This window comes from Plebeiibacterium marinum (assembly GCF_026013615.1).
In the GTDB taxonomy this organism is placed as follows: Bacteria; Bacteroidota; Bacteroidia; order Bacteroidales; family Marinilabiliaceae; genus Saccharicrinis; species Saccharicrinis marinus_A.
In genome coordinates, this window is the sequence record NZ_JAPDPI010000028.1 from 1 (window position 1) to 57,671 (window position 57,671).

48 protein-coding genes, 1 tRNA gene and 1 pseudogene (1 of these 50 running past the window's edge) are annotated in these 57,671 nt (G+C 35.7%); 19 read left to right on the forward strand and 31 right to left on the reverse strand.

Going from position 1 to position 57,671, the window contains the following annotated elements; all coding sequences use genetic code 11:
• Positions 1-138: 138 nt before the first annotated feature.
• From OM074_RS13545 to OM074_RS13585, 9 genes are all read left to right on the forward strand, one after another.
• Positions 139-693, forward strand: coding sequence for an RNA polymerase sigma-70 factor (locus tag OM074_RS13545; protein WP_301200291.1), 555 nt, complete (start codon positions 139-141; stop codon positions 691-693).
• Positions 694-835: 142 nt separating this feature from the next.
• Positions 836-1,834 (forward strand): FecR family protein, encoded by a 999-nt coding sequence (locus tag OM074_RS13550; protein ID WP_301200293.1) that lies wholly within the window; start codon positions 836-838, stop codon positions 1,832-1,834.
• 236 nt (positions 1,835-2,070) lie between these two features.
• Complete coding sequence (locus tag OM074_RS13555; protein WP_301200295.1) at positions 2,071-5,283, forward strand: SusC/RagA family TonB-linked outer membrane protein; 3,213 nt, start codon at positions 2,071-2,073, stop codon at positions 5,281-5,283.
• Between the two features lie 19 nt (positions 5,284-5,302).
• A complete protein-coding gene (locus OM074_RS13560; RefSeq protein WP_301200297.1) occupies positions 5,303-6,937 on the forward strand; it encodes a RagB/SusD family nutrient uptake outer membrane protein in 1,635 nt (544 codons plus the stop codon).
• A gap of 85 nt (positions 6,938-7,022) precedes the next feature.
• Positions 7,023-8,996 (forward strand): glycoside hydrolase family 127 protein, encoded by a 1,974-nt coding sequence (locus OM074_RS13565; protein WP_301200299.1) that lies wholly within the window; start codon positions 7,023-7,025, stop codon positions 8,994-8,996.
• 256 nt (positions 8,997-9,252) lie between these two features.
• Complete coding sequence (locus OM074_RS13570) at positions 9,253-9,960, forward strand: NUDIX hydrolase (RefSeq protein WP_301200301.1); 708 nt, start codon at positions 9,253-9,255, stop codon at positions 9,958-9,960.
• 53 nt (positions 9,961-10,013) lie between these two features.
• Complete coding sequence (gene gluP, locus OM074_RS13575; protein ID WP_301200303.1) at positions 10,014-11,225, forward strand: glucose/galactose MFS transporter; 1,212 nt, start codon at positions 10,014-10,016, stop codon at positions 11,223-11,225.
• Between the two features lie 149 nt (positions 11,226-11,374).
• A complete protein-coding gene (locus tag OM074_RS13580) occupies positions 11,375-12,400 on the forward strand; it encodes an agmatine deiminase family protein (RefSeq protein WP_301200305.1) in 1,026 nt (341 codons plus the stop codon).
• Between the two features lie 120 nt (positions 12,401-12,520).
• Positions 12,521-13,405, forward strand: coding sequence for a carbon-nitrogen hydrolase (locus OM074_RS13585; protein ID WP_301200306.1), 885 nt, complete (start codon positions 12,521-12,523; stop codon positions 13,403-13,405).
• Positions 13,406-13,439: 34 nt separating this feature from the next.
• Here OM074_RS13585 and OM074_RS13590 read toward each other — a convergent pair whose 3' ends face one another.
• From OM074_RS13590 to mnmC2, 6 genes are all read right to left on the reverse strand, one after another.
• Positions 13,440-15,287, reverse strand: coding sequence for an amino acid permease (locus OM074_RS13590; protein ID WP_301200308.1), 1,848 nt, complete (start codon positions 15,285-15,287; stop codon positions 13,440-13,442).
• 118 nt (positions 15,288-15,405) lie between these two features.
• Positions 15,406-15,780 carry a DUF3127 domain-containing protein gene (locus OM074_RS13595; RefSeq protein WP_301200310.1) on the reverse strand — a complete coding sequence of 125 codons (375 nt, stop codon included), beginning with the start codon at positions 15,778-15,780 and terminating at the stop codon, positions 15,406-15,408.
• A 19-nt stretch (positions 15,781-15,799) separates the two neighbouring features.
• A complete protein-coding gene (locus OM074_RS13600) occupies positions 15,800-16,258 on the reverse strand; it encodes a peptidylprolyl isomerase (RefSeq protein WP_301200311.1) in 459 nt (152 codons plus the stop codon).
• A 176-nt stretch (positions 16,259-16,434) separates the two neighbouring features.
• A complete protein-coding gene (bamJ, locus tag OM074_RS13605) occupies positions 16,435-17,253 on the reverse strand; it encodes a BamJ family beta-barrel-assembly machinery protein (protein ID WP_301200313.1) in 819 nt (272 codons plus the stop codon).
• A gap of 21 nt (positions 17,254-17,274) precedes the next feature.
• Positions 17,275-17,859 (reverse strand): BamJ family beta-barrel-assembly machinery protein, encoded by a 585-nt coding sequence (gene bamJ / locus OM074_RS13610; RefSeq protein ID WP_301200315.1) that lies wholly within the window; start codon positions 17,857-17,859, stop codon positions 17,275-17,277.
• 181 nt (positions 17,860-18,040) lie between these two features.
• Positions 18,041-18,700, reverse strand: coding sequence for a tRNA (5-methylaminomethyl-2-thiouridine)(34)-methyltransferase MnmC2 (gene mnmC2, locus OM074_RS13615; protein WP_301200317.1), 660 nt, complete (start codon positions 18,698-18,700; stop codon positions 18,041-18,043).
• Positions 18,701-18,928: 228 nt separating this feature from the next.
• Here mnmC2 and OM074_RS13620 point away from each other — a divergent pair, with 228 nt between their 5' ends.
• From OM074_RS13620 to OM074_RS13640, 5 genes are all read left to right on the forward strand, one after another.
• Positions 18,929-22,930, forward strand: coding sequence for a T9SS type A sorting domain-containing protein (locus tag OM074_RS13620; protein ID WP_301200319.1), 4,002 nt, complete (start codon positions 18,929-18,931; stop codon positions 22,928-22,930).
• A 282-nt stretch (positions 22,931-23,212) separates the two neighbouring features.
• On the forward strand, positions 23,213-23,710 hold the full coding sequence (locus tag OM074_RS13625) for a sigma-70 family RNA polymerase sigma factor (RefSeq protein WP_301200321.1): 498 nt from the start codon (positions 23,213-23,215) through the stop codon (positions 23,708-23,710).
• A 90-nt stretch (positions 23,711-23,800) separates the two neighbouring features.
• The gene (locus OM074_RS13630) at positions 23,801-24,256 is read left to right on the forward strand and encodes a GAF domain-containing protein (RefSeq protein WP_301200323.1); all 456 of its coding nucleotides are present in this window, start codon (positions 23,801-23,803) and stop codon (positions 24,254-24,256) included.
• A gap of 97 nt (positions 24,257-24,353) precedes the next feature.
• Positions 24,354-26,441 (forward strand): tetratricopeptide repeat protein, encoded by a 2,088-nt coding sequence (locus tag OM074_RS13635; RefSeq protein WP_301200324.1) that lies wholly within the window; start codon positions 24,354-24,356, stop codon positions 26,439-26,441.
• Positions 26,442-26,458: 17 nt separating this feature from the next.
• Positions 26,459-27,838: a sigma-54-dependent transcriptional regulator gene (locus tag OM074_RS13640; protein ID WP_301200326.1), complete on the forward strand. Its 1,380-nt coding sequence runs from the start codon at positions 26,459-26,461 to the stop codon at positions 27,836-27,838.
• 23 nt (positions 27,839-27,861) lie between these two features.
• Here OM074_RS13640 and ung read toward each other — a convergent pair whose 3' ends face one another.
• Entirely contained in the window at positions 27,862-28,524 is a 663-nt protein-coding gene (gene ung / locus OM074_RS13645; protein ID WP_301200328.1) for a uracil-DNA glycosylase, read from the reverse strand.
• Positions 28,525-28,668: 144 nt separating this feature from the next.
• Here ung and susR point away from each other — a divergent pair, with 144 nt between their 5' ends.
• Positions 28,669-30,279 carry a SusR family glycan utilization regulator gene (gene susR, locus OM074_RS13650; RefSeq protein WP_301200330.1) on the forward strand — a complete coding sequence of 537 codons (1,611 nt, stop codon included), beginning with the start codon at positions 28,669-28,671 and terminating at the stop codon, positions 30,277-30,279.
• Positions 30,280-30,618: 339 nt separating this feature from the next.
• Here susR and OM074_RS13655 read toward each other — a convergent pair whose 3' ends face one another.
• Positions 30,619-33,597 (reverse strand): insulinase family protein, encoded by a 2,979-nt coding sequence (locus tag OM074_RS13655; protein ID WP_301200332.1) that lies wholly within the window; start codon positions 33,595-33,597, stop codon positions 30,619-30,621.
• 371 nt (positions 33,598-33,968) lie between these two features.
• Here OM074_RS13655 and OM074_RS13660 point away from each other — a divergent pair, with 371 nt between their 5' ends.
• The 4 genes from OM074_RS13660 to OM074_RS13675 all read left to right on the forward strand — a co-directional run bounded on the left by OM074_RS13660 (position 33,969) and on the right by OM074_RS13675 (position 38,442).
• Entirely contained in the window at positions 33,969-35,906 is a 1,938-nt protein-coding gene (locus tag OM074_RS13660) for a family 43 glycosylhydrolase (RefSeq protein ID WP_301200334.1), read from the forward strand.
• Positions 35,907-35,961: 55 nt separating this feature from the next.
• Complete coding sequence (locus OM074_RS13665) at positions 35,962-37,035, forward strand: glycoside hydrolase family 43 protein (protein ID WP_301200336.1); 1,074 nt, start codon at positions 35,962-35,964, stop codon at positions 37,033-37,035.
• A gap of 161 nt (positions 37,036-37,196) precedes the next feature.
• Positions 37,197-38,261, forward strand: coding sequence for a magnesium/cobalt transporter CorA (gene corA, locus OM074_RS13670; protein ID WP_301200338.1), 1,065 nt, complete (start codon positions 37,197-37,199; stop codon positions 38,259-38,261).
• Between the two features lie 104 nt (positions 38,262-38,365).
• Positions 38,366-38,442 (forward strand) — tRNA-Arg (locus OM074_RS13675).
• Between the two features lie 730 nt (positions 38,443-39,172).
• On the opposite strand, the pseudogene OM074_RS21490 reads toward OM074_RS13675, so the two are convergent.
• The 23 genes and pseudogenes from OM074_RS21490 to modD all read right to left on the reverse strand — a co-directional run.
• A pseudogene (locus OM074_RS21490) lies at positions 39,173-40,006 on the reverse strand (recombinase family protein); the annotation flags it as partial.
• Positions 40,007-40,066: 60 nt separating this feature from the next.
• The gene (locus OM074_RS13680) at positions 40,067-40,270 is read right to left on the reverse strand and encodes a hypothetical protein (protein WP_301200340.1); all 204 of its coding nucleotides are present in this window, start codon (positions 40,268-40,270) and stop codon (positions 40,067-40,069) included.
• 301 nt (positions 40,271-40,571) lie between these two features.
• Entirely contained in the window at positions 40,572-40,949 is a 378-nt protein-coding gene (locus OM074_RS13685; RefSeq protein WP_301200342.1) for a hypothetical protein, read from the reverse strand.
• Positions 40,946-41,179, reverse strand: coding sequence for a DUF4248 domain-containing protein (locus tag OM074_RS13690; protein WP_301200344.1), 234 nt, complete (start codon positions 41,177-41,179; stop codon positions 40,946-40,948). The genes OM074_RS13685 and OM074_RS13690 overlap by 4 nt, the downstream gene beginning before the upstream one ends.
• Positions 41,180-41,677: 498 nt before the next feature.
• Positions 41,678-42,391: a peroxiredoxin gene (locus tag OM074_RS13695; protein WP_301200346.1), complete on the reverse strand. Its 714-nt coding sequence runs from the start codon at positions 42,389-42,391 to the stop codon at positions 41,678-41,680.
• A 16-nt stretch (positions 42,392-42,407) separates the two neighbouring features.
• A complete protein-coding gene (locus tag OM074_RS13700) occupies positions 42,408-42,833 on the reverse strand; it encodes a Fur family transcriptional regulator (RefSeq protein WP_301200348.1) in 426 nt (141 codons plus the stop codon).
• Positions 42,834-42,957: 124 nt separating this feature from the next.
• The gene (locus OM074_RS13705) at positions 42,958-44,301 is read right to left on the reverse strand and encodes a bile acid:sodium symporter (protein WP_301200350.1); all 1,344 of its coding nucleotides are present in this window, start codon (positions 44,299-44,301) and stop codon (positions 42,958-42,960) included.
• Positions 44,302-44,365: 64 nt separating this feature from the next.
• Entirely contained in the window at positions 44,366-46,057 is a 1,692-nt protein-coding gene (locus OM074_RS13710) for an FAD-dependent oxidoreductase (RefSeq protein ID WP_301200352.1), read from the reverse strand.
• 131 nt (positions 46,058-46,188) lie between these two features.
• A complete protein-coding gene (modA, locus tag OM074_RS13715) occupies positions 46,189-46,944 on the reverse strand; it encodes a molybdate ABC transporter substrate-binding protein (protein ID WP_301200354.1) in 756 nt (251 codons plus the stop codon).
• Between the two features lie 7 nt (positions 46,945-46,951).
• Positions 46,952-47,734 carry an MBL fold metallo-hydrolase gene (locus OM074_RS13720; RefSeq protein WP_301200356.1) on the reverse strand — a complete coding sequence of 261 codons (783 nt, stop codon included), beginning with the start codon at positions 47,732-47,734 and terminating at the stop codon, positions 46,952-46,954.
• Positions 47,725-47,961: an acyl-CoA thioesterase gene (locus OM074_RS13725; RefSeq protein ID WP_301200358.1), complete on the reverse strand. Its 237-nt coding sequence runs from the start codon at positions 47,959-47,961 to the stop codon at positions 47,725-47,727. Before OM074_RS13725 ends, OM074_RS13720 begins: the two co-directional genes overlap by 10 nt.
• 7 nt (positions 47,962-47,968) lie before the next feature.
• Positions 47,969-48,484 (reverse strand): cob(I)yrinic acid a,c-diamide adenosyltransferase, encoded by a 516-nt coding sequence (gene cobO / locus OM074_RS13730; RefSeq protein WP_301200360.1) that lies wholly within the window; start codon positions 48,482-48,484, stop codon positions 47,969-47,971.
• 3 nt (positions 48,485-48,487) lie between these two features.
• Positions 48,488-49,426: a radical SAM protein gene (locus tag OM074_RS13735; protein WP_301200362.1), complete on the reverse strand. Its 939-nt coding sequence runs from the start codon at positions 49,424-49,426 to the stop codon at positions 48,488-48,490.
• Between the two features lie 6 nt (positions 49,427-49,432).
• Positions 49,433-50,677, reverse strand: a complete 1,245-nt coding sequence (gene fabF / locus OM074_RS13740; protein ID WP_301200364.1) for a beta-ketoacyl-ACP synthase II — start codon at positions 50,675-50,677, stop codon at positions 49,433-49,435.
• A 114-nt stretch (positions 50,678-50,791) separates the two neighbouring features.
• Positions 50,792-51,169 (reverse strand): pyridoxamine 5'-phosphate oxidase family protein, encoded by a 378-nt coding sequence (locus OM074_RS13745; RefSeq protein ID WP_301200366.1) that lies wholly within the window; start codon positions 51,167-51,169, stop codon positions 50,792-50,794.
• Positions 51,170-51,183: 14 nt separating this feature from the next.
• A complete protein-coding gene (locus OM074_RS13750; protein WP_301200368.1) occupies positions 51,184-51,651 on the reverse strand; it encodes a DUF1847 domain-containing protein in 468 nt (155 codons plus the stop codon).
• A gap of 13 nt (positions 51,652-51,664) precedes the next feature.
• Positions 51,665-52,504: a 5-dehydro-4-deoxy-D-glucuronate isomerase gene (gene kduI / locus OM074_RS13755; RefSeq protein ID WP_301200370.1), complete on the reverse strand. Its 840-nt coding sequence runs from the start codon at positions 52,502-52,504 to the stop codon at positions 51,665-51,667.
• A 20-nt stretch (positions 52,505-52,524) separates the two neighbouring features.
• A complete protein-coding gene (locus tag OM074_RS13760; RefSeq protein WP_301200372.1) occupies positions 52,525-53,514 on the reverse strand; it encodes a beta-ketoacyl-ACP synthase III in 990 nt (329 codons plus the stop codon).
• Positions 53,515-53,538: 24 nt separating this feature from the next.
• Entirely contained in the window at positions 53,539-55,248 is a 1,710-nt protein-coding gene (locus OM074_RS13765) for a ferrous iron transporter B (protein ID WP_301200374.1), read from the reverse strand.
• A 93-nt stretch (positions 55,249-55,341) separates the two neighbouring features.
• Positions 55,342-55,572 carry a FeoA family protein gene (locus tag OM074_RS13770; RefSeq protein WP_301200376.1) on the reverse strand — a complete coding sequence of 77 codons (231 nt, stop codon included), beginning with the start codon at positions 55,570-55,572 and terminating at the stop codon, positions 55,342-55,344.
• A 170-nt stretch (positions 55,573-55,742) separates the two neighbouring features.
• Positions 55,743-56,714, reverse strand: coding sequence for a BT_3928 family protein (locus tag OM074_RS13775; protein ID WP_301200378.1), 972 nt, complete (start codon positions 56,712-56,714; stop codon positions 55,743-55,745).
• 9 nt (positions 56,715-56,723) lie between these two features.
• Complete coding sequence (gene ribA / locus OM074_RS13780; protein WP_301200380.1) at positions 56,724-57,329, reverse strand: GTP cyclohydrolase II; 606 nt, start codon at positions 57,327-57,329, stop codon at positions 56,724-56,726.
• Between the two features lie 39 nt (positions 57,330-57,368).
• A protein-coding gene (gene modD / locus OM074_RS13785; RefSeq protein ID WP_301200382.1) for a ModD protein crosses the window boundary here: on the reverse strand, positions 57,369-57,671 show its 3' end. Its footprint extends 543 nt past the window's final position; the window shows 303 of its 846 coding nt (coding positions 544-846); the start codon falls outside the window, past its right edge; the stop codon is at positions 57,369-57,371.

Below are 57,671 nucleotides of genomic sequence, written 5' to 3' on the forward strand. Positions count from 1 at the left end.
AAAACGTATTCAACCAGGTAACAGAATTGTTGAAGTAACAAATCGAAAGATTTTATATATTGTAAAGCAATCCCGTATGGGGTTGCTTTTTTTATTTTTTATATTTGTAAAACTGTTAACAAAGAAACATACTCCTGGATGGACCACCTTGATATTTCTTATTTTGAGGATTTATATAAAAAGTATTATGCCGATTTATGTACTTATGCATTGAAATATGTTAAAAGTAATAATTTAGCAGAGGATATTGTGTCGGAGACTTTTTTTAAAATTTGGGAGTCTAAAGAAAAAGTAAAAAGTATTTCAAACATTAAAGGATATCTTTTTAAATCGGTATACAATAATTGTTTGTATTTTTTGAGAACCAAGGAGAGTCACCCAACTATTGGCGATTATGATTTTTCATTGTTGGATACTGCAGCTATTCCATATAAGGATGCATTGGATACAATGATGCTCAACGAACTTGCCGAATATTTAGAAAAAGCGATATCAAAATTGCCTTCCCAGCAACAAAAGGTCTTTAGGATGAAACGCTTTGAAAATAAAAAGAACTCTGAAATAGCTGAAGAGCTAAATCTCTCTGTAAAAACAGTAGAGATGCATATGACCAATGCCTCAAAACACCTTAAAGAAGACCTTAAATTTATTTTGCCTTCATTTATTATTACTTTTCTTTTATCGGGAATGTAAAAAAAAACACAATATAACCTATTGTAGTATAGGTGTTTATGTGTTTGTGTGCAATTCTGTGTGAAAAAATGTAAAAAAAATACAAAAAGAGTACAGGGTTTTTCGAAGTAGATGCATCTTATATATATAAACACCAGCTATAATGTATAAGATACCATCGTATATTGATAATTTGCTTTTTGATTATTTAAGCGGAGAATTAAGTAAGGAGAATGAACGTAAGCTTCAGTCTCTTCTTGATAATTCGGGTGAGCTAAGGGAATATAAAGATAAGTTAGAGCAAATATGGAACGGGGAAAAAAGAAGTGAGAATGATTTTGGTTCTGCACAAGCTTTTCTTTTATTTAAGAAGAGGGTATATGCGAAGAAGCACTCTACGCATAAAATAGGAAAAACTTTTGTGTTGAAAAGTATTTTACGTGTTGCCGCAGCAATTATTGTAGTTCTTTCTATTGGTTATACCGCTTATCAACATGGTCTTAATACAAGTAATCAAACAAGTCCGGTAGTTGTAACTTGTTCTCCCGGAGAAAATGCTCAGGTAACACTGCCGGATGGATCCAAAGTGTGGATTAATTCAGAATCTACATTAACCTATTATAAGGATTTTAATAAAAACTCAAGGCATATTTACCTGTCAGGAGAAGCTTTCTTCGAGGTTGAATCCGATAAAAAGCGTCCATTTTTTGTAAATGCCGGAGATATAACAGTAAAAGCTACCGGTACCAAGTTTAATGTTAAAGCATATAGTGATGAGCCTTTTGTTGAAACATGTTTGGTGGAGGGTGTTGTTGGTATGAATTATCACAATGAGGAGTATAAGTTACTCTCGGGTGATGTTGTTTCTGTAAACAGGCATACTAATTTGTGGAGTAGGGATAAAATGTTGAACAACGACCTTTTTATTGGCTGGAAGGAGGGTAAGCTTATTTTTAAGAATGAAAAATTATCCTCATTGACAAGGAAATTTGAACGTTTTTACGATGTTACCATTGAAACAGAACCTGCTGTAGATTCCATCCGGTTTTCAGGGGTGCTGCAATATGAATCTATAGATGAATTGCTTAATATTTTGAATGAAACCCAAGGTATTGTTGCTAAAAAGAGAGGAAAAAAAATATATCTGTCGTTAACGAAATAAAATTATCTACAAATCATAAAATCAATGAAATATGAATAAAAAAACAAACAGGAATACGAGTTGAAAAAAGTTTTAAATAAAGTATAGGTTAAAAAAAAACGGAAGATGCTGCAACATCTTCCGAAACAAAAATTAAAAATCAGGAATTCTTAACTTTTTAACATTTCAAATCTATGAAATATAAGGGAAAATATTGTTCCTATTGGAATAATAATTTTAAAAATCAATGGCTAAAGATGAAGATTAGTACTTTGTTATTATTTATTGTATTGCTTCCGTTATCTGCCAATACACTGTCGCAGACCATCAATTTTGATAAGGAATTTAAAGGAAGTACATTTTCTGAATTCATGGAATTTGTAGAACAGAAAACTGACTACAAATTTTTCCTGAGCAATTCAGAAGTTGATGTTGATAAACAGGTGGTAGAAAGTATTGGGGAGATTACCGTTGAGAAAGCTATAGGTGTAGTGCTGACTGAATTACAATTGGATTATAAGATAACTGACGAAAATTTAATTCTAATTGTTGGTAATACAAATTCAGAAGGTGTTCAGCAGCAGGATCAAAAAATTACAGGAATAGTATCAGAAGAGTCGGGTGCACCAATCCCTGGTGTTTCCGTAGTTGTTAAAGGTACTACAAACGGAACTATAACAGATCTGGATGGAAAATATTATTTAGACGCTCCTAAAGGGACAACTCTTGTTTTTACTTTTATAGGGATGGTGTCGCAGGAGGTTGTTGTTGATAATGATGTTGTAAATGTAACTTTGCAGTCGGATGTAATAGGCTTGGAAGAGGTGATTGCTATCGGTTATGGAACAATTAAAACTGCTGACGTAACCAGTTCTGTTTCTACAGTAAAGTCAGAAGAGTTTACAGCAGGGAGTGTTCAGGATGCAGGGCAGCTGATACAAGGAAAGGTAGCTGGACTAACGTTAAACACTACCAGTGGGGATCCAACAGCTTCTACTTCTATTTCGCTTAGGGGTAATACAACGTTGTTTGGAACAAGTACTTCTCCGCTTGTGTTGGTTGATGGAATACCTAGTGATATGGGTACTGTGGCTCCTGAAGATATTGAGTCAATCGATATTTTAAAGGATGGTTCTGCAGCAGCCATTTACGGAACAAGGGGAACCAATGGGGTTATTATTATTACCACCAAAAGAGCAAGTGGTGATTATAGTAGTCATGTTGAGTATTCCGGATATGTTACCACGCAAGCTATTTCAAATAGTTTGGATATGCTTTCTGCAGCAGACTACCGTCAGCAAATTGCAGATGGAATCCGTGCCCAAAGTGACGATCTGGGAGCAAACACTGATTGGCAGGATGAGATCACTCAAGCTCCTGTTAACCATGTACATAATTTAACTTTTAGAGGTGGCAATTCTACAACCAATTATTTGGCAACAATAAACTACAGGGATATTGATGGTATCTTCCTGGATTCTTATTCTGAAAAGCTAACTGCCAGGGCTGATATAAACCATAGTATGTTTGATGGTTTGCTATCAGTAAACCTGGGCATGTTAACCAAAACGGTTAAGGAATTTGGTTTTAATGGGTATACATACAGGCAAGCTATTATTTATAATCCTACGTCACCAATAAAGGATGAAAATGGTGTATGGGTTGAACAGCCAGGGGCTTTTAATTATGACAACCCGGTTGCTCGTATTGAAGAATCGGATGGAGAAACCAGTACGAATTTGAGCCGTTTTAACGGGAGTTTAAATTTAAAACCTGTTTCCGGATTAAATATTAAAGGGGTGTTTTCATTTTCAAAATGGAATAGTACATATGGTTATTATGAAACATCAAAACATATATCCACGGTAAGAGGTAGTTTAAATGGTTATGCCACTAACAATGCGGTAGAAAACGTTGAAAAATTACTGGATATTACTGCAGAGTATAAAACAAATATTGGAGAACATAACTTTACGGTGTTGGGTGGATATAGTTATCAGGACTTCGTAGGAAGAAGCTTTTATGTAAATAATAATGATTTTCCTACTGATATGTTTGGTTACAATAATATAGGTATCGGAACAGGAATCAAAGAAGGTAGCACCTCGTGGGGTATCGGAAGTGGTAAAACAAAAACTAACCTGATAGGTTTCTTTGGCCGTTTAAATTATAATTATAAAAACAGATACCTGCTTATGGCCAGTGTTAGGCATGAGGCTGCAAGCCAGTTGTATGGAACAAAAGATCCTTGGGGAACTTTTCCTTCTATTTCTGTTGGATGGCGGATCACGGAAGAGCCTTTTATGTCGGGAGTTGAATTTCTTGATAACTTAAAATTACGTGCTGGTTATGGGGTAACAGGTACTCAGCCAAGTAATTTGTTTTTAGGTGTGGCAACTTTAGGGTATGGAGAATACTTTTATAATGATGGTAAATGGATTCAAACGCTGGCTCCTGCTCGTAATTCTAACGAATATTTGAGATGGGAAGAGAAAAAAGAAACCAATATAGGTTTGGATTTTGGATTGTTTAATAACAGGATAACCGGTACCGTAGATTACTATAACAGACGAATTGATGGTTTGCTGTATGATTATGCAGTCCCAACACCCCCAAACTTGGTAAGTACTACAAGGGCTAATGCCGGAGAGATGGAAAATGAAGGTATCGAAGTTCTTTTAAGCGGTACTCCTGTAAAAAACTCTGATTTTGAATGGAACACTGGCATAACGTTTTCAACCAATAGTAATAAGCTTATTAGCTTGTCGAGCGACGAATATGAGGCTACAACGGATTATTTTACCGCAGGAGGGACCGGGGAACCAATCCAAACTTTTACTCACAGAGTTGATGTTGGCGGACCTATAGGAAACTTTTATGGATTCAAAGTTGTAGATGTGGATTCGGATGGTAAGTGGATTTACGAAGATGCAGCAGGCAATGAAGTACCTTATGATGAGTTTGAACATTCCTTCGAAAACAAAAAAGTATTAGGTAATGGAATTCCAAAGTTCCAGGCAGGATGGCAAAACAATTTTAAATATAAAAACTGGGATCTTTCGGTTACCATGAGGGGGGCTTTTGATTATCAAATCCTGAACTTTGAAAGGATGTATCTGGAGAATACAAAAACTGTGCAATATAATAGGTTGAAATCAGCCTATGATAAAGTATTTGGCAAAGAAGTTTTGAGTACAGATATGGATCTTGAATATAATTCTTATTACATAGAAGATGGGGATCATTGGAAAATTGATAACATTACGCTTGGGTACAATTTTAAAACTTCAAAAATTAAATATATAAGTAAAGCAAGAGTGTACCTTTCTTCACTGAATACTTTTGTAATTACAGGTTATAAAGGTATTGATCCTGAGGTTTATTCGGGAGGATTAACTCCGGGTAATGACTATAGGGATAAATATCCAACAACCCGTACGTTTACAATTGGTGTGAATCTAAGTTTTTAATCCTGTTTTAGTTTAAATTATGAAAAAATATATAGTTAAGATATTTAGTGTTGTAGCATTAACCGGTATAACATTTTTTTCGAGTTGTACAGAGCTGTATGATACTAGTTATAATGAAATTTTAGTTGATAGTTTTGAGCCTACTACCGATGATGTTCCTGCTTTGGTTGGATCGGCTTATAGCTCATGGAGAGGCTTGTTGATGTTTTGGAATGGATATTGGCGGGTTAACGAAGTGGGTGCTGATCAGATCGTAATACCCGGTCGCCCTAATGGTTGGGTAGATGGGGGGATATATCGCCGTATACATGAGCATACCTGGACTACAGATGACGATAATGTATATCAAACTTGGGATAGAACCTATTCTGGTATCTCTACCTGTAATCGCCTTTTGTTTCAAATAGAGTCAGGTTTTGTACCTATTGAAGATGAAGATGTATATAGTGCCACTATAGCTGAGTTGAGGGCTTTGCGTGCAAGTTATTATTATGTATTGTGTGATTTATATGGAAATGTTCCTGTTGTGACTGATTTTGATGTTCCTGAGGGTTATCTTCCAGAGCAAAATACAAGGGCTGAAGTGTTTGAATTTATTGTTACAGAACTTAAAGAAAGCATCCCTTATTTAAATAGGGAAAGGAGTTCTGCCACATACGGAAGGTTTAATAAATGGGCAGCGCATACCTTATTGGCCAAAATGTATTTAAATGCTGAAGTGTATTCAGGAACGCCAATGTGGAATGAGTGTATCGATCAATGTGATTCAGTAATCAACTCTGGAGCTGGATATGAATTGGAAGCTAACCAGAAGAATGTTTTTATAACTGAAAATCAAAATTCAGTTGAAATTATTTTTGGATTAGCCATTGACGACCAGTATACTACTGCATGGAACCAGTTTGATATTCATATGCAAACCTGTCAGCCTTCAATGCAGGCAAAATACGATTTGTCCTTAACACCTTGGGGCGGAATGTGTGCTATTCCTCAATTCATAAATACATTTGATCCGGATGACAGTCGTTTATCTGCAAACTTTATGAAAGGACAGCAGTATTCCTCTGGAGGAGAGGAGTTGTTGGTTACCATGGGAAATCTTGTGGGTGATCCTTTAAATTTAATTAATGAGATCCCGGATATTTCTCATTCAGAGGAGATACATGGTTATCGTTTTGAGAAATTTGAAATTGCCCTGGGGTCTTCAAATATTTTGAATAATGATTATCCTCTTTTTCGTTATGCTGATATCTTAATGATGAAGGCAGAGAGTATGTTAAGAACAGGGCAAGAAGATGAAGCTGCTGTATTGGTAACAAGTGTAAGGGAAAGGGCTTTTAAATCATCTCCTGAAAAAGCAACTGTTACCGGGAATGAATTGTTACAAGGAAGTGTTTATGACTATGGGTTAAGAACTGAAAGTGCCAATACTTCTGAAGGAGGTGATGATATTGAATATGGAAGATTTTTGGATGAATTAGCCTGGGAATTTAACCAGGAAGGTCGTCGTCGTCAGGATATGATCAGGTTTGGCGTTTATACAACAAAGTCTTTCTTTGCCCATTCTCCAAACGGAAGTTACCGATCAATATACCCGATCCCAAGGGGAAGGATTGAAACAAACTCAAACCTGAGCCAGAATCCAGGGTACTAAATTTATAAATATGGAAAGCTTTGGTTAATAGCCATGGCTTTCTATTATGAAGTGCTATATAACAATCTCTCGAAAAAAAGATAATATGAAAAATCTACTGATACCAGGTATCGTTTGTGCAATGATATTAAGTAGTTGTGTTAATACAAATTCAAAGAAAGACGAAAAATCGGTTGCCGATAGTTATTCAATTAAGGAAATTCCGTTCAATCAGGTTTCTTTAAGTGATGGTTTCTGGTTGCCCAAAATTGAAACCAATAGGGAGGTTACAATACCGGCTTCTTTCGCAAAGTGCGAAGAAATGGGGCGAATGGATAATTTTTTGATTGCAGGTGGAAAAATGGAAGGTACAACAAAAGGGGAAATGCCTTTTGATGATACCGATGTATATAAAATTATAGAGGGAGCTTCCTATTCCTTAACAACCACTCCGGATAAAAGCCTTGAGCATTATGTTGATTCCATAATTAGCATCATAGCAGTAGGACAAGAAAATGATGGGTATCTGACCACATGGAAAACTATTGACCCATCCAATCCACCGGCAACATGGTGTCCTGCTGGTGCCCGCTGGGAAGGAATGTCTATGAGTCATGAACTATATAATAGTGGACACCTGTTTGAGGCGGCAAGTGCTCATTATAAGGCTACGGGTAAAACAAACTTGTTGGATATTGCTATAAAAAATGCCGATTTATTGGTAAATGTATTTGGAAAGGGAGGAAAGCTTGATGTTCCGGGGCACCAGATAGTGGAAACCGGATTGGTTAAATTATATTTAATTACGAAAAAACAAGAATACCTGGAGCTGGCCCGACACTTCCTGGATCTTAGGGGCGATAGTAGTTTGAGGGACGTTAGAGGAGCCTACTGGCAGGATCATTTGCCAGTTCTTGAGCAGAAAGAAGTTGTAGGGCATGCAGTTCGTGCTGCGTACATGTATGCTGGAATGACAGATATAGCTGCTTTGTATAATGATGTTGAATACCAAAAGTCTGTAGATACTTTATGGGAGAATATGGTAAATAAAAAAATGTACATTACCGGAGGAATTGGTTCTCTTCATAAAGGTGAGGCATTTGGTGAAAATTACGAATTGCCAAACCTTACGGCCTACAACGAAACCTGTGCTGCAATTGCAAATGTGTATTGGTGCTACAGGATGTTTTTATTACATGGTGAGAGTAAATATATTGATGTATTAGAACGTAGTTTATATAACGGAGTAATCTCAGGTGTTGGGTTAGATGGAAAGACTTTTTTCTACCCTAACCCTTTGGAGTGTGATATGGAGTATCAGTTTAATCAGGGTAACACAATTACACGTCAGCCATGGTTTGATTGCTCGTGTTGCCCTACGAACTTATGTCGTTTTATGCCATCGGTTCCCGGGTATATTTATGCACATAAAAATGATGCTGTGTATGTCAACTTATTTATACAAAGTTCATCAAATATCCAGGTGGGTGATCGAAAAATTCACGTTAGTCAGGAAACCAATTATCCCTGGAACGGAGATGTTAAAATAAAAGTTGTACCAGAAAAAGAAACAGAGTTAGCTCTTTGTTTAAGGATTCCGGGATGGGCGCAAAATAAACCCTTGCCTGGCGATTTATATTATTATAAAAGCAATAGTACGAAAGGAATTACTTTAAAGGTGAATGGGGAAGCTGTTGATTTTAAGGTTAGAAATGGATATGCAGTATTGGCCAGGAGCTGGAAAAAAGGTGATTATGTAGAATATTCGCTTCCAATGGATGTTCGTATGGTAAAAGCCAATGAAAAAGTGGAAGATGACTTAGGTAAAGTTGCTTTGGAAAGAGGTCCGATAGTTTATTGTGTTGAAGAAATCGATAATTCAGATATAAATCAGTTGGTAATTACTGACAATATGCAATTTTCCCATAAAGTTGAGGCGTTTTTAAGTAAAGATGTTGAGCTAATTGTAGGAAAAAATAAATCAGGCGATGATATGTTCACTGCTATTCCTTATTTTTTATGGAACAACAGAGGTGCTAATAAAATGAAAGTGTGGTTGCCGGAAAAAAATGAAATGTAAAATTTAGTTTATCATTTTTATAGTTTATGTTAGAAGTCGGTCAGAATGTTTCTGGTCGGCTTTTTTTTATGTATAAAAGTGTAAAATATTTTAAGTTTTTTTTGGATTTTAAAAAGGTACAAAGTACTTTTATGAAGTGTAAAAATTGCAGTTGTTATGTATATGCAAGTGTTACATTAGTAGGGTGTAAGCTTTAAAAAACAGAAAGCTATATGCTCATGGAGATATAAAGAAATGATAAAAGAAACAGTATTTAGTGACCAATAATTATTATAGCGATTTTGAAAGCATAAAAAGGCTGATATCAGTAGATTGTGTGATTTTTGGGTATGATGACGAGCAATTGAAGTTATTGGTCTTTAAGCGTATAATAGAGCCATCAAAAGGCAAATGGTCATTGCTTGGAGGTTGGGTAAAAAATGATGAATCCAGTGAAGAAGCTGCGCATCGGGTTTTGCATCATCTTACAGGTTTAAAATATATTTATCAGGAACAGGTAGAAACATTTTCAAAACCGGGGCGTGATCCTGGTGGGAATGTGATTACGGTTGAGTATTATGCATTAATTAAAATTGATGAGTTTACAAATCAGTTGATTAGTGATTATGGCGCCAAGTGGTTTGCTTTAAAGGATTTGCCATCTTTGATATTTGATCATGATATATTGGTGGTTAAAGCATTGGATAAATTGAGGTTGAAGGCAAGTTATGAGTTGTTTGGGAAACACTTGCTGCCGGAAAAGTTTACCATATTAAAGTTGCGAAAACTCTATAATGAAATTTATCAAAAAGAGTTTGATCCGGCTAATTTTAGAAAGAAAGTTTTGTCGTTAAATGTGCTGGAGCGGCTTGAAGAGAAAGATAAAACAGAGTCAAGAAAGGGGGCTTACTTATATAGGTTCAAAGATGTTCCTGAAATGGAAATCTCAGGACCGGTATTTCGTAAGTCTTTTGTGAAGAAATAAATTACAGTAAGATAAATTTTTATAACACATTAAATCATTTTATTAAAAGTTTTATGGCTAAGAATAAATATTTGTTTCCATTAATTGTAATGGCTTCGTTGTTTTTCCTTTTTGGATTTATAACAACAATGAATAACTCAACTATCGAGTTTTTGAAAGGGGCTTTTGGCTTGAATGATGTACAAAAGCAATTGCCTAATACGTTCTTTTATGGTGCTTATGCGCTTTCAATACCTGTTGGTTTTTTAATTAAACGAATAGGTTATCGTTTCTCAATTTTTACAGGATTGGCTATGATAGCCTTAGGTTTCTTTGCTTGTATACCAGGTGTTGGTTTTGGTTATTACGGTTTTTTAAGTGCCGTGTCTATTTTTGCAATTGGTGTTGTTATTCTTCAGGTAGCAGCAGCTCCCTATGTAGTGGCTTTAGGTCCTAAAGAGAGTTCTGCCAGTCGTTTAACATTAACTAATGCCTTAAACTCAGTTGCCACTGTTATTGCACCAATTTTTGTGTCGGTATTGTTGGTGGTGCCAGAGTTGGGTGAAGGTCAGGTTCTTGAAAATTCTGCAATCAAAGACATAGTTAGTAGTCCGTTTATGGGTATTGGTGTGGCTACCGCAGTGATCCTTTTTATCATGTTCTTTCTGAAATTGCCAAATATCAAGGAAGAGCAAGAAGCTGCAGAAGAGTCAAGTGCTGTAAAGCATAAATCAAGTGCATTTAGGTATACCCACGTATGGTTGGGTTCTTTAGCTATTTTTGTTTATATGGGTATTGAAATAGGTATTCCTAGTTTCTTTGCTGATTTTGCTTCTGCAAAAGGTGCCGTGATAGAAACTTCAACAACAGATATGTTGAAATTTTATTGGGGAGGCCTGATGGTTGGTCGTTTGTTAGGTATTTTTGTGCTTAAAAAATATAAAGCGTCTACTATATTGTCGTTATGCTCAGTGGGTGGTGCTGCTATGTTAATTGGTGCTATTTTGTTGACCGGAAATATTAGTATGTGGTTATTCTTAGGAACAGGTTTATTCCATTCAATTATGTGGCCTGTAATCTATAGTCTTGCGTTAGAAGATTTAGGTCCTCATGCTGATGTGGCTTCTGGTGTAATTGCAACCTCGGTGATTGGAGCAGCTATTTTAACTCCTATAATGGGAGCTTTACAAACAGTAACCGGAACAGTTATTGCGGGTATTGCTTGTTTGTTTGTTTATTATCTGTACCTGGTTTTCTTTGCAGCCAAAGGTTCTAAAATCAGATAAGACAGATAGAAAATATTTGTAAAGAATATAGAGCCTGATATCGGGCCAAAAAATATAGAAAGCGGGATCATTTTTGATCCCGCTTTTTTTTAACTTTGACGCAGCAGAATAGTTACTGCAAAACAATAATAACATTGTAAAAAATAGTAGTGAAAGAAGTTCGTTTTCCTGCAGAGTGGGAGCCTCAGAGTTTTATCCAGTTTACTTTTCCTCATAAAAACAGTGATTGGGCTTATATGTACGATGAAGTAGTTAACTGCTTTGTAAATATTATTGAAGCAACAGCCGGGTTTGAGCCTGTTTTAGTTGTTTGCCATTCCATATCAGAGGTGTCTGCTTTCTTTAGAAATAATACAAAATACCCGATTTATTATGTAGAAATTGAATCAAATGATACCTGGGCAAGGGATCATGGAGCTATCACGGTTTTTAAGGATGGAGAACCTGAGTTGCTTGATTTTACATTTAATGGATGGGGGCAAAAGTTTGAGGCCGGATTAGATAATTGTATCTCAGAGAAAATGGCTGGAGGAGTGCTAAGTCCCAATAAGGTTAAATCATTTGATTTTGTGTTGGAAGGAGGTGCCATTGAAAGCGACGGGAATGGGACGCTGCTAACAACTTCGGAATGTCTCCTCTCTGAGTTTAGGAATCCAACATATACTAAGGAAGAGATTGAGTCTTTCCTTATGGAAGTTTTTGGTTTGAGAAAAGTTCTTTGGCTTGATCATGGATTTTTAGCCGGGGATGATACAGACTCACATATTGATACTTTGGCCAGGGTATGCTCCAAGAATACTCTAGCCTATGTAAAATGTGATAATGAAAGCGATGAACATTTTGAAGCCTTGAAGCTGATGGAAGAGCAGTTGAAGAGTTTTTCCAATGCAGATGGCGAATTGTATAATTTAGTGGCACTGCCATGGCCTGATGCTTGTTATGATGACATGGGGATGCGTATTCCTGCAACTTATGCCAATTTCTTGATTGTAAATGGGGGTGTCTTGGTTCCGGTGTATAATGTTCCTCAGGATCAGGAAGCACTGGAAGTTATTCAGCGTATTTTCCCTGATAGAAAGGTAGTGGGGCTCAACTGCAGGCCGCTTATAGACCAGCATGGTTCATTGCATTGTATAACTATGCAATATCCGGCGGGTGTAAATATTATTCAGTAATTATATTATAGAGTTTTGATCTGTTTGGTTTGGTGAGAATTTCAACATCAGATTTAATTTTTAAGTGTGCATTTTATGTACTTTTGACATAGGATAAATTAGCAAGTAAAAATATCGGAAATGAGCAAACTAAGTGTAGGTATAGTGCAGCAATCGTGTGGTACAGATAAGCAGGCCAACATAAATAAAAGCATTGAAGGAATCAGGAAATGTGCTAAAGATGGTGCAGGGCTTGTTGTACTTCAGGAATTGCACTGTGGTATTTACTTTTGTCAGGCAGAAGAGGTGGATATGTTTGAATGGGCAGAGCCTATACCTGGACCATCATATAATCAGTTTGCCGCTGTTGCAAAAGAATTGAATATAGTTTTGGTCACTTCTTTGTTTGAGAAACGTGCCCCGGGTTTATACCATAACACCGCCGTTGTATTTGAAAGAGATGGTAGTGAAGCCGGGCGTTATAGAAAGATGCATATCCCTGATGATCCGGCTTACTACGAAAAGTTCTATTTTACTCCCGGAGATTTGGGTTTTGAGCCGATACAAACATCTGTAGGTAAATTGGGAGTGCTGGTTTGTTGGGATCAGTGGTATCCTGAAGCGGCTCGATTAATGGCAATGGCCGGGGCAGAGGTATTGATTTATCCAACAGCAATAGGTTATGAAAGTACAGATTCTGACGAAGAGAAGAACAGGCAAAGGGATGCATGGATGATCTCGCAACGTGGACATGCCGTGGCAAATGGATTGCCTGTAGTTGCCGTTAACCGGGTTGGCTATGAGCAGGATTGGACTGGGGTTACCAAGGGAATCCAGTTCTGGGGATCAAGCTTTGTTGCTGGTCCGCAAGGGGAGTTGCTCTATGAAGCAACTCGGGATAAGGAGCTTACGCAAGTAATAGAGATTGATAAAAACAGGACAGAGGATGTTCGTAGGATTTGGCCGTTTTTTCGGGATAGGCGAATAGATGCCTACGGTGATATTGTAAAAAGATATAGGGACTAAAAAGGAATGATCTTTATTGGTTTTGAGGTTGTATTTATTTTCGTATTCTTTCTGATAATAAAATAAGGTTTTTTAAATCATGTATGGAGTTTGCTTGTTTCCAGTTTTTTATAAATTTTGGATTCTGCACAATTTGAGCGATAGCAATTAACGTTTTAAGATAGAAATTTCTTTTATCTTTTGTTCCGGCTAAGGCAAAAACTATATGTGCAGGCGGTGAATTAGGAAATAAGTTAACTCCATATTTGGATCTTGCTACAGCTATATCAAACTTGTTATTTCCTTCAATAACAATATTAAGTATAGCAACTCCTTCATAAATAATAGAGTCAAATTTATCCTCTTCTTTGCGGAAAAGATCAAATATTTCTTTTGCTGAAGTTTTGAAATTCGCAGAAAAAATGGTTGATATTTCATGAAATAATTCTTTGTCACTTATTTCATATGGAAAATCAAGAAACTCAGCCTTTTTTACAAAACTATCAAACTTATCTTCTACAATGGCATCTCTTTCATAAAGAATATCTCTTAATTCATTGGTGAGGATTGAGGATTTAATTTCCCGGGTAGTAATGTGTTCAACAATTTGCAGAAGGGCAGATTGTTTTATGTTACGGTTTCGTGAATAGAAATAATACCAAAGAACAGAAAAGGCAACAAATCCTAATGTGATAAAGAATGGTACAAATCCCATTTCAATAATAAGAAGTATATAAATTGTCATTCCTACAAATTGTATGTAAGGAAAGAATGGTGATTTAAAGGATGGTTTGTATGATGATATTTTACTTGCCCTCATTAATATCACCGATAAGTTTACAAAAAAGAAAAGAATCAGCATCATTGTAGAAGCAACTTTAACCAGGTTTTCCAGGTCGAGGAATACTACAATTGTAATCATAAAAAGCGAAGTAACTAGAATTGAGCTGATGGGCGTTTTTAAACGTTTGTTTACTTTCGAAAAAAATGAAGGTATCAACTTGTCTTCGGCCATGGCCAGAGGGATTCTAGAGGAGGATAATAATCCTGCATTTCCGGTGGTGATAAAAGCCAAAATTGCGGCTATGGTTAAAAAGGTAAAGCCTATGTTCCCATCAAACTTATGAGCGGCAAGTGCTATTGGGTTAAGGGTGTTGCTAAATTCGTTACTATCAACCAGTCCTACGGTCACAAACAAAGTGAAAAAATAGAGACCAGTAGTGACAATAAACGCCACAAACATTCCAACAGGTATATTTACTTTGGGATTTTTAATTTCTTCGGCAATTGAAGCTATTTTTGTTAGTCCCCCGTAGGATATAAAAATCATACCCATAACAGTAAAAACAGATTGCCATCCATGTGGCCGGAAAGGAACATAACGGTTTACATCAATATAATGAAATCCTTTAAAAATAAAATAGGATAACAATATTATGATGCCAATAACTAAAACTCCCTGAAACAGACTACTTTCTTTTACACCAATTATGTTTATTATGGTAAAAACAACTATGACACAGACTGCAAATAATTTCATTAAGGCAGGGGAGGCTTCAAAAAACAAGGGTTCAAGTAACAATCCAATTCCCAGTAATGCAAATGCACTTTTCAAACTTAGAGAATACCAGGAAGCAAAGCCGGCAAAAACGCCCATGAAGGCTCCCAGGCTTCGATGGATAAAGAAATAATCACCTCCCGATTTTGGCATCGCTGTAGCCAGTTCTGATTTGGAAAATATGGTTGGAATCATTAAAAGTGCAGAAAGAAAATACGCAAGAAAAATAGCCGGGCCAACCTGCGGATAAACAATAGCAGGTAAGATAAATAGTCCGGAGCTAATCATGGTTCCAGAGGCTACACAGAAAACGCCAACAAAACCTGTTCCTTTTTTCAAACGCATATAGGCAAAATTAAATACCTTTATAATTTAAGAAAAAAAAGTGATAAAAACAGGTTTGTCATGAATCTGGGGGAAATAGAATAAAAAAAGCAGTCTGAAAAAGACTGCTTTATAATATTTAAAATGGTAAATCTTCGTTTGCTCCTGCTGGCGGAACTTCTGATTCTGCGAAAGGAGGTGGAGGTGTATCTGGTCCGGCTGAAGCTTGTACTTTTTCAAGTCTCCAGGCTTCCAGATTTGAAAAATAGTTTACTTTTCCATCTTTTTCCCACTTACGTCCCCTGATGTTAAAAGATACCTTTACTGGTTCTCCTAAACTAAAAGGATCTAGTTGAGCACATCTGTCTTGGGTTAATTGGAATTTAATATAATCATTCCAATCTGAGTTACGCTCATTCATTACCTCAACAACGAATTCTCGTTTTTTAAAAGATGCACTTATTGACTGCTCGTCATCTTTCACAATTAAATTTCCTGTCAATTCAAAATTCATGGACTATACTTGTAAGTGGTTATTCTTCAATAATTTTTATTGTTTCAATGGCATCTCCAGCCCTGATGTCGTCAATAATATCTACACCTTCGTAAACTATACCAAAGCATGTATGTGCACCATCAAGGTGAGATGTATTGTTACGGCTGTGACAGATAAAGAATTGCGAACCTCCTGTGTTTTTACCTGCGTGAGCCATCGAAAGAACCCCCCTGTCGTGATATTGTCTGTCTGCATTAGTTTCGCAGTCAATACTATATCCTGGGCCACCTGTGCCAACTCTTGGGTTGCTCATGTCTTTAGAAAAAGGACATCCTCCCTGGATTACAAAATCCGGAATTACACGGTGGAATGCTAATCCATCGTAAAAGCCCTCTTTGGCAAGCTTTACGAAATTTTCAACAGTTTTTGGTGTCTCTTTTTCATAAAGCTCAGCTTTCATAACACCTTTTTCGGTAACTATTTCTGCCTTGATCATAATTTTTGTATCTATTTATTTTGGAAGAACAAAGGTACAATTTTTAGTTTAGATGAAAAGGAAAAATACGGTTTAATAGGAATTGATTTTTTTCTAAAAAAAAAGGAAGGCAAATAGGCCTTCCTTAAATATTCTGAAGATCTTTAATCTTCAGGCTATGTTCTTTTGTTCTTAGTTTATTTTTCTTCTTTTTTGATGATGTTGAAAAGTTCAACTTCAAAAACAAGAGTTTCCATAGGACCAATTTTTCCACCTGAACCTCTCATACCATAAGCTAATTCAGCTGGAATATAGAACTTGAATTTAGAACCTACGTTCATTAATTGTAAGCCTTCTACCCATCCTTTAATTACCTGAGTAACTCCAAAGGTAGTTGTTTCTCCTCTATCAACAGAGCTGTCAAACACAGTTCCATCAATTAAGGTTCCATGATAGTGAACTTCTACCTTATCTCCAGGAACAGGTTTGTCGCCTTTGCCTTGTTTAAGGATTTCATATTGTAATCCACTTTCTGTAGTGATCACTCCCTCTTTTTTTGCGTTTTCAGCTAAGAATTCGTCACCTTTCTTTTTGTTTTCGAAAGCAGGTTTGCCTGGCTGAAGGGCTTTTCTGTCCTGGGCTCTTTTATATGCAGCCTGAAGATATGCATTTCCTGTTGTTTCATTAAAATACGATTTAGCATAGCCTACTTCATTTAAGAAAGCAGATTTCATGATATCGTAGTTAATAGAATCAAAGCTACGCTCAAAATTCTGTTTTGAGGCTTCAGAGAATTGTGATTTTGCTAAAGCCATGGCAACATCTTTGCCATAAAGTGTATCGAATTGTTGAGATAGCTGTTGTTTCATTTGGGATGCAATTACATATCCTAATGCATAACTAACACTATCTGTTTCGTTTTTCATTTCTACTTCGCCAGCACCAGGAACTTTGGTACAAGAAACAGCTGCAATAGCAACTACAAGTAGTCCTAAAATTAGATTTTTAAGTCTCATTTTTTTTATTTGTTAAGTAAATTAAGCAATTTCAAGTAATTCTACTTCAAACACTAAGGTTGTGTGAGGTCCGATTTGTTGACCGGCTCCCTGTGCACCATAGGCAAGATCAGAAGGGATAAACAATTTCCATTTAGAACCTACAGACATTAGCTGTAATGCCTCAACCCAGCCTGCAATTACACCATTTACAGGAAATACAGCAGGCTCACCTCTTTGTACAGAACTGTCAAATACGGTTCCGTCAATCAATGTTCCATGGTAATGGCATTTTACACTATCTGTAGCTTTAGGTTTATCGCCATTTCCTTCCGTCATTATTTCATATTGAAGACCGCTTTCAAGGGTTACAACACCTTCTCTTTTTTCATTTTCAGCAAGGAATTTTTTTCCTGCTTCAATGTTGGCTTCAAATTGTTTTGCCTGTAGTTCAGAAAAGAATGTATTTATGATTTTACCAGCTTCTTCTTGTGATATTTCAGTAGTAGCTCCTTCCATATGGTGTTTTACACCTCTTGCAAATGCATCAACATCTAATTCTGCAACACCTGAGTTCTGAAGGTTTCCGGCTATGCTCAGCCCCAATGAATAACTTAATTTTTCCATTCTTGAATTATATCAATATTTTAAATAAACGGTCACGAAGATAGTTTTTTACCCTTAGGAAAGCAAACCTCCCTCAACCCTTTAACGAGAGTTTAACTAAAAACAGATGTTCAATTTGGGATGTATTATTGCCTGGCCTATTGGAAATTTTTAATAATACTGGTAATAGATAGGAATGATATTAGTGTTTTATCGCCCTGATCATTTCTCTTTTACCAGGAGGGCCGGGGATTCTTTCAACTTTAAAACCAATTTCCTGCATTAATCTTCTAACAACTCCTTTGGCACAGTAGGTAGTTAAAATACCGCTTTTGTTGAGAGCATCGTATGTTTTTTGAAATATATCTTTACTCCAAAGTAAAGGTTGTTTTTCCGGAGCAAATGCATCAAAATATATTAGATCATATTTTTTGTTGAATAAAGCATTTTTAAAGTCGCACTTTGTCTTTAATAAACGGAAGTTTTTATTTATATCAGTTTCTTTTTCCCATTCAGCCTCATGAAGCCGGATGAATATATCTGTATATTTTCCTTCAAAAGCAGTTTTGTAGTTTAATTTATTAGCCGTAGAAATATCAATGGGATATTTTTCTAGAGTATGATAGTAAATTTTTTTGTCTGCCGAATTTATTGATGTTAAAAATGCGTTTAAACCAGTTCCAAACCCAAATTCCAATATACTTATTTCTTTTTTCTGTATCTGTTTTAACCCTGCTTCTATAAATACATGCATCGATTCCTGAATAGCTCCATGTGTAGAATGATAATGCTCATCCAGATCGGGAACAAATATGGTATGCGAACCATCTTCAGAGGTGATTATTTTTTGTTGTTGAGACATTAAATTGATTATATACTTTTTTCGATCTGCAAAACTAATAATTATTTGTTATTGATGTTTTATGGCTTATTAATTCAATATCCTAATTTTAATTAAGAGAACCTTTTTTGCATACTTGCGTAATTTATTTGAATGGGGAAACTATATTTGTCCTGTAAATTTTATACAACACCTATTTATTAGGTACGGTAGGTTTAGTGTAGTATTGTTGTTGTCATTACCTATAAGATGCAAAAAAAGTTTTTTATTTTAATTGTTGCAGTTTCATTAATTGGAATATATTTCTTCGCGGATCTGCAAATTTCTCAAAAAGAAAGAAAAAAAGTTTTATCTGTTTCGTCTGAAGATATTATTCAGCAACAAATAGACAGGAAAATTGAAAGAAGAAAAAATGGTTACGCAAAACCAGCCGATAAGCCTGATAAGTATGTAGAGTATAAGCAAGCTATGAAATCAGGCTTTGGCAAGCTTGAATACCCCAAAAATTATAAGGCCAAAGAATTGAAAGCCGCTATTGCCCATAAATCTTCATTAAAGCGGACTACAGAAGATTTGCCATGGGTTCAACGAGGGCCTGGTAATATTGGTGGAAGAACAAGGGCAATTGTTGTTGATCATTCAGATGCAACTCAACAAACATGGTTTGCTGGTGCTGTTTCCGGGGGAATCTGGAAAACATCTGATGCAGGATCAAATTGGGAGTTGGTTTCTCCAGATATTACCAATATGAGTATCAACAGTATGGCAATGGCACCTTCAAATGCTAATGTTATCTATGCCGGAACAGGTGAAGGGTATTACAACCTGGATGCTGTGCAGGGGAATGGAATGTATAAGTCTGTTGACAATGGGGTTACCTGGAGTCAGATTGCTAAAACAACCAATACTTCCTTTTTTCATTATGTGAATGATATTGTTGTTTCCCCTTCGGATGAAAATATCTTGTATGTAGCAACAAACAGGGCTGTTACTAAATCATATGATGGAGGAGATAATTGGAGTAATATTACTCCCCAACAGGGTGGCGATGGTCGGTACCAACGACTAATCATGCATCCTTCGGATGAAAATATTTTGTGGGTGACATTAAACAACAAGGGAGTACTTAAATCTACCGATGCCGGAGCAAGTTGGTTCCAGGTGCTGGATATTTCGGGAGAAGGCAGGATTGAATTGATGGTTTCCAAAGTGGATGCTGATATGTTGTATGCATTAAACCAGGATTCAAAATTGTATTATTCAAATAATGGAGGCGAAGACTGGGCCGAGTGTGTTGAGGGCTCTACTACAAATTTTTTGGGTGGACAAGGATGGTACAATAATGTGATTGCTGGTCACCCAACTGATGAAAATAAAGGATTTATAGGAGGGATTGATTGTTATAGTTTTACTCTGGGATCAGATATTTCCGGATCAGGGAAGTTAGCTTATTCTCTGGTAAATGGTATGTCTTCTCTTATTGAAACAGGTAATTTTTATGGGACACATGAAAACGGTGGACTTAAGATTTATGATGCCTATTCAGGAATCACTGATGATATAGAAATACAATTTGGATCAGGGCTTACTCAAAAAGCACACCGTTTGAATTCAACTTCATATACATACGATATAAGTACTGATTTGCCATCGTTAGAATATAATAACTTCATTGATGTGCCCTTTAAGGTAATAAGAACTGATGGTACAATTAATACGCAGTTGGATGCTTCTTTTATAGATTCAAATGATAATGGCATTTTTGACCTGACTGCAGCTGGTTATGAGGTTATTATAATTCATGGATATTCCTATTCTGGTGTTGCTAATACGAGTGTTGTTGAGAATAATGGAAATTCCAGTGTGATGGTTGCTCTTTATCCTAAGTTGGTGGATTCAGCAGTGTGGGATGAAGCTTCTTTACCAACTTCAAATATAGAAATAACTCCATTTAATTTGTATAACAGGAGTTTAAGTACAGATCATCTAACTGTTTGGCATACATCTGGTGCCAGCAATTATTCACATGCCGATCATCATAATATTACCATCCTTGATGGTGTGGGTTCTCCATTTTCAATATTAGTAGGTAATGACGGAGGGCTCTTTTATTCCTCAGATGCTGGAATAAACTGGTCTACTAAGTCACAAGGATATATAACAACACAGTTCTATGGCATAGCCCGACATCCGGAACAAAATATATATTTTGGAGGGATGCAGGATAATGGCTCGTATATTTCATCAGCAAATCCATCAGTAAGTAGTGATTGGGATGAAGTACTTGGAGGAGATGGATTTGATGTGGTATGGCATTCCAGGAATCCTGATAAAATTATAGGATCGATATATTATAATGATTTATCCAGATCGTCGGATGGTGGTGCAACCTGGGAGGATATTCATAACAATATCGGTGATAATACAGAAGAAACAGCTCCCTTTTTAACTAAGATTGCCAGTTCAAAAATAAATCCTGATTTGCTTTTTGTAGCAGGGAAGTCCGGATTGTGGCGATCGGAAAATTTTGGTACTAACTGGGAAAATATTTCCATCGGATCCGATTGGGGATGGGGTGGTGGAGGATACCCTAAGATGGCCATTAGTGAAGCTAATCCTGATGTTGTTTGGGCTGGGATTATCATGAATAGTGATGGTACAGGTGGGTATACTACTGGTACTATGCATGTATCAACTGATGGTGGCGGAACTTTTTCCAGCGCAGTAAATGCAATGGACTTGGGGGCGGTGTCAAATATAGTTACGCACCCCAATGATGCCAATACAGCTTATCTTTTGTTCTCTTATTCTAATTGGCCAAAGATATTTAAAACAACTGATCTGGGGCAAACCTGGGAAGATATTTCCGGCTTTCACACAACTGACGGTGAAGGCAATGTTATTTATGGGGCTGACTACAGTTTTAGTGGTTTTCCGAATGTGGCAGTAAACACCATGTTGGTTATGCCTTTTGATGAAAATGAATTGTGGGTGGGTACAGAAATCGGTCTGTTTATTTCATATGACGGTGGAGGATCCTGGGCACTTGCCAATAATGGAATTCCTGCTGTTTCAATTTGGGATATGAAAATTGTTGGTGATGAAATAGTGGTGGGCACACATGGTTTGGGAGTGTGGACGGTGCAGCGGTCAGGATTATCTACTGTTGATTATAATCCATATTTGAACGGGATCGGGGTCAATCCAAACGGGAATTATACATTAGAGGTAGATTGTAACGTGGCCTATGACAAACTTGAGTTATATGTTGATGAGGAGTTGATGGAAACTTATTCTGGTGTTGAAGTTGGTATACATCAGTATGTTATTGATGCCAATATGTTGGAGGGTAAGCAACGGGTTAGAGTGTTGGGCTATGTTGAATCGGATTCTTATTCTTCAAATTCGTTGGATATTCCTGAATCACAATTGCTTGCTGTAAGAACAAGTTATTCAAATACTTTTTCAGAAGATTTGGATGATTTTTATGGGAATGGCTTCGCCATAAATGGAAATGGGCTAAATAATAACAATGCCATTGTTACAGATCATCCATATCCCGAAAATACGGATTTGTATTATACTTTAAAATATCCCATCACAGTTTCGGGTGAGCAGGCTATGGCATTTATCAAGTACCAGGACATTGCCTACGTGGAAACAGGAGAAGATGGAATAGAATACCCAGATACAGACTTTTATGATTATGTGGTAGTTCAGGCATCAAAAGATGGTATAAACTGGGTAGATCTGGCGCCAGGATATGACTTTAATTATAACAATGTTTGGAATTCCGGAGGTAGTCAATATTCAGATACCCCAACTTATGCAGATTACGCAGACCATACTATTGATTTATGGGATAGCTTTAATGCAGGAGATGTAATTATTGTGCGTTTTAAATTGCATTCAGATCCTTACACAGTAGGATGGGGATGGGCTATAGATAATTTAAGAATCCAGGAAGATATATCCTCAATTTTCTCGAACAAGGGATATGATTTTAGTTTGGATATTTATCCAAACCCATCAAAGGGTAATATTAATATAGAAGTGGAAGAGACTTATGTTGGAATGGTTAATATAATTGTTTATACCATTTCCGGTAACAAAGTAGCAGAATATTCAGAATACAAAGAGTCAAGAATATTTAATAAAAATATCTCATTGGATCATCTTTCAAAAGGTAGCTATATTGTTAAAGTTGAAATGGGGAAAAAACAAAGTTCAGAAGTGTTGGTCATAAAATAATGGAAAATATTTCCTTAAAAAAGGTTGTCAGCTTCGATATCCTTTTTTTAGAATTAAGACAGCATTAATTTGTGGATAAAATGTTGTAATTTAGACTGGAAGAAGAGGCGGTGGGTTAACTGTCATTAAATCAGTTATTAGTGCAAAATGTTATTTAGAATCAATAAAAATAAAACAATAAAAGATGTTAATGTCTTTTGTTTGTGTTTCTGATCTTTTTATATTTGTTAAACATTAAGTGAAAGAGAAAGAAATTGGTATAAACGCGCAATACATTACACCATGACAACAATGCAATTCAATGAGAAATTATTGAGCCTACAGGATAAACTCAAGTATTTTGCACTAAGTTTGACTGCCAATGAGGAAGATGCAAATGATTTACTTCAGGAGACAACCTTAAAGGCTCTGACATACAGAAAGCAATTTGTATCTAATACAAATTTTAAAGCCTGGGTGTTTACAATAATGAAGAATACCTTCATTAATAATTATAGAAGAGTTCAAAAAACACGTAGTACTTTTGAATCTGCAGAAGATGCATATAGGGTTGCGTTTAAAGGCAATTATGCATCAGAAACACCAGAAATGGTGCAAGCTGTTAATGAAATGAACCAAAGTATAGAAAAACTGGATGATGAATTCAGGATTCCGTTTACAATGCATACCTCTGGATATAAGTATAAAGAAATTGCCGAGGAACTTGATTTACCAATAGGTACTGTTAAGAGTAGGATATTTTTTACACGTAAAAAACTTCAGAATATGTTGGAAGAGTAGTATACTTACTTATAAAGAGATATTTATTTATAGGATATGCAGGATAGGTTATTATTACTTATCTTGCATTGTTTTTTTAATATAGAGCATATGTCTGCAAAGATTTCTAAATATCAGAGGTTGTATAACCAAATCAAAGAATTAACAGCACCCGTTAATAATCCGGTTTCGCGTATGGCTACCATTAGTGCAATTTTGCATCATAAAATGAAGGGTTATTTCTGGACTGGTTTTTATTTGTTGGATAAAGGAGAATTACATGTGGGACCTTATCAGGGGCCCTTGGCATGTTTGCGTTTAAAAAAAGATACCGGCGTTTGTTGGGCCGGAATTAATGATAAAGAAACGGTAATTGTAAAAAATGTAGAAGAATTTCCGGGACATATTGCTTGTAGTTCGTTTTCAAAATCAGAAATTGTAGTGCCATTGTATAATCAATCTAATGAGATAGTAGGGGTGCTTGATGTAGATAGCCGGGAGTTATCGAGATTTGACGATGAGGATAAGGAAGGGTTGGAAAAAATTGTGGAATTGGTTTATCAATAACAAAGTAGATAGGGGGCTAAAAACAAGGAGGGAGTTGTAGATAGGAGGCGGGGAATGTTTTTTTACTCCTGAAATTTATTTAGAGAAACACTCCTTAATGCAGAAAGAAATAAAAATATGCTTATTGGTGATTTTTACCTTTTGTCTGCCACTGGTTTTACTGGCAGAGGAATCGGTATTAGATAAATTGCATAGAAAGCTAAAGAATGCATCATACCCTGAAAAAGTAAAGGTGTATAATCAGTTTTCGCGCTATTATTTAACAACGGATGCTGAAAAAGCAGTTAACTACGCTCAATTAGCTCTTTCTATAGCTAAAGAAGTTAACGATAAAAAGGGTGAAGCAACAGCCTACAGTAACCTGGGGATGGGTTATTATTTTTTAAGTGAGTATGAAGAGTTGCTGGATTATTACAAAAAATCATTAAGTACTTATAAGTCAATAGGTGATCAGGAAGGGATTAGTACGTTAGCTACAACTTTTTATCGACTTAGGAATTTTCAGCAATCGCTGGATAATTATAAAAGGTCATTGCTTATTTTATTGAGTGAACAGGATTCTCCCAAAGAACAGGTTGTTGAAACCTATGAGAATATAGGTAATGCCTATAAAAACCTGGGCGATTATCATCTGGCTTTGGAAAGTTATACCAAAGGACTTGATATGCTGAATGATTCAACTGATGACAAAACCATTTTATGGGGAAAGATTGGTGAAATTTATTTTAATCTCGAAGAATATGATAGTGCGCTAGAGTATTTCATCCTGCTTTACGACCAAAAAGTATTGAGAGAAGACCTTCCCGGGATTTCTGAAGTGCTCAACAGGATGGCAAGTACTTTGTATTTGAAGAGTGATTTGGTTAGGTCAGAGAAGTTGTTCGATGAAGCTTTGCAACTGCAAATATCTTTAAACGACCATTTGGGAGCATCTGTTTCGTTTATGAATTTGGGAAAGATATCTAAAGACCGCAAACAGTATCTTAATGCTATTTCTAACTATAATAAAAGTATAAAGCTAGCTCAGGTTATTAACAATAAATCGGTATTGCGTACCGATTATATGGAGTTATCAACTCTTTATATGTTGCAGAATAACTATAAAAAGGCTTATGAATATCAGGTACTATATTCTGATATATCGGATTTTTTATCTCAGGAACAAAAGGTAGAGGAGTTTACCAATACTTTAGTGGTGAACGACCTGGAGAAAAAGAATCAGGAAAATGCAATTTTGCAGGCTAAAAATGAAAACTACAGATTAAGGCTTGAAAAAGAAAACCTGTCTAAGTGGAGGATGTCGTTTGGCTTTACCATTTTGGTTATTTTAATATTGGTTTTTATAATTTATTACCGATACTATTTAAAAAGAGTCGAAAATAGGAATCTGGAGCATAGGATAAATGAAGCACTGAAAAAACAAGAAGAGCAACAGCAAATAATAGTTCACCAATCCAGCCTTTCTTCGTTAGGAGAATTGGCAGCAGGAATTGCCCATGAAATCAATCAGCCCATCCAAAATATTTCATTGTCTGCCGAAGGGATTAAGTTTGAATTGTTGGAAAAACAACCGGACAATGCTTTTCTGAAGCAATCTATCAATGAAATATTTGAGGATATAATTAGGGTAAGGGAGATTGTTGATCATATCAGGGTGTTTTCGAGTGGCCAAAAGGAAAGTGTTTACGAAAGTTTTTCGGTGTCGGATTGTGTGGAGTCTGCAGTATCGATGATTAGAAGACAATATCAGAATCATAATATTGAGTTGTCGCTTTTTCTTAACCATAAAATTCCCCAGGTAGTCGGAAATCCTCATAAAGTTGAACAGGTTGTGCATAATTTGTTGTCGAATGCCAGAGATGCTGTGGAAGAGCGGTTTGGGAGAGAAAGTGGTTTTGTGAAGAAAATCAGTATCAAAACCGGAGAGGAAGGTCAAAGGGTTTTTATTGAAGTTAGAGATAATGGAATTGGTATTCCGCAGGATAAAAAAACAGATATATTTTTACCTTTTATAACCAGTAAACAGTTGGGTAAGGGAACCGGTTTGGGACTTTCTATTTCTTATAGCCTGGTAAATGAAATGAAAGGGAGAATCGAAGTGCAGAGCCGTGTTATGGAGGGTACCAGCATGAAAGTTGTTTTCCCTGTAGTCACTTCAAATATAAACAAGTTTGCACCCAAATAACATACGAATCAAGCTCTATGGATAATTTGAAAATATTAATACTCGACGATGAAGTAAGGATTACAGAGAAACTTAAATATCATCTTGAAAAGAGAAACTTTAATGTAAGTACTGCCAATACACCCAATGAAGGTTTTGAAATGCTGGAGAAGCAGCGTCCAGGGATTTTAATATTGGATATTATGCTACCTGGTATGAACGGACTGGATGTGTTGGAAAAAGTTAAAGCAGAATATCCCAACACTGAAGTTATTATGATTAGTGGTTATGGAGATATGGATATGGTAATAGAGGCCATGAGAAAGGGTGCTTCTGATTTTATCCGTAAACCATTTCAGGTAATGGATATTCAGGTGGCAGTAGAAAGAACCAGCAAATTTGTTGAACTGCAAAACAAACTTGAAAAGGCAGAAAATCATGGTTCTCTGGTTTCAAAAGAGTTGGAAGGGATAATTGAAAAGGATTTAATTGGAGAGAGTGATGCCATAAAACGGGTTTTGAAAATTGCTTTGAAAGCAGCAAACGATAAGGATGTAAATGTATTGGTAACAGGGGAGAATGGTACGGGTAAGGAGATAATATCCAGGATTATACACTACGGTAGCCCCCGGAATGAGCAGGTGTTTGCCCCGGTAAATAGTTCTGCTATTCCCTCAACATTGTTAGAAAGTGAGTTTTTTGGTCATGTAAAAGGGGCTTTTACAGATGCCAGGGAAGATAAAAAAGGTTATTTTGAATTAGCAAACAACGGAACCTTGTTTTTGGATGAGATTGCGGATATGCCTTTTTCGTTACAGGCCAAATTGTTAAGGGCTATTGAGGAAAATAAGATAAAGAAAGTGGGTAGCAATAAAGAAATACCAGTTAATGTAAGGATAATATCAGCTACCAATAAAAACATAGAAAAGTTAATTGAGGAAGAAAAATTCAGGATTGACCTTTATCACAGGATAAATACTATCGAAATAAATATTCCCCCTCTGAGAGAACGGCCTGAAGATATCGAACCATTGTTGATCCATTTTGTCCAGTCCTTTGCAAGAAAGAAAAAAATGGAAGTGCCGGGAATATCAAACGGATTGATAAAAAAACTGCAAACCTATCATTTCCCTGGTAATGTTCGTGAACTCAGAAATATGGTTGAAAGGGCTTTGATCCTGTTTGAGGGTGATGAGTTGCTGGCGGAAGATTTTCCTTTAAAAGGAGAGGGAAAAAAGCAACCTTTAGTAAATGAGAACTTAAGTTTGGACCAAAATGAAAAATCGTTGATCATTGAGGCTCTTAAAAGATGTGCTTTTAATCAAACCCAGGCAGCAGAATTATTGCATATATCAAGGGATGCATTAAAAAGGAAGATAAAGAAATATGAGATTCTAATTGATAAGCAGATTGTTTAGCTCAAAGTTTGATGTTTTTTTAACTACCATTGTATAGGTTCCAGTCCTTTGCTAACTAAAAAATCATTGGTTTTACTAAAGTGCTTATTTCCTAAAAAACCTCTGTGTGCAGATAGTGGCGACGGATGTGGGGATTTTAGAATATAATGCTTTTTGTCATCAATGTACATTGACTTTTTGCCGGCATAGGCTCCCCATAAAAGAAATACAATATTCTCCTTTTCCATGGCCAACCGTTTTATTACGCTGTCCGTGAATTCTTCCCATCCTTTTTTTTGATGAGAGCCAGCCTGATGAGCCCTAACGGTTAAAGTGGCATTTAAAAGCAAGACACCTTGCTTCGCCCACCGTTCCAGGTTTCCGCTTGCAGGAGGAGTAATTCCGCAGTCGCTATTGATTTCTTTGTAAATATTTACCAGCGACGGGGGAATCTTAATCCCGTCATTAACCGAAAAACATAGTCCGTGAGCCTGGTTTACATCATGGTATGGATCTTGTCCAAGTATAACCACTCTTGTTTTTTCTAAAGGACATATGTCAAAAGCATTGAATATTTTTGCGGCAGGAGGAAAAATGGAGTGAGTTCGATACTCGTCTCGGACAAATTCAGTAAGCTTGATAAAATATTCTTTTTCAAATTCTTCCTGTAAAAGTTGTTTCCAACCTGCTTCAATTTTTACCTCCATTGTAATGCTGCTTTAAAAAGATGTTCAAAACTAATAGAAACGATTAAAAGAGAAAACTAATATGATGATTTTTCATAGGGTATTCTGTTTTCTTATTGTTTTAATTTAGAGGAAAACCTTATTTTAGCAACAAATTGAAACTACATGAGCCGATATTTGTTAGTTGTTACTTTGCTTTCGTTTTGTTTTTTAACAAGTGCCCAACAAGAAGATTGGTTTGAAGAACTGGATAAGGAATTAGAAAAGGAGTGGTATTATGTGCAGCAAAAGGAGCAACGAATAGACTCGTTAAAACGTCTTATCTCTGTAAATAATACAAATGGTAAAGAGTGGGAGCGTTATCAGTTGTTACGGAAAATAGCAGATGAATATACGGTATATGTTTTCGATTCAGCCATGTATTATTATCAAAAAGCAATTGAGATGGCGTACCGGATTGATCACCGGGGGGCTATAGCCGAAAGTTTATCTGAGTATGGACATTTGTTGGTTTCAGTAGGGTATTACAAGGAGGCTATTGATAGCTTGAATTCAGTAAAGGTATCAGATCTTGAAAGAAATAACCTTCAGGACTATTATAGCTATCGGGTAAGGGCTTATTATGATTTGGCTGATTATATTCAGGATGGATTTTATTCACCTAAATATCGTCAAATGGGGCATGCTTATGTAGATTCGGTGCTTAAATATAAGGATGATGCAGATTTACGGCCATTAATGACTAAGGCATTTATGTTTATGGTACGATGGAAGCCTGACTCGGCGAAATATTATTATCAGTTGGGTTTTGATCATTTTAATCCGGATATGCACCAACAGGCCATGCTTTATTGTAGTTTGGGGTATATAGAGATGGAAAAGGGGAATTTTGACCTGGGGATTTGCCATCTGGTGAAATCGGCTATTGCAGATATAAAATCTGTTACTAAAGAAGCTACAGCATTAAGGACTCTGGCAACTTATCTTTATGAACAAGGAGATATACAGCGTGCTTATAAATACATTTTGATCGCCAAAAGGGATACTGAATTTTTTGGTTCCAAGCATCGGAAGCTACAGGTTTCAGATGTTTTTCCATCCATTGAGGGAGCTAAGCTTTTGTATGAAGAAAAACAAAAAGAAAAGGCCATAAAGTATGTGTGGATTGTAACACTATTGATAGTTGTAGTTACGTCGTTTTTAATAATAGTCTACCGTCAATTGTTCAATGTAAGAAAAATATGGGTTTCAATAAGTAAGAATAATACGGAACTAAGAGCTTTGAACGGACAGCTGCAGGATGCTAACAGGATAAAAGAAAAGTATATTGGTCATTTTTTTAATACAAGTTCCGGGTATATTCTAAAGCTTGAAAATATATCAAAGGCCTTAAATAAACTGTTGGTTGCAAATAATCCTCAAAAACTAAAATCAGTACTTAAAGAAATAAATCCAAAGAAAGAAAGAGATCTGCTATTTCATAATTTTGATGAAGTGTTCCTGTCGCTATTTCCTGATTTTATAGGTGAAGTTAATACTTTAAACAGGCCGGGGGATATATATATATTAAAAAAAGGGCAATTACTAAATACCGAACTAAGGATCTTAGCACTGATAAGGTTGGGGATTGATGATAATGAAACCATAGCAAAAGTGCTGGATGTTTCTATCAATACGATTTATACATATAAAACAAAAGCAAAGAACAAGTCAGAGCTTTCTACCGAGAATTTTTATAAAAAACTGAATGAAATAAAAACAATCCAGGTGAATTGATCTGTAACGCATAGGTTTGAACAGATGTAGAAGAGATTCGAAATATTTACATTTTTTCACATTTAATTACATATTTCTAATTTTTTGAATATCTTTGTCTTCGTAAAGTCTCAGTAAATCTAAAATTTTTTAATATGGGAGTAATAGGTATTGTAGCATTACTAGTTGGAATTTTAATTGTAAGGAGAGAAAGATCAAAACTTGTAGAAAAGTTACAAGCTATGCAGAACCATTAATCTATTTTAATGCATACTTGGTAAAACAAGGAAAAATAGGTAAGAAATTGAAAGAGGGCCACCCGAATACGGGTGGCTTTTTTTGAATTTTAGAATCTGATTTTTACAGAGTAATCAACTCTCCAAACAGGTCAGCGTTTTCCGCCACTTTATCTTCATTTCCATAAACACAAATTGCATCCTGATTTAGTACATCTTCAATCATTTTCTTCATGTCTTTGATATCTTGTGCGGTTGTTGTCAATACTGCAGAACGTTCGGCTTTTAACTCTTCCGCACTGGTTTTTTCAAAATAATATTGAATGGCTAAATCCCCTTCTTCAGATGCCGTTCTCGGGCGGTCCATTCTAGAGATTGTACCGATGATAAAGCGAGTCATTTCTTTGTTGTCGGCATTAAATCCTTCAAGGAAACCAGGTGTGTTATTGTAATTTTCAAGAGTTTCTTTAAGGTTTGGATCCCGGTATGAGGCAAAATAAATGTTACCACTGCTGGCAATGCCGCAAAAACCTCCATAAGCACCACCAATAACCCTTACTTGGTTTTGTAGCCAGTCTCGTGATAAAATCTGATCCAATACTTTCATTTTACCCGAATATTCATACCCCAGTTTTTTGTAATTATATCCCTTAATAACATATTGCACTTTAGATGCAGTTTTCATTCCTTCATTCTTTTTTGCAAAAGTAAAATTCCAGTTATTGTGTTTTAGTTTGGAAGAAGGAAGGGATGCAACAAAATCAGATATGCTTGCTGTATATCTTTCCAAATCTTTTTGGTCGCAAGTTACTGCACTAATTAGGTTTTCCCTGGTAAATAATAAAGCCGCCGTTTTTTTCAGGTTAGCAACTATTTCTTCTGATTTTGATTCAAAGTTATCCGACAAGTCTGTTATAAATCTATAATAACTTAATCCTCGTGTTTTTTCACTATACATGCCGTTTGTTGAATAATATGATTGCAAACGGTACATGGCATATCGGATTCCATTGTTCTTGATATCGGCATCAACACCAGCCTGGTGACGGGTAATCAATTCTTTTAATCTGGCAATATCGTTTAGTTTTGTATTATTGATTATTTCACCGGTTAACTCAAACATCTTTTCTACCTTCTCGTTAGTGGCTTTGGCAGAGAATGTAAACATTGGTAGTATGTTTTCATCCTCGTGCTCCTGTAAAAATGTTTTCAGGGGCGTATGGAATCCTCCGGTATGTATATTTAGTGCATTGTCAAGTTCTCCGTAAGTGTAATTTTCAGTATTCATCATGCCTGTAATGTATGATAATAACCTTGCGTAAGGAATAAGATCCTCGGGAAGTGTGCGGACATCGAAGAATAGGTTACTATAAACAATGTTGTTGGTGAAGACATTGTGGTGTAGTATTTTTGTGTCATCTATCAATTTTTCTTCCATGCCAAACCATTCAATATCATTTTTAATGTCGGTAAGTTCAAGCATTGGAATAGTTGCCACTGCTTCCGGGCTGTCTTCTGTTTTTTGATACTCTATTAATTCCTTGGTTTGTTTAATGAGTTGTTGTTTCTCCGTATCGCTCAAACTTTTTTTGTATTCCTTTAATTCAGCTATGGTTGCATCTTCAATTTTAGCTTGCAACCCTGGTTCTGGTTTTAGAACCATGAGCAGCGAGTGGGTGTTGTTTACAAGATGTTTTGTTATAATTGATTCTAACAGGTTTGTTTTCAGTGTTTCCTTTACTTCAGCCAAAGGTTTGCTAAATTCTAAACCAAGGAATGGGTTGTTGGCAAAGAACCAGGGCTGATAGGTCATAGAGAAATACATAATCCCTTTTTGTGAGGAGTCGCCTTCTTTAAGGTTAAACTCCATCCTGTTTAAAATTCCTTCAACCATCTTTTTATCAAAACCTTCTTCAGCTACCTTTTTCATCGTGCTAAAAACAATTTCTTTAAATCGGTCTTTGTCCTCAGGATTTGCATTTTGAACGGTTATCTGAAAAGTATTTTGTTTTGCTTCACTAAGATATGCACTAACGTCACGACCAATTCCTGCTTCCTGAAGTGCCAGGCGGATTGGGGCTGTTTCATGGTTGACCAAGGCGTCAGAGAGCACATCAAAAGCCATAGTTAAAGTTCGGTCGGTACTTTGTCCTGCTACAAAGCTTAAGCTTAAAAAAGTTTGGTTTTCTGTTGGTGAACCTTCCTGAACGGCATAAGTTTTCTCTGCTTCCTTCATTCTGTCAAAAGGTTTTTGTAAAGGTATTTCAATTTTTTCAGGAGAGATGGTGTAATTAGAAAGGTATTTTGCATTGATAAACTGTAGTTCCTTGTCCAGGTCGGCATTTCCATATAACAGAATATAACTATTCCCAGGGTGATAAAACTTTTTGTGGAAGTTGATAAATTCTTCATAGGTCAGTTGGGGGATGGCAGCTGGGTGACCACCTGATGATGCACCATAGCAATTGTCTGGGAAAAGGATTTTGTTTATCTGATAGGAAAGTTCTCTTCGAGGATTTGAAAAAACGCCTTTCATCTCATTGTATACAACTCCCTTATAAACTATATCGCCTTCCGGGTTATCCAGTTCGTGGTGCCATCCTTCTTGCTGAAGTATTTTTGGATCTTTATAAATTAATGGGTTTAAAACGGCATCCAAATAAACATGCATCAGGTTAAAATAGTCTTTATCATTCATGCTTGCAACCGGATAGGTTGTTACATCAGAGCCGGTCATCGCATTTAAAAAAGTGTTTAACGAACCTTTAGACAGTACATCGAAAGGACTTTTTACCGGGAAGTTCTTTGATCCGTTTAAGACACTATGCTCCATGATGTGGGGAGTTCCGCAATCATTGTCGGGCGCTGTTTTAAAAGCAATGTTGAACAATTTGTTGGGATCATCTGCTGCTATCTTTAATAATTGTGCACCACTCTTTTCGTGCTTAAATAGTAAACATTCAGCATTTACTTCGTTAACAAACTTTTTTTCTATTAGAGTGAATCCATGGTACATTTGGCCAGTTTTAAAGTTTTCCTTAGGTGAGCATCCTGTTATAATGGCGATAAAAGCCAACCACAAGAAAATGGTTAATTTCTTCATAAGTTGAAAAATTTATAAGTTTTTTGTGAATTGAATAGTGTATTTATATATTAGGTTCATGCAAAATATAAAAAATATGCGAAATGCTACCTGTTTAATATCATGTTGTTATAAGTAAAGCATGAAGTTGATAAGTTGGTGGCGATATTGGCTTATGGATTTTTCCATGCAGATTTATATAAGTAATATTTATCAGGAGGGGACTGTATATCATGGCTAGGTGTCGGCAGATTGATGGATTTTCCTCCCAATTTGAATGATATGTCGAGGTGGACAAATAGTACTGGTTGTATTTTTGATTAATTATAATAATCCGTATTTGCTGAATACAAGAGCAGTTAGTTGTTTAAAATTAAATTAATATATCAGGCATGAATAAAAAAAGCTACTTATTTTTGATTTTGTTATCTATGATACTACATCCGATATGGAGTCAAAAAAAATCTACAGAGAATAATTACGAAGGATATCTTTTTGCCTATTTTGAAGGATCAGGAAATAGGGCTAAACAAGAGCAGTTGCGTTATGCAATTAGTTCTGATGGTATTAATTGGGTAGCACTTAATAATAATGATCCCATTGTTAAGTCAAGTGAGGTGACCCAAACAGGTGGTATACGTGATCCATATCTGTTAAGAAAAGAGGATAATACCGGTTATTACCTGGTAGCTACCGATATGAATACGGTAAAAAACGGATGGGGGAATAATCCAGGTATTGTTTTAATGAAATCTGCAGATTTGGTTAACTGGCAAAGTACTGTTATTGATTTGGCAAAACTTTATCCTGAAAAGTTTAAGAATGTAAAGTGGGTATGGGCACCTCAAGTGATCTTTGATCATAAAGCAAAAAAGTATCTGGTTTATTTTACTGTAAGATTCCATAATGATGATAAATTAGATTTTTATAGTGCTTATGTAAATGATGATTTTTCTGAATTTGAGAGAATTCCTAAACTCATGTTTAGTCCCAGGTATGGTGGAATAGACGGTGATATTATTTATAAGGATGGTGTGTATCATATGTTTTTCAAAGGAAATACAAAAGATGAAAATGGAAACGAATTTGAAAATGGAATCAAACAGGCAACAAGCAGGTCATTGAAGGGGCCGTGGAAAGAGGATTTTAAATATTTAGATGCCTATGCGGATACATCTGTGGTTGTAGAAGGTTCGAGTGTCTTTAAATTGAATGATTCGGATGAATATATTCTTATGTATGATTTGTATAGTGCCGGGAGGTATGAATTTCAGCGCAGCAATGATTTATATAACTTTACAGTTAATCCTGAATCGTTTAGTAAAAATTTCCACCCGAGGCATGGCAGTGTAATAAGTATTACAAGAGATGAAGCCCGAAAGTTGCATCAACATTGGCCGGAGGTACCAACCTCACTTCTGCAACCAGGTAAAGGCGGTGATACTTTTTGTTTTAAGAATGAGGGCAACCCTTTAATTAAACATCATTATACTGCTGATCCGGCAGCTTATGTAGAAGGGGATACTCTTTGGTTATTTGCAGGCCATGATTTTGCAGGAGGTCAAAAGGGGTACAAAATGAAAGATTGGCTTGTCTTTTCTACATCAGATATGCAAAACTGGACAGAGTATCCTGTGCCATTGAAAATTACAGATTTTAATTGGGCTAAAAGCGGAGATGCTTATGCCGGACATGTAACTAAGCGTAATGGGAAGTATTATTGGTATATCAGTACAAACTGGTCCGGGATTGGTGTGGCGGTAGCAGATAGACCAGAAGGCCCTTATCGGGATGCGCTTGGTAAACCATTGTTAACCAATAAAGATTGTTTTGATTCAGACCATTCTTGGGCTTGTATTGATCCGGCAATTTTTATAGATGAGGATAATGTTCCCTGGATTTTCTGGGGTAACAGGCATTGTTATTATGCAAAACTAAAGGATAACATGATTGAGATTGATGGTGAAATACAAAGAGTGGATTTTGAAGGGATGAACTTTACAGAAGCACCATGGATTCATAAGTATAACGGAAAATATTATTTGAGTTATGCAACTGAGTTTCCTGAAAAAATTGCTTATGCTATGGCAGATAGAATTGAAGGGCCGTACGAGTATAAAGGGATATTAAACGAAATTGCCGGAAATAGCAATACCAATCACCAGTCTATAGTAAAGTTTAAAGAACGGTGGTACTTTATTTATCACAATGGTGGCCTTAACACAAATGGAAGTAGTTATAGTCGTTCAGTTTGTATTGATCCTTTGAAGTATAACCATGATGGAACTATCCAGAGGATAATAATGAGTACCGAAGGTGTATCAGAGTAAAATGCTGGATCAGAGACTAGATAAATAGAATATATATAAGAAAAACAGAGGAAAGATGAAAAGAAATCAAATGTTATTAATGCTTATCGTTTTAGCGTTTTTAAGCTCTTGTGGAAATTCCACAAAAAATTCAGGGAAAGAAAATATTGAAGAGCAGGATATGTACCTGTTGGCTTATTTTAAAGATGATACCCATAGTTTGCATTTTGCTTTAAGTTCAGATGGTTATACTTTTTCAGATGTAAACAAAGGAAAGCCTGTGATTGCAGGTGATACTATTGCCAGTCAGAAAGGGATCCGTGATCCGCATATCACAAGAGGGGCAGATGGTGCTTTTTATGTGGTGATGACAGATCTTCATATTTTTGCTAAAGACTATGGTTTTCGTAATACTACATGGGAGCGACCTGAAGAAGAGTATGACTGGGGTAATAACCGAGGTTTTGTGCTAATGAAATCTTTTGACCTGATAAACTGGACTTATAGTAATTTTCTTTTTGATGAAGCATATGAAGATTTGAAAAATATTGGATGTGCCTGGGCTCCGCAAACAATTTATGATCCAGAGGCTAAGAAGATGATGGTTTATTTTACAATGCGCATAGGTCATGGATTAACAAAAATGTATTATGCTTATGCAGATGATGATTTTACAAAGTTGACTACTGCTCCAAAATTGTTGTTTGATTACCCCAAAAAAGATATTCAGGTACTGGATGCCGACATTTCGCAAATGTCAGACGGAAGATATTGTATGATGTATGTGGCTCAGGAACGACCAGGAGGTATTAAAATGGCATTTTCTGACCATATTAACAGGGGATATGAGTATGTAGATGAGTGGATAGACAAGGAACCCGGATCGTGTGAAGCACCAAATGTTTGGAAACGTTCAGGAAGTGATAAATGGGTGTTGATGTATGATATTTTTAGTATCAGGCCTCATAATTTTGGGTTTGTTGAAACATCAGATTTCGTTCATTTTGAAAATCTTGGACATTTTAATGAAGGGGTAATGAAAACAACCAATTTTACTTCCCCTAAGCATGGATCTGTAATTACAATTAGTTTGAAAGAGGCCCAGGTGTTAGCAGATAATTGGGGGATGGATATCAATATAAAAATGTAATTGCCCAAATATGTACATCTTTTAGGTAAGTTGGACATTATACCGGAGCGATTTTGCTGGATAAAATGATATGTAAGGATTCAATAAAGAGTAGTCTAAAGATCTTTATATAAATAAAACAAATTTTAAAACTACCTTTAGTCAATAAATAGGATGATAATATGGCAAGGTTTTTAAAAGATCGCTCCGGAGCCAGTGGGTTAGCCCCCGGATCACTGGTTTTTATCGGCAAGCAAAAAATGGAGCAGCCTGTTCTTCAGGTAATCGAATATAATACTAAAGGTTTAAGCGAAAAAGAAATTGCCTCTCCTAAAGAAATTGAAGCTGAAGTTTATAGGCCTGGTGTAACATGGCTTAATATTTACGGACTTCATGATATAAAGTTGATTGAAGAACTTGGGGAGGTGTTTTCAATTCCTGTTATGTTGCTTGAAGATGTACTAAATACAGATCAACGACCAAAATATGAAAGTTTTGACTCTTTCGATGCCTTTATATTAAAGATGATTCGTTATGATGAATCAGCGCAGAAGATAATAGCTGAGCAGGTGACTTTAATCTTAGGGCAGCATTTTGTGATAACAATTCAGGAGAGAAAGGGAGATGTGTTTGCTCCTGTACGGGATAGAATAAGGAATTCAAAAGGACGAATTCGGGGTAAAGATAATGACTATCTGGCCTATGCTCTTATGGATGCTATGGTTGATAATTATTCAATAGCCGTTGAAACTATTGGTAAGAAAATAGATGATTTAGAGCATAGGATATTTCAGTCTAAAGACGCAGGATTAACAGAAGAGATTTATAAATTAAAAACAGAGCTTAATTATTTACGAAAATCTGTTCGTCCTGTAAAGGAAGTAATTACCAGTTATTTAAAATCGGAAAGCCCTTTCTTTCATGAAAAAAACAAGGTGTTTCTTAGGGATTTGAATGATTTGGTAACCCAGTCTTCTGAAGCAATTGAGTTGTACAATAACCTGGTATCCGACCAATTGAATATTTATAATACAAATATGAGCAACTCTTTAAACCAGGTAATGAAAGTGTTGACCATATTTGCATCTATTTTTATACCTCTTACCTTTTTAGCAGGTATCTACGGGATGAATTTTGAATATATCCCAGAGTTGAGTTATCGATATTCATATCCTATATTTTGGGTAACAGTAATAGCTACCGGTATTGCATTGTTGATATATTTTAAAAGGAAGAAATGGCTCTGATAGAAGGGCGGGTTTAAAAAACTTTTATTTTTTCAATGTTTTATGTTGCATGATAAAATATTTTTCTATCTTTGCATCGCCTTTGGAAAAAAGGCATAAATGATGGTCTCGTAGCTCAGTTGGATAGAGCAACAGCCTTCTAAGCTGTGGGTCGCAGGTTCGAATCCTGCCGGGATCACCAAAGCGGGGATTTTGTCATTATTGATGAAATCCCCTTTTTTATGTCCTTCTCTGTACCTTGCCAGTTCAGGGATTAGAGAGAAAAAAGAATTTACACGAGGGGTTCGAACTTGGTTGTTTTCGTGATTGTAGTAAATTCCTTCGGGGAATAGCATTTTTTGGAATACTTTCTTACTGTCAATACTAAGTGATTCCCACATATTCAATAAATTAGAACTTATTTTAGTGACAAATTTCAAAGCTTTATTGAGGTTCGAACTATAATTGCCCATTGAATTTAATTCTTGCTCAATTTCGATGATTTCTTTCTCGAATTTAGGCTTAAACTTATCATATAAGGAACGGTCTATTTCTCCGATAACAAATCTTTCTTCGATTGCATCCAGTTTCTTTTGTACCTCACTTCTTTGTGCTTTAAGCTTTTTAGAATCTTCACTTTTCGATTTGAAAAACACATTCATCTGTTCTGATAGTACTACCTTGATTACTTCTTGCTCATCTTTGTCGATATGAAAAGCAGAAACTAAATTCTGAAACATCTGATGCAATGATTTGGCACTTTTATTCACTCTGCAACCTTTCGTTCTGCATTTGTAATAGTATATGCCTTTTTTCTTTACTAAATATCCTGTCATTGGTGTTCCACATTTCTCACACTTGGTAAATACCTTTAATGGTAAGTTCTCATTGTCTTTATCATGCACAAAGCCATGTACCCTATTTTCCTGACGAATATTATTTACTTGTAAAAATAAATCACGAGTTACCATTGGTTCATGCCGCCCCTCAATAACCTCTCCCGGTAGCATTTTGCTTGTAATTAAACCACAATAAAACGGATTTGTAAATAGGTTGTGTAATCTTTTCTCCGAAATATCAACGCCCAATGTTTTTAATTTACGAGATATTTCTGCATTAGGAGTTTGTTTATATGCTTTCCATTCGAAAGCCTTCTTTAATATTTTACCTTCTTCATTTACTACTAAGTTACGCTCAGTTGCTTTTCCTTTATTCAGGTCAGTATAACCTCTTGGAGCAGCCCAAACCCAATGTCCTTTTATTAGCAGTTCTTTCATTCCGGTTACTACCTTGTCCCGCCTCAATTCATTGTCCATTTGCCCTACAAGGAAAAGAATATTTTGTTGAAACGAGCCAGCTGGAGTTGTTGGGTCTAATTCTTGCGTAACTGCCAATGTAATAATCCCATGCTTTTTGATTAAGTCATTTGCAATAGAAGCTCCATTAATACCTGAGCGAGAAAAGCGTTCATAAGAATATACGATAACGTAATTAATGCTTTTCGACCTCTTTACAAAGGTTAGCATCCTATTGAATTCTTTACGGTCATCAGTTTTTGCTGATTCGTAAGTTCCACCAAAATAGCCTACAACATTTAATCCCCTTCGTTCAGCAAATATTTCGCAATGCTTTTTCTGTGAACCAAGACTTGTATTATCTTCCTGGTCTGCCGATGAAACTCTTGTATAAATCACGGCATTATTACCTTCCTTGAATTTTTCAGGGACTTTTGGTGCAAATTGTTGAAAAAGGGATAAGTTGCTCATAAACTACATTTTTAGACTTACTCTCTACAAATATACTGATTCCCTGGATTTTACATAATACTACATCTCTTGCTCTACAACTTCTTCCTTTGATAAGGACTCAAGAATTAATAAAGAAAAGGTTTCAGCGCAATCAAAAAGGTTATTGTAATCCTGTTCTGTAATATCTTTGTATTTATTTCTTCTTTGCAGTTCCTCTATAGGAAGGCGTTGTTTTGCCCTCTGAGTAGCTTCCTGAATAGTATGTGAATCCGGCTTTTGCATAATTGCTATAAAAATTATGCTACAAACCTATACCTATTGCGTAGTCTGCTCTGGCTGGTTTTGCTCAGATTTTTTTATAATTGTCTTGAATATGTTAAATGTGGTTATTTTTGTTTGTATTTGTCTATTTGTAAAGTTGCCAATAGTAACTTGATGTGTGAATTTGCTAAAAGAATTGGCCATTTTATCATATAAATCATTGGTAATATAGCAAGAATTATAGCTTAAGGACTATAAAGAATATTAGAATTAGAACTGTGTGAATACTAAAAAGAAATTATTTTTAGCACTATTCAATCCCTTATAACTCATTCAAGATGTCCAATATTTCATTTAGCACATCTTTTTTTATCAAAGAATTTGTCGTTGTAATCTTCCGACGTAGATAATTTTGTGGCACTTGCTTTTTAATAAGCACCTTTGCCAATTTCCCCAAATTAATCAACAATTCTTTTTCAGGTGATTCACTTTGAAAAAAGTCATTGAGTGTAGCCTTTGAAAAATGACTACTAACGGGATTGTGACATTCTTGCAATCTTGAAAGTGTAATTCTATATTCATCCTGCATTTTTTGAAACTCAAGTACAGTTCCCCCGGCATCAGAATGGAGTTGCTTTGCTAAATGACGATAAAGTAGTTTGGCTTGCTCCACATTAGTAATACCCTGAAAATACTTCATAGCTGTTCAAATTCTTCAAGTGATATACTAAAGTGTTCCAGGATTAAAAGGAGTTGTTGTTTGTTGTAATAATGGCATCTGGTATTTCCGGCATTTGCAATTTGTTCTTTTAACGGAGGGCAAATTTCAATTTCACATCTGAGTTGCTGCATTGCCGACCTTACAGAAATACTATTGGGATATAACTTTTTTACAATGTCTTGTTTTAATATTGTTCTTCGTATTATCATATTTGAAAAATTTTGCGAGAAATGAATAATTTTTTGAAACAAAAAGCATTTTGAAAAGCATGCGTGGAATTAAACAGGATTTTATTACTAATAAAACAAAGTATATCGTAATAAATCAAAAAACACAAAGGGTCTATAAACACGAAAAGCCTCTGTAAGAGGCTTGTTGCAAGTGTTATATGTATTTTTTTAGGCACAATTCATTGTATTACACCCTTTGGTAAACCGTTCTGTAAATATATTAATTTGGAATTAAATTGGAAAATATTTTCATTATTGAAGGCCAAAACTAACTTTGAAAACCAAATACTCAAAAAAACACGTTAACCGTGTTAACTTTGTTAACTATACTTGTAAATAACAGAAATTCTGTCATTTAATGGTTAACAGGCTGTTGATCTCTATGTTAACCTGTGTTAACCATTAATTATGCGAAAAAAATGTAATAAACGAAAAAAGTCGGCTATTCACCGACTTCCTATTTTAGAGAATAAAAGCTTACTTTTTTAACACCTTCTTCAAAACTTCGTCTTTATCTAGCTTCTTGGTACAGAAGAACCAATCCTTACAATCTATTTCACTATCTTCCATTCTATCTTTTGCTGTACCACATGAACCCGCTGGGCTAATAATCACATCGTCTCCTGGTCTCCAATCAGCAGGAGTTGCTACTCCAAATTCATCAGCAGCTTGCATTGCAATTAATGCACGGTATAGCTCATCAAAGTTTCTGCCTAAACTTAAAGGATAATAAATGATAGCACGAATAATTCCTTTTGGATCAACAAAGAAAACGGCGCGAACAGCTTTAGTTGAATCTTCATTGGGTTGAATCATGCCATATTTCTTAGCAACATCCATTTTAATATCTTCAATCAAAGGAAAAGTAACTTCTATGTCTTTCATCCCTTTATATTCAATTTTTTCTTTAATGGTGCGTAGCCATGCAATATGACTGTACAAGCCGTCAATAGAAAGACCGATAAGCTCACAATTAGCTTCATTGAATTGCTTCTCCATATGAGCAAAAGTCATAAATTCTGATGTACATACAGGTGTAAAATCAGCAGGATGGCTGAATAAAATTGACCATTTGCCTTTATAATCTGAGGGGAAATTGATTTCACCTTGTGTGGTTACTGCTTTAAATTCCGGTGCAGGGTCACCAATACGTGGCATACTCACTGCTTGTAATTCTTGATTTTCTTCCATTTTTTAATTTTTAAATTCAACATTTATTAAAAGTTCCATTTATTTGCAATACAAAATTTTTTAGTTTAAACCCTTTAATGTTTTTTTTCTTGAAATAATCAGTTAACAGCTTGTCAAGTTCTTTATCGTTGTAATCCTCTATTAAATCACACTCCACACAATACAAATGATGGTGATTTTCCATAATTCCATCGTATCGCATAACTCCATTATCTGTTGTAACCTTCTTGACAAGTTTATTTTCGATTAGCGTATCAAGCACTTTGTAAATTGTACCCATCGCAACATTGGGATTTTCCTTTCTCACATATGCGAGTATGTTATCCGCTGTTGGATGATTATTAAGCTCATAAACAGCTTTTAACACAGCCATTCGCTGAGGGGTTACTTTTAATCCTTCGCTTTTAATCTTTTCGCTTATTTGTTCTGTCAACTTCTTCATTATATAATTTCTTTGCGGAGAAATATTCTTATTAAAGAACAAATAAAATTACGAAATGTTTACGATTTTAATAAGAAAACCGATTTATTTTTTTAAATATCCATTTTTTAGAAAACATTTTAGATTATTTGCTTTTTACAATTCTTTTAAAGTAGGTTGTTTCGGTAATTACGCCACAGAGTTGTTGTTTGGCATCCTTGACCAGCACCTTGTACACATTATTATCTTTCATTTCTTTTCCAATTAATATTAATGGGTCAGTTTCATTGAAAATGAGGATAGGTTTAAGGTCAATATCCGATATTTTCTGAGAAATATCTGTGCTGTTGTTTATTATATGGTCAAACAAGTTTCTTGTATTGAGTATACCTATTGGCTTATTAGTTGAGTCCATTACTACTAAAGAATGAATATGTTCTTCTTCAAATAATTCAATGGCTTCCTTAATACTTTTATCATAATTTATAGTAAAGACTCCTTTACTCATTACATCACCAGCTACATCTGGTGGTGCTTGTCCAAATATTACATTGGTAAATTTAACATACCATGCAGCCGATTGCGTTTGAATAATATAAGCTACAGCAATTATTAGCGCAATTTCCGAACCCTCAGAGCCGAACACAGTCATTGCAATTGCCAATGCAATAGAAAGGTTACGCAAAACACTTCCATATACCAAGGCAATTCCATTTGCACGTGTAAAGAAATACTTTCCAATTAGAGTACTTATAGCAAAGTTTGCAATATACAATATAGCTAATGGGATGGCATACTTTATTAAAACTGTTGGGTCGGCAACTATTGACTTTGCTTTTAATGCCATTGCTACAAATACTATACTTAACACTCCAAGAGTAGATATAGGTGGAAATATATTTTTTATATCTTTTTGGTATTTAGCCATTCCATACTTTTTTATGATGAATTGCTGAGTTATGTAACCAAATAGCATTGGAAGAAAAACAACCACTATAATTTGTTGAAATACTTTAGCCAAAGGAATTTCTATTTTTGCACCTAATAAAAGTTGCAAATACAATGGAGTAATTGCAGAACCTAAAATAAGACCTATTACTGTCATTTTTACAGCTTCTACCATATTACCTTTAGCAAATCCTGTCCAAGAAATAGTCATTCCTGAAGTAGGCAATAAAGAAGTTAACAACAGACCCAGCATTAAAATTGGATTTTCAGGAAAAAATAAACGACCAAGTATATACCCAATAAAAGGGATTAATATAAAATTAACAAGTTGAGTTGTAACCTGAACTTTATTGTCTCCTTTCGAAAAGACTTTTTTAATATTCAAGTTTACCATCATCGGATAAACCATGAGAAATGTCAACGGAAGTATTGTTGTTTTTAATCTTACGGCATCTATGTTTGCACCATATATTAAACCAAGCACCATAAAAGCGGGAATCGTAAAAACCAAGTTTTTTTGAAGAAATTGTAATATTTTCATATCTCTCTATTTTTATAATTTATCACAAACACATGTTTATTACATTTTTTTGATACCTTCAGAGTTACTTTTCTTTCTCAAATGGCCATGCTGCAACTCCACCTTCAAGCACTTTTACATTAGTGTATCCATGTGCTTGTAATAAAACTGCTGCTTCATAACCACGTAGTGAAATTTTACAATAAGTGATAATCTCTTTGTTTTTATCTTCCGGTAGTTCATTTAGCCTTTTACGGAGCATTCCTATCGGGATTAATGTCTCTCCAATACCTAAGCGTGTTTGTTCGTACTCATCAGCCCCACGGACATCCAGTATAAACAGGTCTTCTTTGTTATCCAGTTTTTCTTTTAATTCTAATGAAGATATTCCATTAAAAATACCGTGCATTTTATTTTGTAATATATGTGCTGATGCTATGCTATGGTCAATAGCTAAAGAAAACGGAGGTGCATAGGGAAAGTCGGCATTTACCATGTCATCAACCGTTAAACCACCTTTTATGGCAGTAGCCCAAATAGCCAGTTGTTTGCTTACATCGCCTGGGCCAAGGCATTGCGCTCCCAGAATTTTGCCAGTAGTTTTTTCTGCAAGCAATTTGGTTATTAGTAATTTACCATCCATAAAGCCTGGTTTATCAGGACTAGCATTTACAACTTTCTCAAAATCCATTCCTGCTTCCTTTGCTTTGGATTCTGATAATCCGGTTATCCCAATACCATAATCAAACAGTTTACAAATACCTGTTTGTTGTGTTCCCGGAAAAGTAGCAACATTTCCTTTAATAACATTTTCGCCAGCCACACGTCCCTCAAGGTTTGCAAGGTCGCCATAGGGAGCAAGTACGCTATTTCCTGTAATGATATTTTTAATTTCGCAACAATCTCCTGCTGCATAAACGTCAGAGGTAGACGTTTGCATGTGTTCATCGACAAGAATACCACCTAATGCTCCAATTTTTAGCCCTGCCTCTTTTGCTAGTTTAACATTGGGTTTTACACCTATGGCTACCACAGCCAATTCGCACGGGATTTCAGTTCCGTTTTGAAGTTTTACACCTGAAAGTTTACCATCCTTTCCAAGAAATTCTGCTACACCATTTTTGGTAATAACATTAGCCTTAGTCTTGAGGTAGTTCTCAACCAACTTAGCCATTTTCCAATCGAGAAATGTAAGAAGCTGAGGAAGCAATTCAATCATGGTAAGTTCGATGCCTGCTAAGTGTAAAGCTTCAAGTGTTTCAATACCTATTAATCCTCCACCAATAACAACGGCTTTTTTAATCTTACCTTCATCTCGGATTTTGCGCAAGTAATCAGCATCTTGCATCGACTGTAAAGTTGTTATCCCATTAAGGTTTGTTCCTGGTATTGGAGGCATATTTGCTGTCGCTCCTGTAGTAATGATTAACTTATCATATTCCTGAGAGCCTTGTTCTCCACTTGTTAAATCCTTAAATTCAATCTTCTTGTTTTTGATATCTATTTTTGTAACCTCGGTATTTACTTTAGCTAAAATACCTTTGGCGTTCCAATAAAACTTAGGGTCGCGAACCGCACCTGTGGGAGTGCAAAGTAATTTGTTGCGGTCATCGAAAAAACCTCCAACAAAATAAGGGTACCCACAGGATGCCATTGATAAATCAGGGCTTTTCTGAAATATTGTTATTTCTGCATTTTCGTCCATTCTTCTTGCCCTTGCAGCTGCTTTGGGGCCGGCAGCTGACCCACCAATTACAATTATCTTTTTTGCCATCATATTAACCTTTTTTATTAATTACTGTTCCTTTTATTTTAAAATTTGAATTCACAAGTTTCAACATCGTTTAATTAAATCTATCTCAAAGTCATGAATGGTTCTATGATTTAGTTTGTGCCGATTATAATTAATTATTTTACAGAAAGAAAACCATGTTTCTCCCAAATTTTTAATCCTTTTTCAGAAGTAATATATTCATAAAGTTTATTCACTTTCGGGTTATCGACAACCATATAACTTATAAATTCAATAGGCTTATGTGAGTTTTGAGGGAATGTACCAATAACCTTAACTTTTGTGGATTTAATAGCATCAGAGGCAAAAACAACACTTGCGCTTACCTCACCCAGCTCGGTATAGCTTAAAGCTGCCCTAACATCTCTGGCATTTATAAAACGACCTCTAAAAGCAGAATCCCAACCAAAGTATTCCAAACTTTGCATTAAGTATCTGCCTGCCGGAACTGTTTCAGGATTACCAATGCCAATTTTACCCTGAATAATATTTGGTAAATCTGTTTGTTGATTAATTTCTATGGATTGCAGCTTACTGTTTTTAGGAGCAACTAAAACAAGTTCGTTCTGTGCTACGGTATAAGATGTGCTATCTATAACTAATTGCTTTTCCTCTGCATAGTCAGCCCATTGTTTGCTGGCAAATATTATCATATCAGCAGGTGCACCCGATTCAAGTTGCCTAACAAGTATTGCAGAACTTGCCAGACTTAACTTAACTTCAATGCTAGTTTCTTCTCTAAATTTTTTAGCGATTTCCTTTACGGCATCTGTCATACCAACTCCGGCGAAAAGTATAAGGTTTTCGCATGGGGTTTGTTTACACCCTGTAAGTACAACTATTAACGATATGCTTATAATTAATCTTATCATATTAGTTTTAAAATTTTAAAATCATCCCTGTTTTAATTTGAGGAAAACTAAATTCCTTGCGAAATGCAATTAGTGCATCTAATTGTGTACAATGCGCTGGATATATGTTTTGAATATTCTGATTCTTTAAAAAGCGAATGGTTTCTTTGGTCTGTTTATTGTCTGTTTTTAGGTGGAAACCGCCTATAACTGCTTTTACTTTTGTTATACCTGTTACTTTTTGTGCATGTAGGATAGTATTACAAATACCTGAATGTGCACATCCGCTAATAATGATAAGTTCATCATTTTGCACTACGACTATGGCAGAATCATCTGGCACATAATCAGGTTGATTTTGTTTATCAATAAAAGGAGTAGTTTTTGATTCAAATTCAGTTAGTCGTGGAATTTCACCAAGAAAATAAATATCTTTAAAAACTATATAAGGTTGCTCTGTGGTTATCAAGTTATATTTGTGCTTAACTTCACCCTCTGTTAAGCCTAAACCAATATAACTGTTATCATTTCCTCGAAACCTTTCCATAAAACATAAAGGGTGGGTGATTAGAGCTTTGTCTTTAAGGTTTGCTAATCCGTTACCGTGATCCCAGTGTCCATGACTTAGAATAATGGTACTTACTTCTTTATACAAATCAATACCAAGCTTTGTTGCATTTTTGAGAAATACATCGCTGTGCCCTGTATCGAAAAGAATTTTATGCTCTTTTATTTCAATAAGATAAGAAAGTCCATGCTCAGCAAGGAAACTTGCTCCTGCATAATTGTCAGTTAATACGGTTAATTGCATGTAGTTTTTTCATTAAGATGAATGTTTAAAGCTTCTTCAACGAAATCAGGTACACCCATTGGATACCAGTTTTTACTATCGACAAAAACAACAGGCGAAATACCCATCTTTCGTAGTAATTCAGAACGAGCCTGATGGCAATAGCTAACATAATTGGCATGGTAAACATATCCCATCTGGTCAACCTCTCCATATCTGGGGCGTAATTGTATTTCGTCTGTTATCATAATCATTTTAAAATTCTATTCCTTTTCGAGCTTCAATGCTCGAATTATAGTAATGTTTAACTTCTTTCATTTCAGTTACCAGATCGGCAATAGCAATAATTTCTTCGGGGGCATATCGTCCAGTAATTATTATCTCTGTTTCGGGAGGTTTAGATTGCACTATTTTAATCAAATCCTTTACAGAGAAAAGGTTGAAGAAAAGTGCAATATTGGCTTCATCCAATACGATTACATCATAGGATGCTGCTTGAATAAATTTTTTGATTTCCTGTAATCCTTTTTGTGCGCTTTCAATATCTGCTTTTGTTGGCTCTTTTTCTATAAAACAACCTAAACCGTATTGTTTTAGAGTAATTGTAGGCGAAAGCTTTTGCAGTACAGTGATTTCAGAATAAGGCTTGCCTTTTACGAATTGGGCAAAAAACACCTTTTTCCCAGCGCCAACCGCCCTGATTGACAAACCTATGGCTGCGGTTGTTTTTCCTTTTCCATTGCCTGTATAAACCTGAATAAACCCTTTCATTGGCTAAGTGTTATAAGTTCTCGTGTAATAATTAAATCCATTAAAACTCGACTTCTTTATTTTACCGTTTTGTATAAGTTGTTCAAGTACAGAGTGATCAGCGGAATCTTTTTCAAGTAATTCGTCAATGGTATCTTCCCTTAAAGGGTGAACGGATGAAATTGTAAGAATATCTGCCTGAGCATCGCCAGTGTATCCTGTGTCTGTCCCTTCAAACCCCGTAAGGGTTTCTACATTAATGTTGTGGTTTTTAAATATCTGCCATGCTTCCGCAATCCGAGCCTCCGAAACAGGTTTTACTCCCTTTTCAACAGGTGGACGAGTAGGGATTGATATATATGCTTTATTTGGTTTTAATCCTGAAATAAATTTTGCGGTATTCTGAATATCAGATATACTATCGTTATACCCTTCAACTAGCATAGTCTCAGTGTTTAAGATTCCTTTATAATCATTGCTAAAGATTTTAATCCCTTCAAGAATTGCATCAAGATTTAGCCAAATATACGGGCGGTTAATTTTTTTCCAGGATGCTTCATTAACCGAATCTATTTTAACCGAAACCCAATCGGCATTATATAAATCGTTACGGGTATGTTCTTTGTCTAATAAACTTGCATTGGTAATTACCGCAACAGGCAAACCTAATTGCTGCAATTGCCTGATTAAAGTACCCAGGTTTATATCAAGGGTAGGTTCTCCATTGGCAACAATGGTAAGGTATTTCGGTCGGTGTGTAAGGTCTATTTTTTTTAAATGCGATTTAACTTTCTCGTAAATGTGCTGTGGTTTGTAAAGTTCAGTCCTGAACATCGACTTATTGGAGGTTTCTCCAACCTGGCAGTACACACAGGAATAAGAACACTGTTTTGGTGGTAAAATATTGTTAATTCCTAAACTTGTAATTAACCTTCTTGAAGGTACTGGCCCAAAAATTATCATAGCAAATTAAATAAATCGTTTAAACAGAGAAGTAAAAATATGACCTCCAAAGCCAAAGGTGTTGTTCAACGCCGTATTTATTTCTTTATTAACCGCTTTGTTTGGGGTTAAATTCAGGGCATTGTCTATATCAGGGTCGGTTTCGTTAAGGTTCATTGTTGGAGGGACAACACCTTCTTTAATTGCCATAACACACGCTACTGCTTCAACAGCCCCGGCAGCACCCAATAAATGACCAATCATCGACTTGTTTGCACTTACATGTAGACTTTCCAGGTTATTGGAAAACACATTGCAGATAGCTTTACATTCGCTTAAATCACCCACAGGGGTTGACGTTCCGTGTGCGCTGATATAATCAATGTCAGAAGGTGCAAGCCCGGCTTCATTGATGGCATCAAGCATTGCTGTAACAGCTCCTTCACCTTCGGGATGTGGTGCTGCAATGTGATAAGCATCGGAACTAAAACCACCTCCGGCTAATTCGCAATATATTTTTGCTCCTCGCTGTTTGGCATGTTCCAGTTCTTCTAATAATAGTACGCCTGCACCTTCACCCATTACAAAACCATCACGGGTTTTATCGAAAGGACGAGAAGCCGTTTCGGGACTGTCGTTTCGCGCAGATATAGCTCTCATAGAACTAAAACCACCAATACCAGATTGTGTTACACAGGCTTCTGAACCACCTGCAAAAATAGCATTGGCCTTGCCTAAACGAATAAGGTTAAAAGCATCAATTATGGCATTATTACTTGATGCGCAAGCAGATGTAGTAACATAACTAACACCTTTTAAACCATAACGTATGGAGATATACCCGGCTGCCATATTAGAAATAAGCTTGGTAATAAAGAAGGGACTAAACCGTGATATCTCCGGGTTACGGTTAAAGCTAGTCACTTCGTCTTCGAAAGTTTTTATCCCTCCTATACCCGAACCCCATATTACCCCGGTTCGTTTTAAGTCTGTTTCGTCTAATTGAATTTTTGCATCAGCCAAGCATTCTTCCATAACTGCAATGGCATAGTGTACAAAAGCATCTTGTTTGCGGACTTCTGCTTTTTCCAGATATTGTAAAGGATCGAAATTTTTTACTTCTGCTGCAATCTGTGTTTTTAAATTAGAGGCATCGAACCTGGTAATCTTTGATATTCCGTTTTTACCTTTAATAAGATTGTTCCAAAAATCGTTTACATTATTACCAATTGGCGTTAATGCTCCCATACCTGTTACTACTACTCGTTTCATACGTGTAATTTTTACTATTAATTGTCATATGGAACCCATAAGAATTTTCATAGCCTACTTAATAAATTTAGAATGATGATAATTCTTATGAGTTTTATAATTCAATGTTTTGGTTTATACTATTTTTTCTGCCCCGGAGAAAATTTCCTGTACTTCAACAACAGCAACACCATAACCTGGCAAATCAGCTCTGTTCCATTTTTTCATGTCGTTGAACTCATCGCCTTCCGTTTTGTAACACACGCTTCCTTTTAATTGATATGATTTTGTCTCTTTTGTAATAAATAATACAGTTACTTTTTTACTGTTTTCAATGCTTTCAAGTGTCTTTTTAAACTTGTTATTCGCAATTAGTACTTTGTTATCATTGAATAATGCTGCCTGTGTAGCATAAATTGAATTTGGAATACCTGCCTCAGAAACTGTAGTTAAAACTATAGCATCTTGTTTATTGCTCCATTCTTTTTTTATTAATTCCGGTATTGTTATCATTTTGTAATTTTCTTTTAGTTATAATGTTCTAACTCTTTAATTGCTTTTAAAGAGTTGTGTTTATTGGTAAAGTCCTTGTCGAATAAATTGGTTACTAAACCTTCGGATAGTTTACTAAATATCATATCGTGTCCTACACACAATCCCATTGAAATGTTAAGTTCTGTTTTATGATTATTTAAAAAATCAGCCTGTCCGGCAGGATTGCATAATATACGCTTACTTTCACCTCCTAACAGCTCCTTTTTAGTTAGGTTGCCGTATTTACAATCAACAGAATATACGTTGAAATATTTTGATAAATAATCACTTAACACTTTTGCTTCGTGAGAAAAAGAAATGCAATGAGCAATACCTATCCGTTTGAAATTAGTACTTTGAGCAAAGTTTTTTATTTCTTCAATTCTGTTTGTTCTTAATTTAGAGCAATCGGCATTTGATTGCATGATTGCCCTAAATTCTTTCGTGTATAATCCAGTCATATTTATTCGTCCGTTATTTTAAGTCTGTTGGTAAATGCACATCCATATCACCATAATCAAGGTTTTCGCCTGCCATACCCCAAACAAAAATATAATTAGAAGTACCGGATGCGCTATGGATTGACCATGCGGGAGAGATTACAGCTTGTTCGTTTTTCATCCAAATATGCCTTGTTTCGTCGGGTTTACCCATATAATGGCATACTGCTTGTTTTTCAGGTACTTCAAAATAAAAATAGGCTTCCATACGGCGGCTATGTGTATGGGCAGGCATGGTATTCCAAACACTTCCCGGTTTTAATTCGGTCATGCCCATTTGTAATTGGCAGGTTTGCACATTGCTGTTTACAATAAGCTTATTAATTCTTCGAGCATTCGATTCTTCCAATGAACCTAAATCGATACATTCAGCATCATCAAGGGTTATTTTTTTAACCGGGTACGATGCGTGTGCAGGAGCTGAATTTAAGTAAAACCGGGCAGGTGTCTTCTTGTCAGAACTTTTAAATATAACCTCTTTATTTCCTGAACCAATATACAGCGCTTCTTTGAATTTAAGTTCGTATTCAGTTCCATCAACACTAACAACACCTGTTCCTTTTCCTACATTTATTACGCCAAGTTCCCTACGAGCTAAAAAGAATTCGGCTTTAAGTGCATCTACTGTTTCCAGTTTCAGTTCTTTGGAAATTGGTACTGCTCCGCCTACTATAAAACGGTCGTTGTGGGAATATACAATGTATATCTCATCATCTTCGAGAATGGTTTCAAGAAGAAATTTATCCCTGATTTTTTGGGTGTTATAACCTTCAAAATCTTGCGGATCTGTTGCGAATAGTTCTTTAAAATTCATCTTGTAAATATTTTATGTAGTTAATTATCATAAGCCCATTTTAAGTATATCGAACCCCAGGTAAAACCGCCTCCAAAAGCTGATAAAATAAGCTTATCGCCTTTTTTTAGGTCTTTTTCAAGCTCCCACAAGCATAAAGGGATAGTGGCAGCCGTAGTATTGCCGTAACGTTCAATGTTTATTTTAATCTTATCTTTCGTTAGCCCCATTCTTTTACCTACAGCTTCAATAATGCGGAGATTTGCCTGATGTGGAACAAACCATGCCAGTTCTTCAGCACTTATATTATGTTTTTTCATCATACCAACAGAAGTATCAGCCATACTTGTAACAGCAACTTTAAAAACCGATTTTCCTTCCTGGTATATAAAATGTTCTTTTGCATCGACAGTTTCGTGTGAGGCGGGTCTGAGAGAACCTCCTGCTTTCATATACAAAAAGTCTTTTCCTGAACCGTCAATATGCAAATCGTGGTCAAGTACCCCTGTTTTTTCTTCAGTGGGCTCTAACAGCATGGCAACGGCAGCATCGCCAAATAAAACACAGGTTGTGCGGTCAGTATAATCTGTTATTGACGACATTTTATCGGCTGCCACAAGTACTACTTTTTTGTGTTTGCCAGTTTCAATAAATTGTGATGCTGTTTGAAGGGAAAAAAGAAAACCCGAACAGGCAGCACTTATATCAAATCCCCATGCATTTTTTATCCCTGCTTTATCAGCAATTAAACAGGATGTTGACGGAAAAAACATATCGGGAGTAACGGTAGCGGTAATTATCAAGTCAATTTCTTCGGCTGATGTATTGGTTTTTTGTAGAAGCTTTTTAACGGCTTCTGCACCCATATCGGATGTTGCCAGACCTTCTCCTTTTAAAATCCTTCGTTCTTTAATACCAACCCGTTTGGTAATCCATTCATCGGAAGTATCTACCATTTCACTTAGTTTTTCGTTGGTTAATTTGTAATCTGGCAAGTATGCCTCTATTCCTGAAATTTTTGCAGTTATCATATTTTGTCTCCTATTGTATTTTTATCATATTAGATTAAGTACCTGATTTAATATTGTTCCTACAAGTATGGCAGTAATTAGCATGATTAGAACAGACTTTAGCATATCCTTAATACCCAACTCTTTAATTAAAACAGAAAAGGTTGCTACACATGGAAAATAAATTGCCAACACCACCGAAGCCACAATGAGTTGATTAAGTTCTAGTTGTAATGGGATTAACATACCAACAGCCAGGTCTTTTCTCAACAATCCTAATATCAATACGCCAACAGCCTCTTTGGGCAATCCTAAACAGTGCACGAATAATGGAGATGCGACTTTTTCAATGCCGTGTAAAATGTTAAAAGCATATAGAACATTAGCTAGCAAAACACCAAATAACATAAAAGGGATGGCTTCTTTAATAAACCATTTTATGCGCATAAACACTTTTTTAGTAATCCCTTTAAAATATGGCAGGCGATAAGGCGGTATCTCCATAAATATTTCGGGAGAAGTGCCTTTGACCGTATGTTTTAATATGTTTCCAACAATAAACCATACAATCACAAGAGTGGTAAACACAATTAATAAACCTTTATAGCCATAACTACCTAACAAGCCAAACAGCATTGCCTGTAGAGCCATACATGGTATTGCTATTGACAATAATGTGGCGGTAATAAATTTCTCTTTACGTGTTTCAAGAATTCTTGTGGCAAGAGCTCCTGGTACATTACACCCCAACCCTAAAAGCATAGGTATTATTGAAAGGCCGTGTATACCTGCCTTATGCATGGTGGTATCCATCATTACAGCCACCCTTGGCAAATACCCGGAATCTTCCATGAGTGCCAGAATGGTATAAAAAGAAAATACATATGGCAATACGATACCTATTGGGATATATAACCCTGTTGTAAGTAAGCCGAAAGATGTTTCATAATTTAGTACTGTATTAAACTCACCAAATAATAGTTTAGATAACAACTCATTGTTTTGAAGTAGGGCAGACAACTTACCCAAAACGGGTGTCCACAAGGAATTAAACAACGGATTTGATATATGCTCAATTATGCCCTCGCTAACAAAACGAATAGATAAGAACATTAACACCATGATTATAAGTAAAATAGGAATACCGGTAACCGGTTTAATAGAATAATCACGCAGGGCTTCTAAAAAAGTATGATGTTTATGCTTGATATGCTGTATTTCCTGTAATATATTTCCAATTGTATTCCAACGATCTTCATTATCAAAGTCAAAATCAGACACTTTAACTTCTTCTAATGAATTAACAAGTTTACTAATCCCTACCCCGGTTAACGCACAGGTTGGTATGCATGTAACATTAAGAATACACTCAAGCTTTTCAACATCAATAAAAATACCTGTGTGTTCAGCTTCGTCAAACAAATTAAGGGCTGCTACAAACGGAATTTTCTGCTTTATAAGCTGAAGGGTAAGGTTTAAGCTGCGCTCCAGATTAGTTGCATCGATAACGTTAATAACAACGTCTCCTTCTTTCAGTAATTCAACGGCTATTTCCTCTGCTTTGCAAGTAGGTTCAAGTGTGTATGTACCAGGAACATCAATAAGTTGATGCCTTTTTCCGCTAATTGATAGAAAACCCCTGGTGTAATCAACAGAAGTTCCCGGGTAGTTCGATGATATTACATCAACCCCGGTAAGCCTGTTAAAGATTACGCTTTTCCCGACATTCGGATTACCTATTAGTAATATGTTCATCTGTTTATTTAATATTTTAATTTGCCAGATGGAACTTCACATAATCAAATAATTATTATGAATATCTTATTAATTATTTGGCCATGTTTCGTTTCATTTTACATCAACTATTATTTTTTGAGCAATTCCCGAACCTATGGCTACCTGAGTGTTTCCTAATTTCACAACTACCGGGCCCCGTTTTGATTGTTTTGAAACCAATTCTATTTCTTTTCCTATATAAAGCGAAAGACTGTCCATTCTTGCCAACAATTCTTTACCACCCCTAATTTGCTTTATAATGCCTTTTTCAGCCCTCTGCATTTCACTAAGTATTTTTGTCATCTCTATTAATTACTGGTCAATTGTTGTAATTCTTCTTTATTTGGAAAGTCGTTATGATGCCCTTTTTTGATTATTGTGCCATCCTTTATTAATACCAGACCAGGATTCGACCGCACAATCGTTTTAAGCATAATGTCATCTGCTGCATAAAAGTGAAAAGGCAATTGATATTACGAAGTGCAAAAGTCAATTTCTTCGCTTATCGATGCTGTTGCCAAATAAAAGTTATAGTTGTGTTGTCTGCTAAAATCAAAGTTGGTCTTTAGTTTTTCCAGTCCTTTCATATTTGCTATATTTAGTTTGTGAGAGATAGCAAGAAATACATAAGAGGAATTGTGTAAGATAGAATCTGTAATATTTTCACCTTCGTTATTAGTAAAATAAAAATCATGAATTGGTGGGTGATATCCTCTTCTTACCAGTTTCGATTTGGTTTCTACCCATTGCCAGGTAGAATCAATACTTGCAATATCTTCGAGGGCAAATTCTCTAAGTTGATCACCTTTTTTATACATAACAGAATATGTAAAAGAATCGGTTGGCATTCCTTCCGGAATGGTCATTGCATCAGGAATAAAAGTTCCTGTTTTATAAGGGCGGAAGTCGATATAAGGAAGGTGATGATAGGTTTGCGCTGAAATAAATAAAAACCCGGTAATTGCCACTCCTGTAATTACCCATTGTTTTTTTAACCCTAATGAACTTATTAATTTGTTTCGGTTTAGAAAAACAGGAAAGAGAATAGCAACAATAACCAGATTTTTGAAAAAGGTTTGCCAATTAGTCATAACAATGGCATCCCCAAAACAACCACAATCAGTAACAGGATTATAAATGGCTAATATGAAAGTAAGCGGTGTAAAAACAAGCATATACACCGATACCATCCATATAAAAAAACGTTGAAAAACACCAAATACCAAACCTACACCTAACAGGAACTCCGACATATTCAGCAGGATTGAGAAAGCCAAAGACAGAGGTTCAAGAAATCCCAAGTTAAATGCATTAAAATAATCTATTAGCTTGTATGTTGTTCCCAAAGGGTCTATACCTTTCACAAAACCGGAAAACATAAATACAAGACCTATAAATATCCGGCAACCAATTAATAGTAAATTTAGTATGTTATTTATCCTCATTTTTACTTATTAAATTTCTAAAATATTATACAGATGATTCATCCGTTCCTGTTTGGTATTCATATATTTTTTATTGTATTTATTTGGTTTTATAACCAAAGGAATACGCTCAACAACTTGTATGTTATTTAATTCAAGTCCCGATATCTTTTCTGGATTATTTGTAAGCAGGTTTACCTTCTTAATCTCCAGCAGTTGAAGAATTGAAGAAGCGATGTGGTAATTTCTTTCATCGGGGGCAAAGCCCAGTTGAATATTAGCTTCAACTGTATCTAAACCCTCTTCCTGGAGTTTGTAAGCCTTTATTTTGTTCATTAAGCCGATGCCTCTTCCTTCTTGTTGCAGGTAGAGGAGTAGCCCTTGTCCATTTTGTTCAATTATAGTCATGGCTTTTTCGAGCTGTTCTCCACAATCACACCTGAGCGAGCCAAATAAATCACCTGTTGCACAGGCAGAATGGATTCGGGTTAACACAATATCATTTTCCACAAAGGAGCCTTTTAACAAGGCAACATGCTCAAGTCCTGTTTGCTTCTCTAAAAAAGGAATTAACCTAAAGTGGCCATACTTACTAGGCAACTCAACACACTCTCCTTTTTCTATATTATCATTCATTTATCTACCAGTTTTATATCCATCATTTACTTTATATGGTTAGATTTTCTCAATAACCGCTTTAATGTCTGCCGGAGGAGCAAAATACATCCATGATGTAACCAATACTTCTGCACCAGCTTTGGCATATTCAGCAGCGTTAGATGCATTAACACCTCCGGCAGCAATAATGCAAATTGATGGATTTATCTTTTCGCATTCTTTTTTACAAATGGGAAAATCATTCGGTGGAAGCTTATCCATTTGAATTACATCAGCTCCTGAGCTTGCAATTAGTTTAGCTTCGGAAATATTATGTGCTTCCACAACTATCTTGCGTTCTTTTTGCTTGTTCCTGATTTT

Bases quoted from the DNA above. Each gene is read 5' to 3' on its own strand.
- kduI (WP_301200370.1), bottom strand. From the start codon at position 52,504: ATGAATTTTAAAGAACTATTCGCAACAGATCCGCAAGATTTTGAAGGT.
- OM074_RS13750 (WP_301200368.1), bottom strand. From the start codon at position 51,651: ATGACTGGATTATACACGAAAGAATTTAGGGCAATCATGCAATCAAAT.
- OM074_RS13585 (WP_301200306.1), top strand. From the start codon at position 12,521: ATGAGCAAACTAAGTGTAGGTATAGTGCAGCAATCGTGTGGTACAGAT.
- corA (WP_301200338.1), top strand. From the start codon at position 37,197: ATGGCAAGGTTTTTAAAAGATCGCTCCGGAGCCAGTGGGTTAGCCCCC.
- OM074_RS13595 (WP_301200310.1), bottom strand. From the start codon at position 15,780: ATGAATTTTGAATTGACAGGAAATTTAATTGTGAAAGATGACGAGCAG.
- OM074_RS13710 (WP_301200352.1), bottom strand. From the start codon at position 46,057: ATGATGGCAAAAAAGATAATTGTAATTGGTGGGTCAGCTGCCGGCCCC.
- OM074_RS13775 (WP_301200378.1), bottom strand. From the start codon at position 56,714: ATGAGGATAAATAACATACTAAATTTACTATTAATTGGTTGCCGGATA.
- OM074_RS13620 (WP_301200319.1), top strand. From the start codon at position 18,929: ATGCAAAAAAAGTTTTTTATTTTAATTGTTGCAGTTTCATTAATTGGA.
- OM074_RS13560 (WP_301200297.1), top strand. From the start codon at position 5,303: ATGAAAAAATATATAGTTAAGATATTTAGTGTTGTAGCATTAACCGGT.
- OM074_RS13555 (WP_301200295.1), top strand. From the start codon at position 2,071: ATGAAGATTAGTACTTTGTTATTATTTATTGTATTGCTTCCGTTATCT.
- susR (WP_301200330.1), top strand. From the start codon at position 28,669: ATGAGCCGATATTTGTTAGTTGTTACTTTGCTTTCGTTTTGTTTTTTA.
- OM074_RS13545 (WP_301200291.1), top strand. From the start codon at position 139: ATGGACCACCTTGATATTTCTTATTTTGAGGATTTATATAAAAAGTAT.
- OM074_RS13680 (WP_301200340.1), bottom strand. From the start codon at position 40,270: ATGCAAAAGCCGGATTCACATACTATTCAGGAAGCTACTCAGAGGGCA.
- OM074_RS13765 (WP_301200374.1), bottom strand. From the start codon at position 55,248: ATGAACATATTACTAATAGGTAATCCGAATGTCGGGAAAAGCGTAATC.
- OM074_RS13760 (WP_301200372.1), bottom strand. From the start codon at position 53,514: ATGATAACTGCAAAAATTTCAGGAATAGAGGCATACTTGCCAGATTAC.
- OM074_RS13735 (WP_301200362.1), bottom strand. From the start codon at position 49,426: ATGATAATTTTTGGGCCAGTACCTTCAAGAAGGTTAATTACAAGTTTA.
- OM074_RS13565 (WP_301200299.1), top strand. From the start codon at position 7,023: ATGAAAAATCTACTGATACCAGGTATCGTTTGTGCAATGATATTAAGT.
- OM074_RS13590 (WP_301200308.1), bottom strand. From the start codon at position 15,287: ATGCGTTTGAAAAAAGGAACAGGTTTTGTTGGCGTTTTCTGTGTAGCC.
- OM074_RS13630 (WP_301200323.1), top strand. From the start codon at position 23,801: ATGTCTGCAAAGATTTCTAAATATCAGAGGTTGTATAACCAAATCAAA.
- OM074_RS13770 (WP_301200376.1), bottom strand. From the start codon at position 55,572: ATGACAAAAATACTTAGTGAAATGCAGAGGGCTGAAAAAGGCATTATA.
- OM074_RS13665 (WP_301200336.1), top strand. From the start codon at position 35,962: ATGAAAAGAAATCAAATGTTATTAATGCTTATCGTTTTAGCGTTTTTA.
- OM074_RS13745 (WP_301200366.1), bottom strand. From the start codon at position 51,169: ATGATAACAATACCGGAATTAATAAAAAAAGAATGGAGCAATAAACAA.
- OM074_RS13550 (WP_301200293.1), top strand. From the start codon at position 836: ATGTATAAGATACCATCGTATATTGATAATTTGCTTTTTGATTATTTA.
- OM074_RS13660 (WP_301200334.1), top strand. From the start codon at position 33,969: ATGAATAAAAAAAGCTACTTATTTTTGATTTTGTTATCTATGATACTA.
- gluP (WP_301200303.1), top strand. From the start codon at position 10,014: ATGGCTAAGAATAAATATTTGTTTCCATTAATTGTAATGGCTTCGTTG.
- bamJ (WP_301200315.1), bottom strand. From the start codon at position 17,859: ATGGAAAAATTAAGTTATTCATTGGGGCTGAGCATAGCCGGAAACCTT.
- OM074_RS13720 (WP_301200356.1), bottom strand. From the start codon at position 47,734: ATGCAATTAACCGTATTAACTGACAATTATGCAGGAGCAAGTTTCCTT.
- OM074_RS13640 (WP_301200326.1), top strand. From the start codon at position 26,459: ATGGATAATTTGAAAATATTAATACTCGACGATGAAGTAAGGATTACA.
- OM074_RS13700 (WP_301200348.1), bottom strand. From the start codon at position 42,833: ATGAAGAAGTTGACAGAACAAATAAGCGAAAAGATTAAAAGCGAAGGA.
- OM074_RS13690 (WP_301200344.1), bottom strand. From the start codon at position 41,179: ATGATAATACGAAGAACAATATTAAAACAAGACATTGTAAAAAAGTTA.
- fabF (WP_301200364.1), bottom strand. From the start codon at position 50,677: ATGAAACGAGTAGTAGTAACAGGTATGGGAGCATTAACGCCAATTGGT.
- OM074_RS13695 (WP_301200346.1), bottom strand. From the start codon at position 42,391: ATGGAAGAAAATCAAGAATTACAAGCAGTGAGTATGCCACGTATTGGT.
- cobO (WP_301200360.1), bottom strand. From the start codon at position 48,484: ATGAAAGGGTTTATTCAGGTTTATACAGGCAATGGAAAAGGAAAAACA.
- OM074_RS13685 (WP_301200342.1), bottom strand. From the start codon at position 40,949: ATGAAGTATTTTCAGGGTATTACTAATGTGGAGCAAGCCAAACTACTT.
- bamJ (WP_301200313.1), bottom strand. From the start codon at position 17,253: ATGAGACTTAAAAATCTAATTTTAGGACTACTTGTAGTTGCTATTGCA.
- modA (WP_301200354.1), bottom strand. From the start codon at position 46,944: ATGATAAGATTAATTATAAGCATATCGTTAATAGTTGTACTTACAGGG.
- OM074_RS13725 (WP_301200358.1), bottom strand. From the start codon at position 47,961: ATGATAACAGACGAAATACAATTACGCCCCAGATATGGAGAGGTTGAC.
- mnmC2 (WP_301200317.1), bottom strand. From the start codon at position 18,700: ATGTCTCAACAACAAAAAATAATCACCTCTGAAGATGGTTCGCATACC.
- OM074_RS13635 (WP_301200324.1), top strand. From the start codon at position 24,354: ATGCAGAAAGAAATAAAAATATGCTTATTGGTGATTTTTACCTTTTGT.
- OM074_RS13600 (WP_301200311.1), bottom strand. From the start codon at position 16,258: ATGATCAAGGCAGAAATAGTTACCGAAAAAGGTGTTATGAAAGCTGAG.
- OM074_RS13705 (WP_301200350.1), bottom strand. From the start codon at position 44,301: ATGAAAATATTACAATTTCTTCAAAAAAACTTGGTTTTTACGATTCCC.
- OM074_RS13625 (WP_301200321.1), top strand. From the start codon at position 23,213: ATGACAACAATGCAATTCAATGAGAAATTATTGAGCCTACAGGATAAA.
- ribA (WP_301200380.1), bottom strand. From the start codon at position 57,329: ATGAATGATAATATAGAAAAAGGAGAGTGTGTTGAGTTGCCTAGTAAG.
- ung (WP_301200328.1), bottom strand. From the start codon at position 28,524: ATGGAGGTAAAAATTGAAGCAGGTTGGAAACAACTTTTACAGGAAGAA.
- OM074_RS13655 (WP_301200332.1), bottom strand. From the start codon at position 33,597: ATGAAGAAATTAACCATTTTCTTGTGGTTGGCTTTTATCGCCATTATA.